At 69.2% G+C, this 55353-nt stretch carries 55 protein-coding genes, 1 tRNA gene and 1 riboswitch (2 of these 57 running past the window's edge); of the genes, 23 read left to right on the top strand and 33 right to left on the bottom strand.

Annotated elements, in window-relative coordinates:
• From lptE to J0I47_RS12545, 3 genes are all read right to left on the bottom strand, one after another.
• Window positions 1–448, bottom strand: the 5' portion of a protein-coding gene (gene lptE / locus J0I47_RS12555) for an LPS assembly lipoprotein LptE (RefSeq protein ID WP_294047324.1). It extends 44 nt beyond the left edge of the window; the window shows 448 of its 492 coding nt (coding positions 1–448); its start codon is at window positions 446–448; its stop codon lies beyond the left edge, outside the window.
• Entirely contained in the window at window positions 445–2937 is a 2493-nt protein-coding gene (gene leuS / locus J0I47_RS12550) for a leucine--tRNA ligase (RefSeq protein WP_294047323.1), read from the bottom strand. The genes lptE and leuS overlap by 4 nt, the downstream gene beginning before the upstream one ends.
• A 111-nt stretch (window positions 2938–3048) precedes the next feature.
• The gene (locus J0I47_RS12545) at window positions 3049–3483 is read right to left on the bottom strand and encodes a DUF3576 domain-containing protein (RefSeq protein ID WP_294047322.1); all 435 of its coding nucleotides are present in this window, start codon (window positions 3481–3483) and stop codon (window positions 3049–3051) included.
• A 217-nt stretch (window positions 3484–3700) separates the two neighbouring features.
• Between J0I47_RS12545 and J0I47_RS12540 the strand changes: the two genes are divergently transcribed.
• Window positions 3701–4363 (top strand): hypothetical protein, encoded by a 663-nt coding sequence (locus J0I47_RS12540; RefSeq protein ID WP_294047321.1) that lies wholly within the window; start codon window positions 3701–3703, stop codon window positions 4361–4363.
• Window positions 4364–4466: 103 nt separating this feature from the next.
• Here the strand turns inward: J0I47_RS12540 and J0I47_RS12535 are convergent, their stop codons facing one another.
• Window positions 4467–4985 (bottom strand): thiamine phosphate synthase, encoded by a 519-nt coding sequence (locus J0I47_RS12535; protein ID WP_294047320.1) that lies wholly within the window; start codon window positions 4983–4985, stop codon window positions 4467–4469.
• A 22-nt stretch (window positions 4986–5007) separates the two neighbouring features.
• Here J0I47_RS12535 and J0I47_RS12530 point away from each other — a divergent pair, with 22 nt between their 5' ends.
• On the top strand, window positions 5008–5673 hold the full coding sequence (locus tag J0I47_RS12530) for a YggS family pyridoxal phosphate-dependent enzyme (protein WP_294047319.1): 666 nt from the start codon (window positions 5008–5010) through the stop codon (window positions 5671–5673).
• On the top strand, window positions 5670–6335 hold the full coding sequence (locus J0I47_RS12525; protein WP_294047318.1) for an HAD family phosphatase: 666 nt from the start codon (window positions 5670–5672) through the stop codon (window positions 6333–6335). The genes J0I47_RS12530 and J0I47_RS12525 overlap by 4 nt, the downstream gene beginning before the upstream one ends.
• A gap of 109 nt (window positions 6336–6444) precedes the next feature.
• Here the strand turns inward: J0I47_RS12525 and ribA are convergent, their stop codons facing one another.
• The 4 genes from ribA to J0I47_RS12505 form a co-directional block, all read right to left on the bottom strand.
• The gene (ribA, locus tag J0I47_RS12520) at window positions 6445–7503 is read right to left on the bottom strand and encodes a GTP cyclohydrolase II (RefSeq protein WP_294047317.1); all 1059 of its coding nucleotides are present in this window, start codon (window positions 7501–7503) and stop codon (window positions 6445–6447) included.
• Entirely contained in the window at window positions 7500–8282 is a 783-nt protein-coding gene (locus J0I47_RS12515) for an exodeoxyribonuclease III (RefSeq protein ID WP_294047316.1), read from the bottom strand. The genes ribA and J0I47_RS12515 overlap by 4 nt, the downstream gene beginning before the upstream one ends.
• Before the next feature lie 348 nt (window positions 8283–8630).
• Window positions 8631–9266, bottom strand: coding sequence for an outer membrane lipoprotein carrier protein LolA (locus J0I47_RS12510; protein ID WP_294047315.1), 636 nt, complete (start codon window positions 9264–9266; stop codon window positions 8631–8633).
• A gap of 86 nt (window positions 9267–9352) precedes the next feature.
• Window positions 9353–11638 carry a DNA translocase FtsK gene (locus J0I47_RS12505; RefSeq protein WP_294047314.1) on the bottom strand — a complete coding sequence of 762 codons (2286 nt, stop codon included), beginning with the start codon at window positions 11636–11638 and terminating at the stop codon, window positions 9353–9355.
• 114 nt (window positions 11639–11752) lie between these two features.
• Between J0I47_RS12505 and J0I47_RS12500 the strand changes: the two genes are divergently transcribed.
• Both J0I47_RS12500 and aguB read left to right on the top strand, forming a co-directional pair.
• Window positions 11753–12970, top strand: coding sequence for an FAD-dependent monooxygenase (locus J0I47_RS12500; RefSeq protein WP_294047313.1), 1218 nt, complete (start codon window positions 11753–11755; stop codon window positions 12968–12970).
• Window positions 12971–13146: 176 nt separating this feature from the next.
• A complete protein-coding gene (gene aguB, locus J0I47_RS12495) occupies window positions 13147–13998 on the top strand; it encodes an N-carbamoylputrescine amidase (RefSeq protein ID WP_294047312.1) in 852 nt (283 codons plus the stop codon).
• A gap of 46 nt (window positions 13999–14044) precedes the next feature.
• On the opposite strand, the gene J0I47_RS12490 is transcribed toward aguB, so the two are convergent.
• Window positions 14045–14272, bottom strand: a complete 228-nt coding sequence (locus J0I47_RS12490) for a hypothetical protein (protein ID WP_294047311.1) — start codon at window positions 14270–14272, stop codon at window positions 14045–14047.
• A 46-nt stretch (window positions 14273–14318) separates the two neighbouring features.
• On the bottom strand, window positions 14319–14990 hold the full coding sequence (locus tag J0I47_RS12485; RefSeq protein ID WP_294047310.1) for a uracil-DNA glycosylase: 672 nt from the start codon (window positions 14988–14990) through the stop codon (window positions 14319–14321).
• A 26-nt stretch (window positions 14991–15016) separates the two neighbouring features.
• Between J0I47_RS12485 and folK the strand changes: the two genes are divergently transcribed.
• From folK to J0I47_RS12465, 4 genes are all read left to right on the top strand, one after another.
• Window positions 15017–15529, top strand: a complete 513-nt coding sequence (gene folK / locus J0I47_RS12480) for a 2-amino-4-hydroxy-6-hydroxymethyldihydropteridine diphosphokinase (RefSeq protein WP_294047309.1) — start codon at window positions 15017–15019, stop codon at window positions 15527–15529.
• Window positions 15520–15595 (top strand) — tRNA-Lys (locus J0I47_RS12475). The genes folK and J0I47_RS12475 overlap by 10 nt, the downstream gene beginning before the upstream one ends.
• Before the next feature lie 70 nt (window positions 15596–15665).
• Complete coding sequence (locus tag J0I47_RS12470; RefSeq protein ID WP_294047308.1) at window positions 15666–16046, top strand: hypothetical protein; 381 nt, start codon at window positions 15666–15668, stop codon at window positions 16044–16046.
• Window positions 16047–16135: 89 nt separating this feature from the next.
• A complete protein-coding gene (locus J0I47_RS12465) occupies window positions 16136–18286 on the top strand; it encodes a TonB-dependent receptor (protein WP_294047307.1) in 2151 nt (716 codons plus the stop codon).
• Between the two features lie 88 nt (window positions 18287–18374).
• Here J0I47_RS12465 and galE read toward each other — a convergent pair whose 3' ends face one another.
• Window positions 18375–19370, bottom strand: coding sequence for a UDP-glucose 4-epimerase GalE (gene galE / locus J0I47_RS12460; protein ID WP_294047306.1), 996 nt, complete (start codon window positions 19368–19370; stop codon window positions 18375–18377).
• A 68-nt stretch (window positions 19371–19438) separates the two neighbouring features.
• Here galE and msrA point away from each other — a divergent pair, with 68 nt between their 5' ends.
• A complete protein-coding gene (gene msrA, locus J0I47_RS12455) occupies window positions 19439–19987 on the top strand; it encodes a peptide-methionine (S)-S-oxide reductase MsrA (protein WP_294047305.1) in 549 nt (182 codons plus the stop codon).
• A 141-nt stretch (window positions 19988–20128) separates the two neighbouring features.
• Here msrA and J0I47_RS12450 read toward each other — a convergent pair whose 3' ends face one another.
• Window positions 20129–21127 carry an L-threonylcarbamoyladenylate synthase gene (locus J0I47_RS12450; RefSeq protein WP_294047304.1) on the bottom strand — a complete coding sequence of 333 codons (999 nt, stop codon included), beginning with the start codon at window positions 21125–21127 and terminating at the stop codon, window positions 20129–20131.
• Window positions 21128–21167: 40 nt separating this feature from the next.
• Between J0I47_RS12450 and J0I47_RS12445 the strand changes: the two genes are divergently transcribed.
• Window positions 21168–22856: an acyl-CoA dehydrogenase gene (locus J0I47_RS12445; RefSeq protein WP_294047303.1), complete on the top strand. Its 1689-nt coding sequence runs from the start codon at window positions 21168–21170 to the stop codon at window positions 22854–22856.
• Window positions 22853–23671: an arylamine N-acetyltransferase gene (locus tag J0I47_RS12440; RefSeq protein WP_294047302.1), complete on the top strand. Its 819-nt coding sequence runs from the start codon at window positions 22853–22855 to the stop codon at window positions 23669–23671. The genes J0I47_RS12445 and J0I47_RS12440 overlap by 4 nt, the downstream gene beginning before the upstream one ends.
• Window positions 23672–23782: 111 nt before the next feature.
• Here J0I47_RS12440 and J0I47_RS12435 read toward each other — a convergent pair whose 3' ends face one another.
• Both J0I47_RS12435 and J0I47_RS12430 read right to left on the bottom strand, forming a co-directional pair.
• Entirely contained in the window at window positions 23783–24136 is a 354-nt protein-coding gene (locus tag J0I47_RS12435; protein ID WP_294047301.1) for a GntR family transcriptional regulator, read from the bottom strand.
• Between the two features lie 39 nt (window positions 24137–24175).
• A complete protein-coding gene (locus J0I47_RS12430) occupies window positions 24176–24754 on the bottom strand; it encodes a nitroreductase (protein WP_294047300.1) in 579 nt (192 codons plus the stop codon).
• Window positions 24755–24874: 120 nt separating this feature from the next.
• On the opposite strand from J0I47_RS12430, the gene J0I47_RS12425 reads away from it, so the two are divergent.
• Window positions 24875–26686, top strand: coding sequence for a peptide MFS transporter (locus J0I47_RS12425; RefSeq protein ID WP_294047299.1), 1812 nt, complete (start codon window positions 24875–24877; stop codon window positions 26684–26686).
• Window positions 26687–26719: 33 nt separating this feature from the next.
• Here J0I47_RS12425 and J0I47_RS12420 read toward each other — a convergent pair whose 3' ends face one another.
• Complete coding sequence (locus J0I47_RS12420; protein ID WP_294047298.1) at window positions 26720–27994, bottom strand: cation:dicarboxylase symporter family transporter; 1275 nt, start codon at window positions 27992–27994, stop codon at window positions 26720–26722.
• Window positions 27995–28061: 67 nt separating this feature from the next.
• Between J0I47_RS12420 and glmM the strand changes: the two genes are divergently transcribed.
• Window positions 28062–29402 (top strand): phosphoglucosamine mutase, encoded by a 1341-nt coding sequence (glmM, locus tag J0I47_RS12415; protein ID WP_294047297.1) that lies wholly within the window; start codon window positions 28062–28064, stop codon window positions 29400–29402.
• A gap of 421 nt (window positions 29403–29823) precedes the next feature.
• Here the strand turns inward: glmM and nudC are convergent, their stop codons facing one another.
• From nudC to J0I47_RS12400, 3 genes are read right to left on the bottom strand one after another with little or no spacing between them, the layout of a single operon-like run.
• Window positions 29824–30708: an NAD(+) diphosphatase gene (gene nudC / locus J0I47_RS12410; RefSeq protein WP_294047296.1), complete on the bottom strand. Its 885-nt coding sequence runs from the start codon at window positions 30706–30708 to the stop codon at window positions 29824–29826.
• Window positions 30709–30718: 10 nt separating this feature from the next.
• Window positions 30719–32056, bottom strand: coding sequence for a serine hydrolase domain-containing protein (locus tag J0I47_RS12405; RefSeq protein ID WP_294047295.1), 1338 nt, complete (start codon window positions 32054–32056; stop codon window positions 30719–30721).
• Window positions 32057–33097, bottom strand: coding sequence for an A/G-specific adenine glycosylase (locus J0I47_RS12400; RefSeq protein ID WP_294047294.1), 1041 nt, complete (start codon window positions 33095–33097; stop codon window positions 32057–32059).
• A gap of 26 nt (window positions 33098–33123) precedes the next feature.
• On the opposite strand from J0I47_RS12400, the gene J0I47_RS12395 reads away from it, so the two are divergent.
• The 8 genes from J0I47_RS12395 to J0I47_RS12360 all read left to right on the top strand — a co-directional run bounded on the left by J0I47_RS12395 (window position 33124) and on the right by J0I47_RS12360 (window position 43336).
• Entirely contained in the window at window positions 33124–33687 is a 564-nt protein-coding gene (locus J0I47_RS12395; RefSeq protein WP_294047293.1) for a DUF721 domain-containing protein, read from the top strand.
• Between the two features lie 25 nt (window positions 33688–33712).
• A complete protein-coding gene (locus J0I47_RS12390) occupies window positions 33713–34459 on the top strand; it encodes a thioredoxin domain-containing protein (RefSeq protein WP_294047292.1) in 747 nt (248 codons plus the stop codon).
• Window positions 34460–34495: 36 nt separating this feature from the next.
• Window positions 34496–37894 (top strand): chromosome segregation protein SMC, encoded by a 3399-nt coding sequence (gene smc / locus J0I47_RS12385; protein ID WP_294047291.1) that lies wholly within the window; start codon window positions 34496–34498, stop codon window positions 37892–37894.
• 139 nt (window positions 37895–38033) lie between these two features.
• The gene (locus J0I47_RS12380; RefSeq protein WP_294047290.1) at window positions 38034–39377 is read left to right on the top strand and encodes a peptide MFS transporter; all 1344 of its coding nucleotides are present in this window, start codon (window positions 38034–38036) and stop codon (window positions 39375–39377) included.
• 44 nt (window positions 39378–39421) lie between these two features.
• Window positions 39422–40666, top strand: coding sequence for a putative DNA modification/repair radical SAM protein (locus J0I47_RS12375; protein WP_294047289.1), 1245 nt, complete (start codon window positions 39422–39424; stop codon window positions 40664–40666).
• A 63-nt stretch (window positions 40667–40729) separates the two neighbouring features.
• On the top strand, window positions 40730–41215 hold the full coding sequence (locus J0I47_RS12370) for a hemerythrin domain-containing protein (RefSeq protein ID WP_294047288.1): 486 nt from the start codon (window positions 40730–40732) through the stop codon (window positions 41213–41215).
• Between the two features lie 2 nt (window positions 41216–41217).
• Window positions 41218–42669 (top strand): UdgX family uracil-DNA binding protein, encoded by a 1452-nt coding sequence (locus tag J0I47_RS12365; RefSeq protein ID WP_294047287.1) that lies wholly within the window; start codon window positions 41218–41220, stop codon window positions 42667–42669.
• A 31-nt stretch (window positions 42670–42700) separates the two neighbouring features.
• The gene (locus tag J0I47_RS12360) at window positions 42701–43336 is read left to right on the top strand and encodes a DedA family protein (RefSeq protein WP_294047286.1); all 636 of its coding nucleotides are present in this window, start codon (window positions 42701–42703) and stop codon (window positions 43334–43336) included.
• On the opposite strand, the gene J0I47_RS12355 is transcribed toward J0I47_RS12360, so the two are convergent.
• From J0I47_RS12355 to J0I47_RS12290, 14 genes are all read right to left on the bottom strand, one after another.
• Complete coding sequence (locus tag J0I47_RS12355) at window positions 43317–44015, bottom strand: DJ-1/PfpI family protein (protein ID WP_294047285.1); 699 nt, start codon at window positions 44013–44015, stop codon at window positions 43317–43319. The two genes, J0I47_RS12360 and J0I47_RS12355, sit on opposite strands and share 20 nt — an antisense overlap.
• A gap of 20 nt (window positions 44016–44035) precedes the next feature.
• Window positions 44036–44115, bottom strand: a riboswitch (ZMP/ZTP riboswitch).
• On the bottom strand, window positions 44102–45508 hold the full coding sequence (locus tag J0I47_RS12350; protein WP_294047284.1) for a hypothetical protein: 1407 nt from the start codon (window positions 45506–45508) through the stop codon (window positions 44102–44104). It overlaps the preceding riboswitch by 14 nt.
• Complete coding sequence (locus tag J0I47_RS12345) at window positions 45505–46011, bottom strand: DUF2306 domain-containing protein (RefSeq protein WP_294047283.1); 507 nt, start codon at window positions 46009–46011, stop codon at window positions 45505–45507. The genes J0I47_RS12350 and J0I47_RS12345 overlap by 4 nt, the downstream gene beginning before the upstream one ends.
• A 69-nt stretch (window positions 46012–46080) precedes the next feature.
• Entirely contained in the window at window positions 46081–46536 is a 456-nt protein-coding gene (locus J0I47_RS12340; RefSeq protein ID WP_294047282.1) for a hypothetical protein, read from the bottom strand.
• A 19-nt stretch (window positions 46537–46555) separates the two neighbouring features.
• On the bottom strand, window positions 46556–47092 hold the full coding sequence (locus J0I47_RS12335; RefSeq protein WP_294047281.1) for a demethoxyubiquinone hydroxylase family protein: 537 nt from the start codon (window positions 47090–47092) through the stop codon (window positions 46556–46558).
• Window positions 47089–47556, bottom strand: coding sequence for a disulfide bond formation protein B (locus J0I47_RS12330; protein ID WP_294047280.1), 468 nt, complete (start codon window positions 47554–47556; stop codon window positions 47089–47091). Before J0I47_RS12330 ends, J0I47_RS12335 begins: the two co-directional genes overlap by 4 nt.
• 1 nt (window position 47557) lies before the next feature.
• Window positions 47558–48895, bottom strand: a complete 1338-nt coding sequence (locus J0I47_RS12325; RefSeq protein WP_294047279.1) for a S41 family peptidase — start codon at window positions 48893–48895, stop codon at window positions 47558–47560.
• Between the two features lie 42 nt (window positions 48896–48937).
• Complete coding sequence (locus J0I47_RS12320; protein ID WP_294047278.1) at window positions 48938–50116, bottom strand: peptidoglycan DD-metalloendopeptidase family protein; 1179 nt, start codon at window positions 50114–50116, stop codon at window positions 48938–48940.
• Between the two features lie 6 nt (window positions 50117–50122).
• Entirely contained in the window at window positions 50123–50545 is a 423-nt protein-coding gene (locus J0I47_RS12315) for a 23S rRNA (pseudouridine(1915)-N(3))-methyltransferase RlmH (RefSeq protein ID WP_294047277.1), read from the bottom strand.
• Window positions 50546–50598: 53 nt separating this feature from the next.
• Window positions 50599–50952, bottom strand: coding sequence for a ribosome silencing factor (gene rsfS / locus J0I47_RS12310; protein WP_294047276.1), 354 nt, complete (start codon window positions 50950–50952; stop codon window positions 50599–50601).
• Window positions 50953–51029: 77 nt separating this feature from the next.
• Window positions 51030–51644, bottom strand: coding sequence for a nicotinate-nucleotide adenylyltransferase (locus J0I47_RS12305; protein WP_294047275.1), 615 nt, complete (start codon window positions 51642–51644; stop codon window positions 51030–51032).
• Window positions 51644–51931, bottom strand: coding sequence for a type II toxin-antitoxin system RelE/ParE family toxin (locus tag J0I47_RS12300; RefSeq protein WP_294047274.1), 288 nt, complete (start codon window positions 51929–51931; stop codon window positions 51644–51646). Before J0I47_RS12300 ends, J0I47_RS12305 begins: the two co-directional genes overlap by 1 nt.
• Window positions 51928–52179, bottom strand: coding sequence for a ribbon-helix-helix protein, CopG family (locus J0I47_RS12295; protein ID WP_294047273.1), 252 nt, complete (start codon window positions 52177–52179; stop codon window positions 51928–51930). Before J0I47_RS12295 ends, J0I47_RS12300 begins: the two co-directional genes overlap by 4 nt.
• Window positions 52180–52210: 31 nt before the next feature.
• Window positions 52211–53479, bottom strand: coding sequence for a glutamate-5-semialdehyde dehydrogenase (locus tag J0I47_RS12290; RefSeq protein ID WP_294047533.1), 1269 nt, complete (start codon window positions 53477–53479; stop codon window positions 52211–52213).
• 53 nt (window positions 53480–53532) lie between these two features.
• Between J0I47_RS12290 and J0I47_RS12285 the strand changes: the two genes are divergently transcribed.
• Complete coding sequence (locus J0I47_RS12285; protein WP_294047272.1) at window positions 53533–54621, top strand: DUF3667 domain-containing protein; 1089 nt, start codon at window positions 53533–53535, stop codon at window positions 54619–54621.
• A gap of 63 nt (window positions 54622–54684) precedes the next feature.
• On the opposite strand, the gene ftsH is transcribed toward J0I47_RS12285, so the two are convergent.
• Window positions 54685–55353, bottom strand: the final stretch of a protein-coding gene (gene ftsH, locus J0I47_RS12280; RefSeq protein WP_294047271.1) for an ATP-dependent zinc metalloprotease FtsH. Its footprint extends 1293 nt past the window's final position; the window shows 669 of its 1962 coding nt (coding positions 1294–1962); its start codon lies off the right edge, out of view — the gene reads right to left on this strand; the stop codon is at window positions 54685–54687.

Below are 55353 nucleotides of genomic sequence, written 5' to 3'. Positions count from 1 at the left end.
CGATCTGATCGGCGACGATATCGGACAAGCGTTCGAGGGCGGCATTCTCGGCGGAAATCGTCGCATATTCCGAATCGACCACGTCGATCCCGGTATCCGACCCGGCGGTAGCATCGAGCACCGTCTCACCGGTCTGCGCATCGACCAGTTGGAAGCGCGCACGCAACGTGCGCCGTTCGCGCGTCACGCGATTGTCGCGCGTGATGCCGAGCCCGATGATGTTGTCGTCGAGCCGCACCTGCAACCGATAGCGTGCCGCGGCGCCAGCCGAATCGGGCAAGCGGTCGCGCAGCGCGTTGCTGACCAGATAGCCCGATTTGCCTTCGATCGGCGCGACCGCGACGCTGGCGAGCCCGCGCGCGACCGGCCCCGATCCACCGCCCTGATAGAGCGGATGCAGCCCACACGCCGGCAGCGCGAGGGCGAGAGCGAGGACGAGTCGTTTCATGCGACCAGATTGACCAGCCGATCGGGAACGACAATCACCTTCTTCGGCTCGGCGCCATCGAGGATGCGCAGCACGGCCGGATTGGCGCGCGCCGCGGCCTCGATCGTGGCCTTGTCGCTGCCCTTGGGCATCGTCAGCGTGTCGCGCAGCTTGCCGTTAACCTGAATCGCGATCGTCACTTCGTCCTCGACCAGCAGAGCGGGATCGTGGTCGGGCCAGGCGGCGTCGGCGATCAGGCCATCCTTGCCCATCGCCGCCCACGCCTCTTCGGCCAGATGCGGCGTCATCGGCGCGACCAGGCGGACGAACGTGTGGATCGCGGTGCTGCGCGAGGCGGAAGGCGCGGCTTTTTCGATCGCGTTGACCAGTTCGTAGAGCTTGGCGACCGCCTTGTTGAACTGCAACGCCTCGATATCGGTCGCGACCCCGGCGATGGTCTGCGCCAGCTTGCGGTCGAGCGCTTTGTCCTCGCCATTCGCGTCACTCACGCCATCGACCAGGCGCCACAGCCGCTGGACGAAGCGCCACGATCCCTCGATCCCGCTTTCCGACCAGGCGAGGTCACGCTCGGGCGGCGAATCGGACAGCATGAACCACCGCGTCGCGTCGGCGCCGTACTGGTCGACGATTGGTTCGGGATCGATCGTGTTCTTCTTCGACTTCGACATCTTCTCGGTGCGGCCGACCGTGATCGGCAGCCCGGTCTCGATTTCGATGCCATCGCGCACGTCGTTCGGGGACAGCCACTTGCCCTCGACCGACTTGTACGTCTCGTGCGTCACCATGCCTTGCGTGAACAGCCCGGCGAACGGCTCGGCCACGTCGAGCAGGTCCATGTGCTTGAGCGCGCGCGTCCAGAACCGCGCGTAGAGCAAATGGAGGATCGCATGCTCGACCCCGCCGATATATTGCCCGACCGGCAGCCATTGTTCGGCGATCGCGCGATCGAACGGCTTGTCCTTGGGCTGGCTGGCGAAGCGGATGAAATACCAGGAGGAATCGGCGAAGGTGTCGAGCGTGTCGGTCTCGCGCACCGCGTTCCCGCCGCAGCTCGGACAGGCGACGTGCTTCCAAGTCGGGTGGCGATCGAGCGGGTTGCCCGGCACGTCGAACGACACGTCCTCCGGCAACACCACCGGCAACTGGTCGCGCGGCACCGGCACCACGCCACACGTATCGCAATGGATGATCGGGATCGGCGTGCCCCAATATCGCTGGCGGCTGACGCCCCAGTCGCGCAGGCGGAACACGGTGGTGCCGTGGCCCCAGCCGCCATCCTCGGCGCGGCGGATCACTTCGCGCTTGGCATCCTCGACGTCCATGCCGTCGAGGAAATGCGAGTTCACCAGTGTGCCCGGCCCCGAATAGGCTTCGGCATCGGTGAAGGTGGGGTCGGTGCGGTCGCCGTCCGACACGACGCGCCGGATCGGCAGGCCGTATTTGCTGGCGAATTCGAAGTCGCGCTGGTCGTGCGCCGGGACGCCGAATACCGCGCCGGTGCCGTATTCCATCAGCACGAAGTTGGCGATGTAGACCGGCAGCTGCCACGCCGGATCGAACGGATGTGTGACCGTCAGCCCGGTGTCGAAGCCGAGCTTTTCCTGCGTTTCCAGTTCGGCGGCGGTGGTGCCGCCCTGCTTGCACAGCTCGACGAAGGCTGCCGCGTCGGGATTGGCCACGGCGACGCTTTGCGCGATCGGATGATCGGCCGCGACCGCGACGAAGCTGGCGCCGAAGATCGTGTCGGGGCGCGTGGTGAAGACCTCGACCTCGGCACCGTCCGATACGCGCCAGCGGAATTGCAGCCCCTGGCTCTTGCCGATCCAGTTCTCCTGCATCAGCTTGACCTTGTCGGGCCAGTGATCGAGCCCCTGCAAGCCCTCGAGCAGTTCGTCGGCGAATTGCGTGATCCTTAGGAACCACTGGTTCAGCTTGCGCTTCTCGACCAGCGCGCCCGACCGCCAGCCGCGACCGTCGATGACCTGCTCGTTGGCCAGCACGGTCATGTCGACCGGGTCCCAATTGACCGACGATTCCTTGCGATAGACGAGGCCCGCCGCCAGCATGTCGAGGAACAGCGCCTGTTCGTGGCCGTAATAGTCCGGCTCGCACGTCGCCAGTTCGCGGCTCCAGTCGAGCGCGAAGCCCAGTCGTTTCAGCTGCGCCTTCATCGTCGCGATGTTGTCGCGGGTCCAGCCGCCGGGATGGACGCCCTTTTCCATCGCGGCGTTCTCGGCCGGCATGCCGAACGCGTCCCACCCCATCGGGTGGAGCACTTCCATCCCCTTCATCCGCCGATAGCGCGCGAGCACGTCGCCCATCGTGTAGTTGCGGACGTGCCCCATATGGATCCGCCCCGACGGGTACGGAAACATTTCAAGGACATAGCTCTTGGGCTTGGGACTGTCGTCCTTCGCGGCGAACGTCTGACGCTCGTCCCACACGCGCTGCCACTGGGCATCGGCCTTCAGTGGATTGAAGCGTGACATTTCTGGCCAACTTCCGTTGATAGCGGCGCCGGCCCGCTCCCCCACCCGGCCGCCCAATCAGGATATCGTATGGGCGGCCGGGTGGGGGAGCGGGCCGGCGCCGCGATAAAACTATTGCGCGACGGCCGCGCGGCGCAGGTCGCGGGCGCGGGTAAGGATGATGTCCTCCAGCTTCTGCACGGTCGCCGCCTGCACCGGGGCCGCCACCCACTGGCCGCCCTGATTGACCTGGCGCAGCGCCGCGACGCGCACGGCATCGGCGCGCAGATCCTGGTCGAGGATGGTCACGGTGACCTTCATCCGCTCGGTCGGCAGCTGCGGATTGGCGTACCAGTCGGTGACGATCACGCCGCCGTTGGAGTCGGTCTGGAGGAGCGGCATGAAGCTCAGCGTGTCGAGCGTCGCGCGCCACAGATAGGCGTTGACGCCGATCGTCGTCACCTTCGATGCGGCGATATCGGCGACGGGCCGCCGGTTGCCACCATGCGAGCACGCCGCCAACGGCAGCAGGACAGCCAGAAACGCGGCATGGCGCAGACGGGTCATTCGGGTAATCCTGACACTTAAAGCTATGACGGCGGCCATCTATAGAAGCTGGCGGGCCAGCCGCAAGCGGCGACCGTTCGGCCTCATTGTGGGCTGGATGCAACACTCGTTAAAAAAGACGTCGGAACTGTGGCGGAGTCGGAACTTTCCATGGTAGGGGCCGTATCGTTCGAGACTCGCACGGGACTGCAACAGGGTGTCTGCTTCGCGCTGGATCATGGCTTCGTTGATGGGGACGCTTGGCGTCGCCGCCGCTTATGCCATGCCCGCGCCGACCGTCGCCAGCGCCGCGCGGAACGCCAGCGCCGGTCGCTCGAGCCAGATCTTCTTCACGCCCGCGGCGGCCGATCCCAAGCTGGCCGCTCTGGTCGCGCGCAGCGGGCTCGGCGGCACGCCGTTCCGCTTCACGCCCGCCGAATCGCGCGGTGAGCGTCGCGTCGCGTCGATCGCGGTGCCGGTGGTGACCGCGCGCGCCGGCGAGATCGGCCTGCGCAACCAGCCCGCGATGCCGCCGGTCGGAATCGCGCCGATCCACTATTCGCTGGGCAACCCGGTCACGGCGCGAGTCGTGATGCCCGACCTGAAGGTCGACATCGGCAGTTCGCCGGCACCGCGCCGCGTGGTCGATATCGGTGCCAGCATGGCGAGCGGGCGCCGCTCGCCGCTCAAGGGCAATCCCGAGCCGAGCCGCGACGATGCGCGGTTGACGAGCGGTCCGTCGAACATGATCGATATCGGCGGGTCCTATTCGCTCAGCCGCAACCTCGATGTGACGGCGGGTGTCCGCTACAAGTCGCAGGATCGCGACCGCCTCGCGCCGTTGCCGGATGACCGGCGCGAGAGCCAGGCCGTCTATGTCGGGACCGCGTTCCGGTTCTGAGCTTTTTGCCCTGACTTAGCAGGGCTAAGTCAGGTTTCAGCAAAAAGCCCGGCCGGCGTAGCGTAGCGACGACCGACGACGCGGCTTTGCCGCGGCGCGCCTCTCAAAGCCAGGCGTCGATCCCCGCCCACCCATCGAAGCCGGTGAGTGCGCGGAACCGCCGCGCATCCATCCCGCCAAGCGCGATCGCCACGACCGGCAAACCTTGCATTATTCGCCGTGCGTCCTGCGGCCCCAGCCCGGCCCCTCCAGGATGCGATCGAGTCGCGAACACCGGCGATACGAATACCACCACTGCCCCACGTCGCACCGCACGCACCGCCTCGCCTCGCGAATGTGCCGCCGCCGTCCGCAACCCGATCCCGCGCTGATTGTGTACGCCGTCAGCCCCCGGCCCGCACCACGCGCCGGCCCGCACCACGATCAGTCCCCGCGCTCGCGCGACGCGCACGACGCGCGCGAACAGCGTGCGCCGTTCGGCGGGGGGTGTCGCATAATGCCGGAACACCACCCCGCCCCCGCGCGGCAACCGACGTAGCGCGCGCCACAAATCCTCGCCCATCCGCTCGTCGGTCATCAGCCAGACGTGCGGAATGGCGGCAGGGGCTTGGCGGCGCGGCACGGCCACGCCTATAGCGCGCCGCATGACGACCGACGACCCCGCCGCGCGGCTCGCCGGCGTCCGCGCCCAGATCGATGCCGCTCGCAAGCTTGCGGGGCGGCAGGACGCCGTCACCCTGATCGCCGTATCCAAGACTCATCCGATCGAAGCGATCACGCCGCTGATCGCCGCCGGACAGCGCGTGTTCGGAGAGAATCGCGTACAGGAAGCGCAGGCGAAATGGCCGACGCTGCGCGAGGCGCAGCCCGACCTCCACCTCGCGCTGATCGGGCAATTGCAATCGAACAAGGCGGCCGATGCCGTGGCGCTGTTCGATGCGATCCACGCGGTCGATCGCCCGTCGCTGGTCGCGGCACTCGCCAAGGCGATGGACGCAGCCGATCGGCGGCCGGACTGCTTCGTCCAGGTCAATATCGGCGACGAGCCGCAAAAGGGCGGCTGCGCTGTGGCCGAGCTGCCGATGCTGCTGGCCGAGGCGCGCCACGCCGACCTGCCGGTGGTCGGGCTGATGGCGGTCCCGCCGCTCGACGTCGAGCCGGCACCCTATTTCGCGCTGCTGGCGAAGCTGGCGCGCGACCATGGCCTTGCCGGGCTCAGCATGGGGATGTCGAGCGACTTCGCGACCGCGGTCACGCTCGGCGCGACGCATGTGCGCGTCGGATCGGCGCTGTTCGGAGACCGGACATGAGGTTCCAGGCGCTGCTGTTCGACTTCGACGGCGTGCTGATCGAAAGCGAATATGTCGGCAACCGGCAGCTTGCCGACTATCTGACCTCGATCGGCCATCCGACCACGCCCGAACAGTCGATGGCCAATTTCATGGGCTATTCGGGCGTCGATTTCTTGGCGAAGGTCGAAGGCTGGATCGGCCGCCCGCTGCCGCCCGATTTCCATACCGCCCGCGCCGCCGAGGACGCGCGCGCGATGGCGGCGGGGATCGACGCGGTGGCCGGGGCGGTCGACTTCGTCGAATCGCTGCCGGCCGACCTGCCCAAGGCGGTGGTGTCATCGAGCGCGACGCGCTGGATCCGTCGGCACCTCGACCATATCGGGCTCGGCGACGTGTTCGGCGATCATATCTATTCGGGGCGCGAGCATGTCACGCGGGGCAAGCCGGCGCCCGACCTCTATCTGTTCGCAGCGGATCAGTTGGGCGTCGCGATCGGCGATTGCGCGATCTTGGAGGATTCGATCGTCGGCGCGACGGGCGCGGTGGCGTCGGGCGGTTACGTCATCGGGCTGTGCGCGGGCACGCATTGCGCGGCCGATCATGGCGATCGGTTGCGCGCGGTCGGGGTCGATGCGATCGCGACCGACTTCGCGGCGGTACGAGCGCTGCTGGCAATGTAGGATTTGGCCGGGCAGGGCGGGGGCATGACCACTACCCCGTCCGCCACCGCCCAATCGACGTCGCGGGGCACGCCGTACCCCCGTCAATTTTGTCAAATTTGGCGGTGGCCTAAAGCTGGTGCCCCGTACGATCGCGTTTGGTCGCGAGGTATTTTTCGTTGAACCGATTGGCCGGCAGCGCGATCGGCACGCGCTCGGTAACGGTGATGCCGGCGGATTCGAGCACGCGCACCTTCTCCGGATTGTTGGTCAGCAGGCGGATCGTGGTCTGCCCGAGCAGATCGAGCATCCGCGCCGCGATCCGGAAATCTCGCGCGTCGATCGCGAAGCCCAGCCGCGTGTTGGCGTCGACCGTGTCGAACCCCTGGTCCTGCAACGCGTAGGCGCGCAGCTTGTTGACCAGCCCGATCCCGCGCCCCTCCTGCCGCAGATAGAGCAGGATACCCCAGCCGGTGTCGGCCATCGCGTGCACGGCGGCGTGGAGCTGCGGCCCGCAATCGCACTTCAGGCTGCCGAGCACGTCGCCGGTCAGGCATTCGCTGTGGAGGCGGACGAGCGGCGGGCGGCCGTCGGGATGGCCGACGATCAGCGCGACATGCTCGCCGGGCGAATCGGGGGTGCGGAAAGCGACGATCTCGGCCTGCTCGCTGTCGGCGACCGGCAGCCTGGCGCGCGCCGCGATGGCGAGGCGGATCGGATCCTCGAAGGCCGCGATGTCCGCGGTCGAGATCGCCCGTTCGCTGGCGTCCCCGACGAAGAAAGCGGGCAACACCCCGGCGGTCCGCGCCAGCGCCAGCGCCGTCGTCATGACGTCGGCATCGTTGACCGGCAGCGCACGGAACGGCCCCTTCAGCGGGGTCGCCATGTCGAACTGCGGGTCGGCCAGCGCCACCGCCGTGTCGAAATCGAGCCACGGCGCCCGCTCGACCAGCACCGGCGCGTCGGGGGTGGCGGCAGCGATCTGGTTGGCGAGCTTCAGCGTCGCCGCGCGACCGGCCGATAGCAGCACCGGCGCTGCGGCATCGGGGTCGAACGCGGCCAAACGCCCGGCGTCGGCCGTCTCGACCGCGAGCAGCCCGATCGGCGCACCGCCGCCACGAATCGCGATCGGCCAGCCGCGGCGCAGCGCGTCGATCGCCCGCGCTACCTCTCGGGTCGCGCCGCTCACAGGGCGAACTCGGTCAGGATCGGGACGTGGTCGGAGGGTTTGAGCCAGCTCCGGCACTCCTCGAACACATGATGCGCGCGCGCCGTCGCGGCGACATCGGCGGTCGCCCACATATGATCGAGCCGCCGCCCGCGATCGTTGACCGTCCAGTCGGGCGAGCGATAGCTCCACCACGTGTGCAGCCGCGCCGGCGCCGGGTAGAAGTGCCGGCCGAGATCGACCCACGAATTGGACGCCTTCAGCCGGTTGAGCGCATCCACCTCGACCGGCGTATGGCTGACGACGTTGAGCAACTGCTTGTGGCTCCAGACGTCCGACTCGAGCGGGGCGATGTTGAAGTCGCCGACCAGGATCGTCGGGCAGGCGAGCGTCGCCGACCACGCCGTCATCCGCTCGACGAAATCGAGCTTCTGCCCGAACTTCGGATTCACGTCGCGGTCGGGCACGTCGCCGCCGGCGGGAACGTAGACGTTTTCCAGCCGCACGCCGTTCGCCAGCCGCACGCCGATATGGCGCGCCTCGCGATTCGCCTGCCAGTCGAAGCGATCGTCCTCGGCCAGAGGCACGCGGCTCAGGATCGCGACGCCGTGGTGCATCTTCTGCCCGTGCAGGATGATCGTCTTGTAGCCGAGCCGGCGGAACGCCTCCCGCGGGAAGTCCTGATCGACGACTTTGGTTTCCTGGAGGCAGAGGATGTCGGGCGCCGCCTCGCGCAGGAACCGCGCGACGATCTCGATGCGAAAGCGGACCGAATTGATGTTCCAGGAGACGATCTTCACGGGGGGGACTTAGGAGGTCGGGAAGGTTTCGTCACCTGCCCGCCGCGGCGTTGTTTGCCGCGCTCACGCGCGGATGCGGTGCCAGCCCGCTCCCCCGCCCGACCACCCAGCCAGGATATGCTATGGGTGGTCGGGCGGGGGAGCGGGCTGGCACCGCTAATCGCCGAGAGGCGATCAAAAAGAGAAAGGCCCCCGCTCCGGGGGCAATGGAGCGAGGGCCGACCTAGCGTTCGTCACGCAGGCGGGAAGTGGGGTCGTCCGGGGCAACAGGGGGAAAATCCCAGGCCGCCCCACATCCGCAAGACCGCTTCTAGGCCAGACTAGCTGTCCGGCAGATGAACGATTCTGTCATTTTCGCGTCGTCGCCCTCACCGGGTCGTTGAAGCGGAACGTTCCATCGGAAATCGGCACGTTGAATCGCTGCCCAGATAGCCGGATCGTGGTGCGGTTGTTCTGCGCATCGAGCGCGACCCAGCCACGCAGTTGCAACCCGGCAGGAGCCGATGCCATTTTCTCGAAGATCAACGTGATGCGACCATATTCGGGATGCTTGGGATCGTTCGCCTCGACCGACACGATCGCCGGATCGGCGGTCGGCACGACCTTGGCATAGCGGCCGATGTCCTTCGACGGATCGAGCAGCACGCCGAGCGGCGAGCCACCGATCGGCCACCGCTGCTTCTGTCCGACCGAGTAATCGAGGAACCAGAGCGACTTGCCGTCGGCGACGATCAGGATCGGCACGCCCTTTTCGTACTGGAAGCGGACCTTGCCCGGACGCTTGAGCGACAGCGTGCCGGTCAGCACCTTGCCGTTGCGGTCGGTCTGGGTGAACGTCGCGGTCATCGACTCGACCGCCGACAGATGCGCCTGGACCTGGCTCAACTCGGAGGAAGCGGCCGGCGCGACGGCGATCAGCGCGGGCAGGGGCAACAGCGCGAGGGCGCGAAACGTCACGGATATTCTCCTAAAGGGGGATGGCATAGCCTGACGCGGCCGCCTTGAACCCGTTCTGAACGCGCTACGTGCGTTTCAGCCATGCAGAAACAAGCGGGCCGGCACCGTGAACGTCAAATCGGATTGCCGTCGCGGTCGCGAAGCACTTCGCGGCGCCCGACGTGATCGGGGCGTCCGACGATGCCGTCCTTTTCCATCCGTTCGATCAGGCGCGCGGCGGAGTTGTAGCCGATCCGCATCTGGCGCTGGAGCCACGACGTCGACGCCTTCTGGCTCTCCACCACCAGCTGGATCGCCCCGCGATATTGCTGGTCCTCCGCCGAATCCTCGCCGAGCGGCGCGCCGTCGAGCGCGAAGCCGTCGTCGCTCTCCTCGGTGACCGACTGGACGTAGTCGGGCTGGCCCTGCGCGCGCCAATGGTCGGCGACGGCGTGGACTTCGTCGTCGCTGACGAACGGGCCATGCACGCGGCTGATCTGCTTGCCGTACGCCATATAGAGCATGTCGCCCTTGCCCAGCAGCTGCTCCGCACCCTGCTCGCCCAGGATGGTGCGCGAATCGATCTTGCTGGTGACGTTGAAGCTGATTCGCGTCGGCAGGTTCGCCTTGATGACGCCGGTGATGACGTCAACCGAGGGACGTTGCGTCGCCATGATGAGATGGATGCCGGCCGCACGCGCCTTCTGCGCCAGCCGCTGGATCAGGAATTCGACTTCCTTGCCGGCGGTCATCATCAGGTCGGCGAGTTCGTCCACCACGATGACGATCTGCGGCAGCGGCTGGAAGTCGAGCTGCTCCTCCTCGTACACGGGCTTGCCGTCCTCGTAGCCGATCTGGACCTTGCGGCCGAGCGGCTGGCCCTTGGCCTTGGCGGCACGGACCTTGTCGTTGAAGCTGGCGAGGCTGCGGACGCCGACAGACGACATCTGGCGGTAGCGTTCCTCCATCTGCTCGACCGCCCATTTCAGTGCACGGACGGCCTTGGCCGGATCGGTCACGACCGGCGCGAGCAGATGCGGAATGTCCTCATACATACTCAGTTCGAGCATCTTCGGGTCGATCATGATGAGCCGGCACTGATCGGGCGTCAGTTTGTAGAGCAGCGACAGGATCATGCAGTTGAGCCCGACCGACTTGCCCGATCCGGTCGTGCCGGCGACGAGCAGGTGGGGCATCGGCGCCAGGTCGACGATGACGGGATCGCCGGCGATGTTCTTGCCGAGGATCAGCGGTAGCGAGGCATTCTGATCCTCGAACGCGTCGTCGGCGACGAGTTCGTGCAAGGCCACCATCTCGCGCTTGGCGTTGGGCAGCTCGATGCCGATCACGGTCCGCCCGGGCACCGTCGCGACGCGCGCCGAGATGGCGGACATGTTGCGGGCGATGTCGTCGGCCAGCTGGATGACGCGGCTCGCCTTGATCCCGGCGGCGGGTTCGAGCTCGTACATCGTCACGACTGGGCCCGGCCGCACCTCGGTGATCGCGCCCTTGACGTGGAAGTCGTCGAGGACGGTCTCGAGCAGGCGCGCGTTGCGCTCCAGTGCCGCCTTGTCGATCGGGCCGTTTGCGGACGGCGGCGGGGCTTTCAGCAGGTCGAGCGTCGGCAGGCGGTAATTGTCGCGCAGGTCGAGGCTCGCCTGTTTCGGCCCGCGGGCGGGCTTGGCCTGGCTGGCAGGCTGCGTCCGGTCGGCGATGACCGGCGCGGGGCGATCGTCGGGCAGCGCCACCGCGCGCGGCTGGCGGATCGTCTGATCGGACGCCTGCTCGGCCTCGCGCCGATCGGGCAGGCGTACCGGCGTCGCGGTCGAGGCCCTGAACCGCGGCATGCGCGGCAGGTCGAGCTCCAGGCTCATGAACCACAGCACGAACCCGGCGCAGCCGAGCGCGACCGCGACCAGCCGCTCCGTCCACAGCACGCCGCTCGGATTGCCGATCAGCGCGATCACCCAGTCGAGCGCGCCGTGCACCAGCATTCCGACCAATCCACCGAGCCCCGCCGGCCAGGTGAGCGACGCCGCGCTCGCATAGAAGGTCAGCGCGGTCGCCATCAGCGCGACGCCGATCGTCGCGGTCGCCAGCATGCGCAGCCAATGCCCGACCGGCTCGTCGCACCACATCCGCCACGCGACGACGAACCCGACCCCCAGCAACGCCGCGACCGGCAGGCCGAACACGGCGAAGGCGAGGTCGGCGACGAAAGCGCCCGGATTGCCGAGCAGATTCTCCGCCGGGCCGCCGGCCGCCGTGCTGAGCGACGGATCGCCCGAATGATAGGTAACCAGCGCCGCGCCCAGCGCGACCGTCACCACGAACACCGCGATCGCGCGCACCAAGGCCCAGCCGCGTGCGGCACCGGCATGCACGGTCTCGCGCCAGAGCGGCTGCGCGCGGCTCGCCATGATCCAAATCCCCCGAAATGTGCGCTGTTCGTTCCCGTTGGATTCTCGGCTTTCGTGAGTCCGGCGTCAAGCGGCACGATTGTCGCGGTCCTGGCGGCACGCTAGGGCGAGAGCATGAGCCAGACCGATCTCCTCATCCTGGGCGGCGGCCTCGTCGGCAGCGCGCTCGCGGTCGCCGCTGCGGCGCACGGGCTGACCAGCGTGGTGGTCGATCCCGCCGATCCGGCAGTGACCACCGCCGCCGGGTTCGACGGCCGCGCGTCGGCCATCGCCAGCGCGCCGATGCGGATGCTGGAGGCGATCGGCGTGGCCGAGCGGCTGGCGGGCAAGGGATGTCCGATTGAGGGCATCCGCGTGTCCGACGGGCTCGAACCGGGGGCGCTCGATTTCGTCCCTGGCGACGATGAGGACGCGCTCGGCACGATGGTCGAGAACCGCGACCTGCGCACCGCGCTGCTCGATGCGGCGGGGGCGGCGGCGGGCGTCGATCTGCGGATGACGACCAGCGCGCTGGCGGTGCGGCGCGATGCCCACGGGGTCCACGTCACGTTGAGTGACGGCAGCGAAGTACGCGCGTCGCTGCTGATCGGGGCGGAGGGGCGCAATTCGCCGACGCGCGCCGCGGCCGGGCTCAACGTCGCGCGGTGGAGCTACGACCATGTCGCGCTGGTGACGTCGATCGGCCACGAGCATCCTCACGAGAACGTCGCGTACGAGATCTTCTACCCCGAGGGGCCGTTCGCCATCCTGCCGCTGAACGACGACGATCGCGGGCATCGCTCGGCGATCGTATGGTCGGTGCGGAGTGGGCAGGCGCCGGGGATGCAGAAGCTCGGCGAGCGCGGCTATCTGGCGGAACTGAGCCGCAAGATGGGCGGGTTCCTGGGCGAGCTGACCTGGCTCGGCCCGCGCTTCGCGCACCCGCTCGGGTTCCACCACGCCGCGCGGATCGTGAGCGACCGGCTGGCGCTGGTCGGCGACGCCGCGCACGGCATCCACCCGATCGCGGGGCAGGGGGTCAACGTGGGGTTTCGCGACGTGGCGGCGCTGGTCGAGGTGCTGGTCGAGGGCAAGCGGATCGGGCTCGACCCGGGCGATCCGGCGCTGCTCCAGCGGTACGAGCGGTGGCGGAGCCTCGACACGTTCATGGTGGCGGCGGCGACCGATGGGCTGACGCGGCTGTTCGGCGTGCCGGGCAGGACCGCGAATCGTGTCCGTCGGCTCGGTCTGTCGGCGGTGCAGCGCAGCCCGGCGCTCAAGCACCGCTTCATCACCGAGGCGCGGGGCGAATCGGGGGCGTTGCCCAAGCTGCTCGCCGGCCTGACGGTCTGATTCGCGCGCGGAAGTTGGCGAAGGTGACGCGGCCGGCCCTCTGACCACCGCAGGGCCGATGCCGCGGGGCGACCGCCAGCCTGACACGGCAAATCCTACATTGCCAGCGCCGCCGTCGCCCGGGCCGGCGTTCGTTCGGGGTGCCCCTCGGCCCCGTTCGCCGCTATGGCGCCCGCATGACCGAGATCACCGTTGCCGCGCTTCAGCTCGCTTTTTCCGATAAAATCGACGCCAATATCGCCAAAGTTGGAGAATTGGTGCGCGAAGCGGCCGCGAAAGGTGCCACGGTCGTGCTGCCTCCCGAATTGTTCGAGGGTGAATATTTCTGCCGGGTCGAGGACGAAGGGCTGTTCGCCAACGCGAAGCCGACCGCCGAGCATCCGTCGGTGCTGGCGATGCAGGCGTTGGCCGCCGAGCTCGAGATCTGGATCCCGACCAGCTTCTTCGAGGCGGACGGCCCGCACCATTACAACAGCCTCGCGATGATCGGCCCCGACGGCACGGTCGCGGGCGTCTATCGCAAGAGCCACATCCCCGACGGCCCCGGCTATGAGGAGAAGTTCTACTTCCGCCCCGGCAATACCGGGTTCAAGGTGTGGGACGGGCCCGACCGCACCACGCTGGGCGTCGGCGTGTGCTGGGATCAATGGTATCCGGAGACCGCGCGCGCGATGATGCTGATGGGCGCCGACGTGCTGTTCTACCCCACCGCGATCGGCAGCGAGCCGCACGACACCAGCCTCGACACCGCGCGGCTGTGGCGGCGGGCGATGGTCGGGCATGCCGTGTCGAACGTCGTGCCGGTGGTCGCCGCCAACCGCGTCGGCACCGAGCATGGCCAAACCTTCTACGGCACCAGCTTCATCTGCGACGAACGCGGCGACATGCTGGCCGAACTCGACCGCGAGGAGGAGGGTGTGATCGTCGCGACGCTCGACCTCGCCCGCGTGAAGCGCCATCGCGCCGCGTTCGGTTTCTTCCGCGATCGGCGTCCCGATCTGTACGGGCGGCTGGTGGAGGACAAGTAGCCTTCGTCAACCCGGGTCACGCCCGGCGTAGCAAGGATGTGGCTGATTACTTCTTCCGCCGTCCCGGCTTCGGTTTGCCGAGCGTCAGGACAAAGGCGATGGCGCCGCCGGCCGCCAAACCCACCGCCGCGATCGCGCTGGCGATCAGCGGCAGGCGCGATCCGCTCGGTTCTGGCTCCGTCACCGGCGGCAGCGGGCCGGGGTGGTCGTGCGCCGGCTCGGGGATGGGATAGGGCGACTGGTTGTCGGGCGGGACGGGCGGTTCGTGGCTCATGCCGCATCAACCGTTGCGGACCCGCCAAGGTTCAATCGCCCGAAGTTCAATCGCTCGGCCCCGCCTCGCGCAGTTCCAGCGCCCGCGCGAACACCGCCTCGAACATCGCCGCGGTCAGCCGCCCGGTGTTCGTGTTGTAGCGCGAGCAGTGATAGCTATCGATCAGCATCCGTCCATCGGGCAGGCGATGTTCCGCCAGATGGCCGAACTTCGCCTTGGGCAGGCGCCCGCCCAGCACCTTGACCGCTGACTGGTGCGCGATCTGGCCGAGCGCGACAAACACGCGGGCGTTCGGCAATATGTCGACCTGGCCTTGCAGGAACGGGCGGCAGGTGCGGACCTCCTCCGGCGTCGGCTTGTTCTCGGGCGGAAGGCACTTGACCGAATTGCAGATGATGACCCCGTCGAGCGCCAGCCCGTCGTCGGGCCGCGCCTCGTAGGTGCCGCGCGTGAAACCGAACTTCGCCAGCGTCGCGAACAGCAGGTCGCCGGCATAGTCGCCGGTGAACGGCCGCCCGGTGCGATTGGCGCCGTGCTTGCCGGGCGCGAGGCCGACGATGCACAACCACGCCCGCGGATCGCCGAGCGCGGGGACCGGCGCGTTCCACCAATCGGGATGCTCGCGGCGCAGCTCCTCGCGCAAGCCAACCAGCCGGGGACAGCGCGGGCAATCGCGCGGCGGCTCGGTCGTAGGGATCGGGCTGGGTGCAAAGTTCACGCCGGTCGCGTAGGCGCGGTGACGCCATGCCGTCCAGCCCACCCTATCGCTACGTCATCGCGCTCGGATCGAACCGGCGCGGGCGCCACGGCGGGCCGGCGGACGAGCTGCGCGCGGCGCTGGCGGCGGTCGGCGGGGTGATTGCGGTGTCGCCGCTGATCGCGACCGCGCCGCTCGGGCCGGCGACGCGTCGCTTCGTCAACGCGGCGGCGGTGATCGCGAGCGACGAGCCGCCGCGAGCGCTGCTCGCGCGGCTGAAGGCGATCGAGGCGGCGTTCGGCCGCCGCCCAGGGCAGCGCTGGCGCGACCGCGTGATCGACCTCGACATCCTGTTGTGGTCGGGCGGGTGCTGGCGCGACGATCGCCTGACGATCCCGCATCCGGCGTTCCGGGCGCGGCGCTTCGTGCTCGATCCGTTGCTGGCGGTGGCGCCCGGCTGGCGCGATCCCGTGACCGGGCGGACGGTGCGCCAGCTGGCCGCGCGGTTGACCCGGCGCACGGGCGGGCCTAGGCCGCGCGACGCTGGTCGGGGTCCGTAGCTCAGTCGGTAGAGCAAGCGACTTTTAATCGAGAGGTCCCGGGTTCGAATCCCGGCGGACCCACCAGCGCCCGGCGTGCTGCGGCTACGGTTGGGGGTTGTTGTCGGAGACAATGTATCATAACGCCCGCCGTCTGATGCCCGCCAAGGCCGCCTCCCAGTCGATCATCGCTCGCGTGTCGTCGCGACTGGCGTTGCTGTGGTTGACGCTCGCGCTACTGGTCCAGGGTTTCGCGGTCCAGACGCACACCCATTTCGGTGGCGAACGCTATGCGGCGGCGGTCAGGCGCACGCTCGACGCGTCGCCGGATGCGAAGAAGAATACGCCCGTGGCGCCGGCCTGTCCGCTGTGCGAGGAAAAGGCGCTGTTCGGCGCGTATCTGCTCGGCGGGTCGGTCACGCTGGTGCCCCCGGCGGCGGTCGCGGCGACGTTCACGACGACCTCGCTGGCGCGACTCGCGCTCGGCGCGACCTCGCACGGCTGGCGCAGCCGCGCGCCGCCTGTCTTCACGGCCTGACCGACATCCTCGTCCGGCGGATGCGTCCGCCGCGGGACCGGTGGCGTTGCCGCCGGCCCGCCTCAGCTTCGTGAAGATTGGAACTTTTGATGCGACATACCCTGTTGATCGGCGCCGCGTTCGTGGCGCTGGCGCCCGCTCTGGCCCAGGCGCAGGACGCGCCGGCCGCGACGCCCGCCCCCGCGCCGACGCCCGCCCCGACCGCCGCGAACGGCGACATCGTCGTCACCGGCCACCTCGACGCCGCCCGCGCCTCGATCCAGCCGAGCCTGGGCGCGACGACCTACACGATCTCCAACGAGACGATCCAGGAACTGCCCGGCGGCGACAATCAGCAGATGAACCAGATCCTGCTGCAACTGCCCGGCGTGGTGCAGGACGGGTTCGGCCAGTTCCACGTCCGGGCCGACCACAACAACCTGCAATATCGCATCAACGGCACCATCCTGCCCGAAGGCGTCGCCGTGTTCGGCCAGACGCTGTCGCCCCGCCTGGTCGAGCAGTTCGACCTGCGCACCGGCGCGCTGCCCGCGCAATATGGTCTCCGCACCGCCGGCATCGTCGACATCACCACCAAGAGCGGGTTCAAGAACGGCGGCGAAGCGTCGATCTATGGCGGCAGCAACGACACGATCGAGCCGAGCATCGAATATGGCGGGTCGAGCGGCGGGACCAATTACTTCGTCACCGGCAGCTATCGCCACAGCAATCGCGGGATCGAGGCGGTCGATGCCGGGCGCACACCGCTGCACGACGATACCGACCAGTATCAGGGCTTCGTCTATCTCGACCACACGTTCGACGCGCACAACCGCGTGTCGCTGATCGGCGGCTATGCCGACCAGACGTTCCAGATCCCCAACCCGCGTGGCCTGCACCCCGAGAACGGCTACAATGTCGGCGGGCGGACCGATTTCCTGAGCGATGACCTCGACGAGCGCCAGCACGAGCGCACCGCGTTCGGCATCCTCAGCCTGCTCCACGACGCCGGGCCGGTGACGCTGCAGGCATCGCTGTTCGCGCGCTATTCGGGGCTGCGCTACACCCCCGACACGGTCGGCGAACTGCTGTTCAACGGTATCGCGCAAAAGGCGTTCAAGCAGGATTTCACGGTCGGCGGCCAGATCGAGGGCGCGTACCGGATCGGCAGCGCGCATACCCTGCGCGGCGGCATCGTCATCTCGCGCGATCGCAGCAACAGCCAGACGTCGAGCCAGGTGTTCCCCGGCGCCGCCGACGATGACGGCGAATTCGTCCAGTCCGGCCAGCCGATCACGATCGTCGACAACTACGCCAAGACCGAGATGACCTATTCGGCCTATCTGCAGGACGAATGGAAGCTGTCGCCGGCGCTGACGGTCAATTTCGGCGGGCGGTTCGACCATTATGATGGCTTCCGCTCCGAATCGCAGTTCTCGCCGCGGATCAACGCGGTGCTGACGCCGGGCAACGGGCTGACGCTGCATGCCGGCTATGCGCGCTATTTCTCGCCGGCGCCGTTCGCCAACGTGGCGGGGACCAGCGTGCTCAAGTTCCGCGGGACCAGCGCGCAGGCGCCGGGCGACGACGGCGTGACGACCCCGCTCGCGACGGTGCCGTTCGCCGAGCGCCAGGACTATTTCGACATCGGCATCCAGCAGAAGGCGGGCTATTTCACGATCGGCCTCGACGCCTATCATCGCCGGTCCCAGAATCTGGTCGACGAAGGCCAGTTCGGCGCGCCGATCATCCTGACGCCGTTCAACTATGCGCGCGGGCGGATCGACGGGATCGAAGGCAACATCAACTATCAGCGCGGACGTTTCCTGGCCTATGCCAACCTCGCCTGGTCGAAGGCGCAGGGAACCGACATCGTCTCGTCGCAGTTCAACTTCGATCCGGGCGATCTGGCCTATATTTCGAACCATTACATCTATCTCGACCACGACCAGACCTGGACCGGGTCGGGCGGCCTGTCGTACCGGTTCGCCGGCGGCACCAAGCTCGGCGGCAGCATGCTGTACGGGTCGGGCCTCCGCAAGGACGGCGCCGTTCCCAACGGCGGCAAGCTGACGCCCTATGCGGTGTTCAACCTGACCGCGAGCCACACCTTCCGCGGGCCGGGGATCGAGGTGCGGTTCGACGTCTTCAACGTCGGCGACCACGTCTACGAAATCCGCGACGGATCCGGCGTAGGCGTCGGCGCGCCGCAATTCGGCCAGCGGCGGTCGTTCTTCGTCGGGGTCAGCAAGACGTTCTAGCGCTCGGTTGGCGGGATTGGGGCAGCCCCCGAATCCCGCCGGGCGCCGGCTCATCCTTCTGGGCCGGCGCCCACCCTTGCGGGATTCGTCAGTCGCGCTCGGCGAGCTTGCGCTCCCACGCCAGCGCGTGGCGGACGATCGTGTCGAGATCGTCATACTGCGGCCGCCACGGCAACGTCGCGAGGATGCGGCGATTGTCGGAGATCAGTTCGGCCGAATCGCCCAGCCGGCGCGGTCCGATCTCGCGCTTGATTTCATGGTTGGTCACGCGATCGACCGCGTCGAGCACCTGCATCACCGAATAGCCGTGACCATAGCCGGCGTTCATCGTCAGGCTCTCGGCGGGTTCGGCGATCAGCTTGTCGAGCGCGTGGACGTGCGCCGCGGCGAGGTCGCTGACATGGATATAGTCGCGCACCCCGGTGCCGTCGGGGGTCGGAAAATCGGTGCCGAACACGCCGACACGGTCGCGCTTCCCCGTCGCCGCCTCGACCGCGACCTTGATGAGGTGCGTGGCGCCCGCGGTCGACTGGCCGGTGCGCCCTTCCGGGTCGGCGCCCGCCACGTTGAAGTAACGCAGCGCGCAATAATTGATCTGGTGCGCCGCCGCGACGTCGCGCAGCATCGCCTCGGTCATCAGCTTCGACGTGCCATAGGGGTTGATCGGGATGGTCGGGTCGCCCTCGGCCACCGGTACGCGCTCGGGATTGCCGTAGGTCGCGGCGGTCGAACTGAAGATGAAATGCTTCACGCCGCACACGACCGCGCTTTCCAGCAGCGCGCGGCTGGCGACGGTGTTGTTGCGATAATATTTGAGCGGGTCGGTGACCGATTCGGGCACGACGATCGATCCGGCGAAGTGCATCACCGCGACGACATCGTGATCGTGCATCGCGCCGCGTACCGCCGCATTGTCCTCGATGTTCGCCCGGACCAGGGTCGCGCGGGGATCGATCGCCCAGGCGAACCCGGTGGTCAGGTTGTCGACCACCACCACGTCCCAGCCCGCATCGAGCAGCGCCAGCACCGCATGGCTGCCGATATAGCCCGCGCCGCCCGTGACCAGCACCGTTCCCTTGCTCATGCCGCATCCTCTTTGTGTCGCGCTCGCCCGTACCTATGTTGAGCGTCAATTGAAAAGGAGTTGATGACATGGCGACCGAGACCGCGATCCTGGCCGGCGGCTGTTTCTGGTGCACCGAGGCGGTGTACAAGGATGTGATCGGCGTCGAGGGCGTCAAAAGCGGCTATATCGGCGGGCACGTCGCGAACCCGACCTACAAGCAGGTGTGCGGCGGCGATACCGGCCATGCCGAGGCGATCCGGGTGACGTTCGACGGCGACCAGGTGAGCTATGCCGACCTGCTCGACATCTTCTTCGCGACGCACGACCCGACGACGCTCAACCGCCAGGGCAACGATGTCGGCACGCAATACCGCTCGGCGATCTTCCCGCTGAACGCGGCACAGGCCGCCGAGGCGAAGGCGGCGATCGCGCGCAACGCGAGCGGCTGGCCGGCGCCGATCGTGACGACGATCGAGGAAGCGAGCGACTGGTATCCGGCGGAGGACTACCACCAGGAATATTGGGAAGGCGAAGGCCAGCGGAATCCATACTGCCTCGCCGTCATCCCGCCCAAGCTGCAAAAGCTGCGCAAGAGCTTCGCCGCGCGATCGAAGGCGGTCAGCGAGACGGCGTGAACCGGAGTCCGTCACCCCGGCCTGGTGTCGGGGTCCACCGGGCCGCTTGCTCGTCTCTCGGGGACTGGAGCGATGCGCTCGCGGCGCCGTGGATCCCGGCACGAGGCCGGGATGACGCGTGAATATAGGCGTCGCTGCGTCCTACCCCGCCGTCCCCATCGACAGCGACCCGTCGCGGAAGGCGGCGCGGCGGAGGCGGTCGTTGATCGCTTCACCGATCCCGTCCGTGGGCACCGGCGCGACCGCGATGCGGGGGCGGGGCGCGACATCGGCGCGGTGGAGCTGGTCGAACAGGTTCGCCGCCGCCTCGGTCAGGTCGCCGCTCGCCGACAGCGTCGCGTCGCCGCCGATCGCGCCGAAGCCGATCATCCACTCGTCGTCGGCGGGTGCGCGCGCGTCGATCCGGAGCGGTTTCGACGGCGCGTAGTGTGACGACAGCTGCCCAGGCGCCTCGATCGCGGTCGGCGCATCCATGCCCTCGTCGAAGCGGTCGACCCGCTGCCCCCGCGCCGACAGCGCGGCCAGCACCGCCTGTTTCGGGATCGGCCCGTGGCGCAGGATCCGCGTGCTGCCGAACACTTCGCGCACGATGGTCGATTCGATCCCGCGCCCGGTCGGCCCGTCGTCGAGGATCAGCGGGATGCGCCCGTCGAGGCTGCGCGCGACATGCTCGACCCGGGTCGGGCTGATCCCGCCGCTGGCATTGGCGGACGGCGCGGCGAGCGGCTTGCCCGTCGCCTTGAGCAGCCCGCGCATCGCGCGATGGTCGGGCACGCGCAACGCGATCGTCTCCAGTCCCGCCGTCACCAGCGACGCGATCCCTGCCGATGGCTTGAGCGGCAGCACCAATGTCAGCGGTCCCGGCCAGAACGCCGCCGCCAGCGCCTCGGCGCGTGCATCGAACGCCGCCAGCCGCTTCGCCGCCGCCAGGTCGAGCACGTGGACGATCAGCGGGTTGAAGCTCGGTCGCCCTTTTGCGGCATAGACTCGCGCCACCGCCGCGCCGTTGGTCGCGTCGGCGGCCAGGCCGTAGACCGTCTCGGTCGGTACCGCGACGCATTCGCCCGCCGCGATCAGCGCCGCGGCCTCCGCCACGGTATAGGCATTATACGGCAGGATACGGGTATTTGGCGCGTCCATCGGACGTGGCTATAGCGCGGCGGACCGAGAGAGGAACCCGATGCCGTACGTACCCCCCGTCGCCGAACAGCGTTTCGTGCTGGATGAGATCGCGAAGATCGGCGAGCTCGCCGCGACCGGGCCGTTCGCCGCCGCGACGCCCGACGTGGTCGACGCGGTGCTCGAAGGCGTCGGCCAGTTCGCGGTCGGCGAATGGGCGCCGCTCGCGCGCGAAGGCGACGTGAACGGGCCCAAATGGAGCGAGGCGGGCGTGACGATGCCGCCGGGCTATCGCGCGGCGTACCAGGCGTATGTCGAGGGCGGCTGGGGCACGATCGGCGCGCCGGCCGATTTCGGCGGGCAGGGCCTGCCGTTCGTGCTGGCGAGCGCCGTGCTCGAGACTTTGGGCAGCGCCAATGCCGGCTTCGCGCTGGCGCCGACGCTGACGGTCGGCGCGATCGAGGCGTTGCTCCACCACGGCACCCCGGAGCAGCAGGCGGCGTACCTGCCCAGGCTCGCGACCGGCGAGTGGACCGGTACGATGAACCTGACCGAGCCGCAGGCCGGCTCCGACGTCGGTGCGCTGCGCACCCGCGCCGAGCCCGCCGGCGACGGCCAGTGGAAGATCGCCGGCACCAAGATTTTCATCTCGTTCGGCGACCACGATCTGACCGACAATATCGTCCACTTGGTGCTGGCGCGCACGCCGGACGCGCCGAAGGGCACGCGCGGCATCTCGCTATTCCTGGTGCCCAAGGTTCGCGCCGACGGCACCCCGAACGACGTTCGCACGGTGTCGATCGAGCACAAGATGGGCCTGCATGCCTCCCCGACCTGCGTGCTGTCGTTCGGCGATCATGGCGATTGCCTGGGCGAGATGATCGGCGGCGAGGGTGGCGGCATGCGCGCGATGTTCACGATGATGAACAATGCGCGGCTCAACGTCGGGCTGCAGGGTGTGCAGGTCGCCGAAGCCGCGACGCAGAAAGCGGTCGAGTACGCCCGCGACCGCATCCAGGGCAGCCGCGAGGGCGCCCCCGTCGCGATCGTCGAGCATCCCGACGTCCGCCGCATGCTGTTCCGCATGAAGGCGCAGACCCAGGCCGCGCGCGCCTTGGTCTATCTCGCCGCCGGCCAGGTCGATCGCGCCAATCTGGGCGACGCCGCGGCCAGGGACCGGCTCGAACTGCTGACCCCGCTGGCGAAGGCGCACGCGACCGACCTCGGCAACGAAGTCGCCAGCCTGGGCGTGCAGGTGCATGGCGGGATGGGCTATATCGAGGAAACCGGCGCGGCGCAGTTCTTCCGCGATGCGCGCATCTTCCCGATCTACGAGGGTACCAACGGCATCCAGGCCGCCGATCTGGTCGGTCGCAAGCTGGCGCTGTCGAACGGCGCGGCGTTCGCCGGCCTGATCGATGACATGCGCGGCGACGCGCAGGGCGCGACGCTGCGCATCCTGATCGACCGGTGCGAGGGCATCGGTCGGCGGCTGGCGACGAGCGACGCCGACGACCGGCTGGCGGCGAGCTATCCGTTCCTGACCATGCTGTCGGTCGCAGCATGCGGGTGGCTGATGGAGCGGCAGGCGCGCGCGGCGACCGGCGACGACGACTTCGCGCGGATGAAGCGCGCGGTCGCCACCTTCTACGTCGCGCAGATCGTGCCCGAGGCGCTGGGGCTGGAGGCTGCGGCGTCGGCGCCGGCCGCGCCGCTCTACACCCTGTCGGCCGACCTGTTCGCGGCATGAGCTTCGACCTCGACGCCTATTTCGCGCGGATTCGCCTGCCCGCTCGACCGACGCTCGACCACCATGGCCTGGCGGCGGTTCAGCGCGCGCACCGGCTGGCGATCCCGTTCGAGAATCTCGACATCCGGCTCGGGCGCGGCATCCGGATCGATTCGGACAGCGTGTTCGCCAAGCTGGTGACGGCGAAGCGCGGCGGCTATTGCTTCGAACAGAACCGCTTGTTCCTCGACGCACTGACGGCTGTCGGGTTCGACGCGCGGCCGCTGCTCGCGCGCGTCTGGCTCGGCGCGAGCGACACGCCGGGGCAGACGCACATGCTGCTGCTGGTGACGATCGACGGCGCGCCGTGGATCGCAGATGCCGGGTTCGGCGGTAGCTACGGGCCGCCGATGCCGCTGGTCGCCGGCGCCGAGGTCGAGGCGCCCGATGGTGCGCGGTTCCGGCTATATGAGGACCAGCGCGGCTGGGTGCTGGCGCGCAACGGCCATCCGGGTGCCACCGACGGGCGGGGCGCGCAGGAAGGCTGGGTCGATCAATACAGCTTCACGTTGGCCCCGGTCGCGCCGGCCGACCTGGCGATGGCCAATCACTGGACCGCGACCGCGCCGGGGACGCGCTTCGTCGACCTGATCGTCGTCAGCATCGCTTTGCCGCGCGGCTTCGCCAGCCTGACCGACCGCGCCTACAAGCGGCATGTCGGCGGCGAGGACAGCGAGGCGGTGATCGACGACCCGCGCGTCTATCGCCTGCGGCTCAGCATGATGTTCGGGATCGACCTGAGCGCGGACGAGGTGGCGGCGCTGGGGCTCTTTTGACGTTCAGCCGAGCTGAAACGCGACGGTGCCGGCCTGCTCCCCCACCCGACCTCCCATATGATACTGCCGTTGGGAGGTCGGGTGGGGGGAGCGGGCCGGCACCGTTAGACGCTACGCCCGCTCGCGCTCCATCAGGTCGCCGACGTCGAGGCCGAGCAGGTCGATATACTCCGCGATCCGCGGCCAGTGTTCGTTGACGAAGCGGGTACGCTCGGCGACGCGCAGGCGGTCGGCCGCGCCGGGCAGGACGAACATGCCGACTCCGCGCCGGACCTCGACATAGCCGTCGTCCTGAAAGCTCTGATACGCCTTGGCGACGGTCAGCGGGTTCGCGCCGTGCTCGGCGGCGAGCGCGCGAACCGAGGGAAGCTGGTCGCCCGTGCGATATTCGCCGCGCAGGATGCCCGCCGCGATCGTTCCGCGCAGGCGAATATAGACCGGGCTGTCGTCGTTGCTGAGTGCCATGCTGCCATAATACAGCAAAGGGCGATCGAGTCCAGACCGTCAACCGTGCCAGGTTGAAACGATCTTGCTCATATCCGGCCGCGGTCTTTCCTCAAGTTGCTTGGCCGGCGTGCCGAGGAAGATAAAGCCGGCGATCCGTTCCGGCGCCGCGCCGAACGCATCGCGCACCGTATCGGAAAATGCCGCCCACCCGGTCAGCCACCCGCCGGCGAACCCCAGCGCATGCGCGGCGTGGAGCAGGTTCATGCACGCCGCCCCAGCCGACAATTCCTGCTCCCACAACGGGATATGGCTTTCGGTCTTTGGCGAGGACAGCACGACGACCAACGCCGGCGCCTGGCTCGCGAATTGTTCGAGTGCCGCGATCTCTGCCGCCGCCGCTTGCGGGCGTTCGATGCGATAGGCATCGGTGATGACTCGGCCCAGCGCCGCGCGCGCGCCCGCCGGCACCACGACGAACCGCCACGGCGCGAGCTTGCCGTGATCGGGAGTGCGTGCCGCGATCGTCAGGATGCGGTCGAGCTGGTCCGCATCGGGTCCCGGCGCGACGAGATCGCGCGGCTTGCCCGACCGGCGCGTGGCGAGCAGCGAGAGCGGGGTCGTCGAGTCGTTGAACATCGCGTCCCCTCTAGTGCGGCCGCGCCGCTATTTACACCCAAGGCTTTGCCGCTAGTCTCGCCGCCAACCATCCGCCGCGGCGTTCGACGGCGGAGCAGACGAGTTTCAGGGAGCAGATGCATGGTGGACACCCCGACCGCGGATAGCCCGCGAGAGCCGGACATCACCCATATTAATCCGGCGGCCGAGGCGACATGGTTCGGCCACCCGCGCCAGCTCGCGCGGCTGTTCACCACCGAAATGTGGGAGCGGTTCGGCTATTACGGCATGCGCGCGCTGTTGACGCTGTACCTGACCAAGCATTTCATCTTCGGCGATCGCGAGGCGACGGGGCTCTACGGCGGGTTCACCGCATTGGTCTATCTGACGCCGCTGGTCGGCGGGTATATCGCCGACCAGTATCTCGGCTCGAAGCGGTCGGTGAAGTTCGGCGCGATCATGATGGCGATCGGCTATTTCACCCTGTGCTTCGGCGGCACGACGGCCAAGCCCTATGCGGTGGTCGACGGCCAGCGCTACGAAGTGCAGGTCGACAATTTCAAGGACGCGCCGACCTCCGCCAAGGACGAGAAGCGCTTCTTGGTCGATCAGGGAAAACGGTTCGAGATCAAGGGCAACGACGACGGCAGCGTGTCGCTGCTCAACGCCGACGGCTCGGTCGCGAAGACGGTCGCCAAGGGCGGGTTCGAGGCGAAGGGCGACCGCAGTTGGCTGCTCCAGGCGATCATGCTGCTCGCGCTCAGCATCGTGTCGGTCGGCAACGGTTTCTTCAAACCGAACATCTCGACGATGGTCGGCGAGCTCTATGCGACGGGCGACCGCCGCCGCGACGCCGGCTTCACCATCTTCTACATGGGTATCAACCTCGGCTCGCTGGGGTCGCAGATATTGTGTCCGATCCTGGCCGATACGGTCGGCTGGTGGGCGGGCTTCGGGCTTGCCGCGGTCGGCATGCTGATCTCCTATTCGCTGATCCAGTTCGACGGCGGGCGGTTGTCGGCGGTCGGCGAGCCGCCGGTGCGGAGCGGTCCCGACCGATCGCTACTCATCTATATCGGCGCGCTGATCGCGGTGCCGGTGGTCTATTTCCTGTTCGTCAACCTGATGAACTCGCCCAAGCCGGTGCCGGGGTCGGGCTTCATCGGCTATCTCGCGTCGCTGTCGCTGATGGGCAAGCTGCTGTTCGGGACGTTCCTGGTCTCGATCCCCGGCATCCTGATCTGGTCGTTCGTGAAGGGCAGCCGCACCGAGTTCCAGATGATGCTGGCGGCGATGGTGCTGATCGTGTTCAACGTCGTGTTCTGGACCCTGTTCGAGCAGGCGGGGTCGAGCCTGACGCTGTTCGCCGACCGCAACACCAACCTGACCGTGTTCGGCAATTTCGCGATCACCGCGCCGCAGACGCAATTCTTCAACGCCTTCTTCATCGTCGCGCTGGCGCCGGTGATGAGCGTGTTGTGGACCGGTCTCGCCAAACGCGGGCTGGAACCGTCGATCCCGGTCAAGTTCGGTCTCGCATTGATGGGTGTCGGTGCCGGCTTCCTGTTCCTGGTCTGGGGGTCGAGCTATGTCGGCGCCGATTACCAGGTCGGGGTGTGGTGGCTCGCCGGGCTCTACCTGATTCATTCGGTGGCGGAACTGTGCATCTCGCCGGTCGGGCTGAGCATGATTACCAAGCTGTCGATCGCGCGGATCGTCGGATTGATGATGGGCGTGTGGTTCCTGTCGATCAGCTGCGCGCAATACGTCGCCGGGGTCGTCGCGCAGTTCGCCAGCGTCGAGACGGTCGGCGGCCAGGTTACCAACCTGAAGGTCAGTCTCGACACCTATACCCACACCTTCACGGTGATCGCGGAAGTGGCGATCGTGCTGGGCGTGGTGCTGTTGCTGCTGTCCTGGCCGCTCAAGAAGTGGATGCACGGGGTCAAGTGACCCCCACCCCGGGCTGACGCGGCGGCGCGTCGCTCAGCCCGGCAGGGCGTCGATCTCCGTGTCGGTCGGCTGGGCCGGCGCGTCGCCGCGGTCGCGGGCGGCGATGGTGGCGGTGACCGCCACGTCCATCGTTACGTTGCCCAGCGTGCGGAACAGGTCGGGCACGGTCTCGACCGCGACCAGCAGCCCGAGCGCCTCGATCGGCACCCCCATCGCCACCGACACCGGCGCGACCGAGGCGAAGAAGCTGACGGTGCCGGGCAGGCTGACCGAACCCATCGTCGTGATCGCGGCGGTCGCGACCCCGGCGGCGAGCTGGCCCGGCCCGATCGGCGTGCCGGTCAGGTGCGCGACGTAGAGCGCGACGGCGAGGTTCATCGCCGGGCTGGTCGCGCGGAACACCGCGACCGCGATCGGCAGGACGATGCCCGACACGCTGGCCGGCGCGCCGAGCGCCTCGCTCGACCGCAGCATCGTCGGCAGCGTGGCGAGCGACGAGGAGGTCGAGACGGCGACGACCTGGCTCGGCAGCACCGCGCGCGCGAACCGCCCGATCCCGACGCGCGCGCCGATCGCCGCGATCGGATAGGCCGACAGCAGAACCAGGACGCCCAGCGTCGAGACGATCGCGATGTAATGCGCCAGCGCGCCGAACGCCGCCGCGCCGGTCTCCGTCCCCACCCCGAACGCCAGGCAGAACACCCCGACCGGCGCGAGCACCAGCACCCAGCCGATGATGACGACCATCGCGTCGGCCACCGCCTGGAAGAAATCGAGCAGGGTCTTGCGTGGAGCCGGCGCCAGCCGCGTGATCGCGAAGGCGAACACCATCGCGAACGCGGTCAGCGGCAGGAACGCGTCGCTCGCAGCGGCATCGACGATGTTGGTCGGCACGATCTTGTCGAAGAAATCGCCCAGGCTCGGCACCTGGCCCGCGGTGCCCGCCTTCGACAGCGAGGCCCGGAGCGCCGTCGCCCACTCGGTCGGCAGCGGGAACAGGCGGAGCAGCAGCGGCGTCAGGAACGCCGACAGGATGGTGTTGAACCACAGGATGACGACGAACGCGATCAGCGCGCGCGCCGCGATCCGCCCGGCGCGCGCGGCTTCCGCCGACGCGGCGATGCCGATCACCAGCAACGCCACCACCAGCGGCACGATCACCATCTGCAACCCGTGCAGCCACGCCCCGCCGATCCGCTTCGTCACCGACAGCAGCGTCAGCCCCGCGTCGGGCGCATATTTCGCCAGCACGATGCCGAGCACCAGCCCCGCGACCAGCGCGGTCAAGATTCGAAACGCCTGGCTCATGCTCGCTCTTCCCCGATTGCCGCGCTATCAGGCGGACGAACGGCGATAGCGGACGGAAAAACGCGACATGGCAAGGAAATATTTCGGCACCGATGGAATCCGCGGGCGCACCAATACCCAGCCGATGACTGCGGCGATGGCGATGAAGGTCGGCATGGCGGCGGGCGCGCACTTCGTCCGCGGCGATCACAAGCATCGCGTCGTGATCGGCAAGGACACGCGGCTGTCGGGCTACATGATCGAGAACGCGCTGGTCGCGGGCTTCACCAGCGTGGGGATGGACGTGACGCTGTTCGGGCCGTTGCCGACCCCGGCGATCGGCATGCTGACCAAGTCGATGCGCGCCGACCTGGGCGTGATGATCTCGGCCAGCCACAACCCCTATGCCGATAACGGCATCAAGCTGTTCGGGCCGGACGGCTACAAGCTCAGCGACCGGGACGAACTGGCGATCGAGGCGCTGATCGACGGCGACGTCGCCCCCGCCGACGCCGCCGATATCGGTCGCGCGCGCCGGGTCGAGGATGCGCGCGGGCGCTACATCCACTTCGCCAAGGCGACGTTCCCCGACGCGCTGACGCTCGACGGGCTGAAGATCGTGGTCGATTGCGCGAACGGCGCCGCGTACCAGGTCGCGCCCGCCGCTCTGTGGGAACTCGGTGCCGAAGTCGTCGCGATCGGCGTGTCGCCCAACGGCAAGAACATCAACGACCAGGTCGGCTCGACCGCGCCGCAAGTGCTGTGCGAGACGGTGGTGGCGTCGGGCGCGCATATCGGTATCGCGCTCGACGGCGACGCCGACCGGCTGATCGTGGTCGACGAGACCGGGCGGGTGATCGACGGCGACCAGTTGATGGCGGTGATCGCGACCGGCTGGGCGCGCAGCGGCACGCTGAAGGGCGGCGGGCTGGTCGCGACGGTCATGTCGAACCTGGGGCTGGAGCGGCATCTGTCGGCGCAGGGGATCAGGCTGATCCGCACCGCGGTCGGCGACCGCTACGTGCTCGAGGCGATGCGCGGGCAGGGCTACAATGTCGGCGGCGAGCAATCGGGGCATATCATCCTGTCGGACTATGCGACGACCGGCGACGGGCTGGTCGCGGCGTTGCAGATCCTGGCCGAGCTGGTCCGCTCGGGCCTGCCGGCGAGCCAGTTGCTCCATCGCTTCGATCCGCTGCCGCAATTGCTCAAGAACGTGCGGTTCAAGGGCGGCAAGCCGCTCGACGACGCCAGCGTCCAGGCCGCGATCGCCGATGCCGAGCGCGAGCTGGCGGGCAGGGGCCGGCTGGTGATCCGCCCGTCCGGCACCGAGCCGGTGATCCGCGTGATGGCCGAGGGCGAGGATGCCGGCCAGGTCGAGGCCGTGGTCGACCGCATCTGCGACGCGGTGAAGACCGCGGCGGGGTGATCCAAACTTGACGAACTTGACGAGGGTAGCGCGCTTCGACGCGGTCGCGGTCGCGGTCGCGGTCGCGGTCGCGGTCGCGGTCGCGGTCGCGGTTGACGGCCGGCCGATGCAAAGTTGACGAACTTGACGAGGGTAGCGTGTTCCGCGCGGATACGGGCCGACGCCGATCCGCGCGCGGGTTCGGGCTGGCACAGGAAAGGCACGGCGATGTCAAAGAGCGTTGTCCAGCCTGTCGGGCGAAATCCTACATGACAAGTCGGCGGCGGAGTGAAGGCCCTCGCTGTGGTCTAGTTGGGTTCAGACCCTGAGTCGTCATCCCCGCGAAAGCGGGGACCCATCTTCTGAGCGAGCGGCAGACGCACCGGCGCGATGGTGGATAGTCCGGGAGATGGGTCCCCGCTTTCGCGAGGATGACGGGGGATTATTCCTCGTTCGCCCATACCGTCAGCAGGGTATGCGCGATCGCGTAGTGCGGCGGCGAGAGGAACGGCGCGGACGGGTCGCCGGCCAGTGCCTTCTTGACGTCGTCGCGCGATACCCAGATCGCGTCCTGCAATTCCTTCGGGTCGATCGTCAGCGCGTCGTCCTCGGCTTGCGCGATGCAGGCCATCATCAGTTGCGAGGGGAACGGCCAGGGCTGGCTGACGACGTAGCGGACGGTATGGACGCGTATTCCCGCTTCCTCCCAGATCTCGCGCGCGACCGCTTCCTCGATCGATTCGCCCGGCTCCATGAACCCGGCCAGCGCCGAGTAGCGGCCGGCCGGCCATTGCGGCCCGCGCCCGACCAGAGCGCGCCCGGCATGGTCGGCGATCATGATGACGACGGGGTCGGTGCGCGGGAAATGCTCGGTCCCGCAGGCGTTGCATAGCCGTGCCCAGCCGGCGCGGATCATCGCGGTCGGTTGCCCGCAATTGGCGCAGAAACGGTGCCGGCTGTGCCAGTCGAGGATGCTGCGCGCGGCGGCATAGGTGCCGGCCTCGCCCGGCCGGAGCAGGTCGAGCGCGCGGAACAGATTGGGCGACCGCCCCGGTGGCGCGCGCATCCCGTCGATATAGGCGGCGAAGTGCGGCTTGCCGTCGATCAGCCCGAGCAGCACGAGTTCGGCATCGAGCGGCGCGTCGGCCAGGCTGGTCCAGCCGAGCGTGCCGTCGGCGCCGACGGCGGGCTCGAAATCGTTCAGCACGAGCAGCCGCGCGCGCCAGTCGCCCATCGCCGCCGCCAGCGCGTCGGGATCGTGGCGGATCGCGTCGGCGCGATCGAGCGGGCTGCCGGTGAAGCCGGGTCGCGGAGTCGCGCTGGTCATGGCCGCGCTGTTAGCGCGCGTAGGACGCCATGTCGCTCTGCAATGCCTTCGCCGTATCGGCGCGCAGCGGCCAGCGCTCGCCGGGGAAGTAATTGACCATCACCGTCCCGCGCATCCGCCGGACCGGGTTGACCCAGGCGATCGTGCCCGCCGCCCCGCCCCAGCTATAGGTGCCGACGCCCATCGAATTGGGCATGTCGAGCAACGTGACCGATCCGCCCGCGCCGAACCCGGTCTGCTGGCTCATCGTGCCGCCGGTGCCCGCGCCCAGCCCACCGAACACGACGCCCGGCGGCAACAGGTTGGACATGGCGAGCTTCGCCGTCTCCGTCTTCATGATCCGCACGCCGTCCAGCTCGCCGTAATTCTGGAGCATGTGCAGGAAGCGGTCGTAATCGCGCGCCGACATCACGAGCCCGGCGCCGCCATAGGGGAAGCTGGGCGGTGAGAGGTAGACCGAGCTCGCCGCGGGATCGAGCGCGATCATCGTGCCGGAGGGGGCGAAGGCATAGTTGGTCGCGAACCGCCCGATCTCGCTCTGCGGCACCGTCCAGAAGCTCGACCGCATCTTGAGCGGGTCGAAGATCCGCGTCTGGACGAACGCGTCGAACGACATGCCGCTCGCCTTCTCGATCACCGCGCCCATCACGTCGAGCCCGATCGAATAGCTCCACTTGGTCCCCGGATCGGCGATCAGCGGCGCACTCGCCACGACGTTGGCGAACTCCTGGAGCGTCGCCGGCCGCGTCTTGCGCGACACCGCCTCCAGCGCGGCGTTAACCTGCGCCGGGTTGATCCCCTTCTGGTTGTAATAGTCGAGCAGCGGCCCCTTGGTGATAATGGTGTAGCCGAGCCCGGCGGTATGCGTCAGCAGGTTGCGGATCGTGATCGGGCGCACCGCCGGGCGGCTCTCGATCGTGTTCTCGTTGAGCTGGACGCGCATGGTCTTGAACGCGGGCAGGATGTCCGACACCGGCTCGTCGAGGCTGAGCTTGCCGTCCTCGATCAGGATCATCGCCGCCATCGCGGTGATCGGCTTGGTCATCGAATAGACGCGCCACAGGCTGTCGGGGCCGGCCGGGGCGGCACCCTGGTCGGTAGCGACGCGGCCGGCCGCCAGGAACACGGTCGGGCGATCGCCCGCTCCGAACGCGCCGACGATGCCGGGCGTCTTGCCGGTCGCGACATAGCTGTCGAACAGCGCCTTGGTCGCGGGCAGCGGGTCGGCGAGCGTCGGCGGCGCCAGCGTCTGCGGCGCGGGCGTCACCATCGCCTGTTGCGCGAACGCGCCGCCCGCCAGCAGCGCGGCGAGCGTGAAACCGGCCACCATCGGCGTCAGTCTGACCATCTATCCCCTCCCCACTATGGCCGCCGCCTTGGCGAAGACCGTCGGCAGTCCCGCCTCCCCCAGCGACTCCAGCGGCCACCAGATGGCGTCCGCCGGTGCACGATGCCGTTCAACGCGCGCACTCGCAAGCGCCAGCTGCAGATCGAAATGGGTAAAACCGTGCGAAACGTGGGCGTTGTGCAGCGTCCAGTCGGCTGCGACCGGCGCGTCGGCGAGGATCGGCGGGGTATCGACCCACGGCCCGGTCGGCAGCGCGCGCATCCCGCCGAGCAATCCCTTGGGCGGGCGCCGCACCAGCAGCACCGCGTCCCCCGCCTGCGCCCAGAAGATCGTGCCGTAGCGTTGCGGGCGCGCGGCCTTCTTCGGCTTGACCGGGTACGCCTCCTGATCGCCGGCCCCGCGCGCCGCACAATGGCTGCTCAGCGGGCACAGCAGGCAACGGGGGTTGCGCGGGGTGCAGATCGCCGAGCCCAGGTCCATCATCGCCTGCGCGAAGTCGCCGGCGCGCACCGACGGCGTGATCGTCTCGGCGGCGGCACGGACAGCGGGCTTCCCGGCTGCGCGGAACAGCCGGGCGACGACTCGCTCGACATTGGCGTCGACCACCGTCGCCGCTTCGTCGAACGCGATCGCCGCGATGGCGGCGGCGGTATAGTCGCCGATCCCCGGCAGACGGCGCAACGCCGCCTCGGTCGTCGGGAAAGCGCCGGCATGCTCGGCCACCACCGCCTTGGCGCAGGCGACGAGGTTGCGCGCGCGGGCATAGTAACCCAGCCCCGCCCATGCCGCCATGACGTCGTCGTCGGCCGCTTGCGCCAGGCTCGCGAAATCGGGCCAGCGCGCGACCCAGGCGGCGAAGCGCGGCGTCACCGTCGCCACGCTGGTCTGTTGCAGCATCACTTCGGACAGCCAGACGCGGTACGGGTCGGGCGTCTCGCCCGGCAATGCCCGCCACGGCAACGTGCGGCGATGCACATCGTACCACACCAGCAGGTCGGCGGCGATCGACGGTGCAGGTGTCGGAGAATGCTTGGCGGTCACCCATCGGCTATGGCATGGATGGACGGATGAGCAAGCGCGCGACCCCCCGGCAACCTCAGCAGGAACGCCCCCGCGGCGGGCCGGCGCGCGCGGTCGCCGATCTGCTGCCGCAGGTCGGCGGGGCGGCGTTCAAGCGCTACGGCTTCGTCCAGGCGGGCATCGTCACCCGCTGGGCGGAGATCGTCGGGCCGCGCTACGCCGACGTCTCGACCCCCGAATCGATCCGTTTCCCGCCCGGCCGCAAGGCGGAGGGCGTGCTGACCGTGACCGTGAAGGGTGCGCACGCCGCGATGATGCAGCACATCGCGCCGGAGATCGTCGAGCGCGTCAACCGTTTCTTCGGCTATGCCGCGGTCGCGCGGCTGACGCTCAAGCAGGGCCAGGTCGCGCCGCGCCCGTCGCGGGTCGCGCCGCCCAGCCTGCGCGCGATCGCCCCGCCGGCGCGGATCGGCGAGGGCCTGCGCGCGATCGCCGATCCCGAACTGCGCGCGGTGCTCGGCGCGCTGGCCGCCGGGGTCGCCGCGACGCACGGACCGCCGATCGTCGGCGACGAGCTTACCAATCTGGTCGTCGCGGGCAAGGTCCGCTGATCCGCTTTTCTCGATGGAGTTTCCTATGCAGTTTCGCAGCTTTCTCGCCGCCGTCCCGCTGATCCTCGCCGCCGCCTGTAGCGGTGGCGGCAGCGGCGGCTCCGGCAATGCCAGCGCGCCGGCGGGCAGCGTGCCCGTCGCCAAGGCGCCGGCCGGCACCGACTGGCTGACGACGGTGGTGAAGACGCCGGAGGGCGGCATGCGGATGGGCAATCCCGACGCGCCGATCAAGCTGATCGAATACGGCTCGCGCACGTGCCCGGTGTGCGGCGCGTTCGGCCGCGAGGGGACGCAGCCGCTCGAGAAGAACTATGTCGCGACCGGCAAGGTCAGCTGGGAATTCCGCGAATATCTGGTCCACGGCCAGCCCGACATTCCGGCCGCCCTGCTCGGCACCTGCGTCCCGGCGGCGACCTTCTTCCCGATCCTGGAGCAGATGTACATCAACCAGGGTCCGGTCGAGGACAAGATGGGCGGCCCCGAAGGTCAGGCGCTGTTCCAGAAGCTGCAATCGGCACCGCCGCAGCAGGTCGCGACCGAATGGGCGGCGCTGCTCGGCTATGTCGATTTCTTCAAGCAGCGCGGCCTGCCCGAGGATAAGGCGCGCGCCTGCCTGGCCGATGCCGGAAAGGTCAAGCAGATCATGGACGGCATGAACGCCGCCAACGCCAAGGGCGTGACCGGCACGCCGTCCTTCTTCATCGACGACGAGAAGGTCGACGCGATCACCTGGCCGCAGCTCGAAGCGGTGCTGAAGGCACGCGGCGCGTGAGGCCGGACGCCTGAGCGGGGGCGCCGGGGCGCGGCGATGCAGATCAAGCGGCTGCGGCTGTCGGGGTTCAAGAGCTTCGTCGACCCGGCCGACCTGCGCATCGAGCCCGGGCTGACCGGGGTCGTCGGCCCCAACGGCTGCGGCAAGTCGAACCTGCTCGAGGCGCTGCGCTGGACGATGGGCGAAACCAGCGCGCGGTCGCTGCGCGGCGCCGGGATGGACGACGTCATCTTCGCCGGCTCCGACCGCCGGCCCGCGCGCGACTTCGCCGAAGTGTCGATCCTCGCCGAGATCGACGGGACCGAAACCGAAGTGGTGCGCCGGATCGAGCGCGGCGCCGGCAGCGCGTATCGCATCGACGGGCGCGACGTGCGTGCGAAGGATGTCGCCCTGCTGTTCGCCGACGCCGCGACCGGCGCGCACTCGCCCGCGCTGGTCAGCCAGGGCAAGATCGCTGCGGTCATCTCCGCTAAGCCGGCCGAGCGCCGCGCCATGCTGGAGGAAGCGGCCGGGATCGCCGGGCTGCACGTCCGCCGCAAGGACGCCGAGCAGAAACTGCGCGCGACCGAGGCCAATCTCGCGCGGCTCGACGAGATCATAGCCGATCAGGAAACGCGCGCCAACGCATTGCGGCGGCAGGCGCGGCAGGCCGAACGCTACCGCACGCTGAGCGAGCAGATCCGCATCGCCGAGGGGCGGATGATCTTCGCCCGCTGGCGCGACGCGTCGGCCGCGGCCGAGGTGGCGAAGGCCGAGGCGGCGGCGTGCGAAGCGAAGGTCGCCGAGGCGGCCGAGGTGCAGCGCGCGGCGGCGGCGCATCAGACGGCGGCGGCCGACGTGCTCGGCGATGCGCGGAGCAGCGCGATGGCGGCGCGCGAGGCGGCGTCGGAGGCGGCGCACCGGCTCGCGGGGCTGCGCGCCGAGCATCAGGCGGCGGAACGGCGGATCGGCGAACTGGCCCAGCAACTGGCGCGGATCGGCGAGGATCGCGCGCGGGAGGGCGCGCTCGCGGTCGATGCCGCCGAAGCGCTGGCGCGGCTGGAGGCCGAGGCGACGGCGTTGCGCGGGCGGGCGGCGGCGGGCGCGGCGCGGCTCCCCGCGCTCGACGCGACGCTGGCCGAGGCGGAACGGGCCGCGCGCGATGCCGACGTCGCGCTGGCGCAGGCGATGAGCCGGCAGGCGGCCGAACTCGCCGATGTCCGCGTGGCGGAAGCGGCGGCGGCGGCGGCGCGGACGCGGCACGAGCGCGCCTTGCGCGACCAGGCGGCGCTGGCGGCGGAGGTCGCGCGGATCGGCGACGCCGCGCCGTTGCAGGTGGAGCGGGCGGCGGCGGTGCAGGCACGCGCCGACGCGCTGGCCGCGGCCGAGGCGGCGCGGACGGCGCGCACCGCCGCCGATGCCGACGAGCGCGCGGCGCAGGAGGTCCGCGACACGGCGGAGGCGGCGCGGGCGGCGGCCCGCGCGGAACTGGTCGCGATCGACAGCGAACTGGCCGCGCTGGAGAAGGCGACGCGGCCGGCATCGCGCGACCGCCTGCTCGACCATGTCCGCGCGGCGCCGGGCTATGAGCGCGCGCTGGCGGCGGCGCTGGGCGACGATCTCGAAACCGGGCTGGACGCCGCGGCCGATCGCTGTTGGGCGGGGGCCGAGCCGCTGCCGGACGACCCGACGGCGGGCGGACTCGACCGGCTCGGCGACCATGTCGCGGCGCCGGCGGCGCTGGCGCGGCGGCTGGCGCAGGTGCTGGTGGCGGACAGCGACGACGGGCGCGCGCTGGCAGTCGGGCAGCGGCTGGTGACCCGCGCCGGCGTGCTGCGGCGCTGGGACGGGTATGTCGCCAAGGCGAGCGGCGCGGCGGCGGCGGAGCGGCTGGAACGGATCAATCGCCTCGCGGAGCTGAACGACGCGCGCCCGGCGGCGCAGGCGGCGGTCGATCGCGCCGCCGGCGAACTGGGCGAGGCGGAGGCGCGGATCGCCGCCGCGCGAGCGCAGGCGCAGGCGGCACGGACCGCGCTCGACCGGGCCGACACCGCCGCGCGCGACGCGAGCCGGGCCGAGGATCGCGCGGCCGCCCAGCTCGAACGGATCGCGGCGCAGCGCGCCGATCTCGACACGCGCCGCCACCGCGTGACCGCCGAGGTCGAGGAAGCGGCGGCCGAACTCGCCCGTGCCGAGGCCAATCGCGCCGCGCTGCCCGATGGCGCCGCGACGCGCGATGTGGTCGCCCGGCTCCAGGCCGAGGCGGAGGCGCGCCGCGCGGGCGCGGCCACCGCACGCGCCGATCGCGCGGCGGTCGATCGCGCCATCGCCGCCGACCGCGAACGGCTCGCCGCCGCCGATGCCGAAGCCAAGGGCTGGCGCGCGCGCGCCGGGGAAGCCGCCAAGCGAATCGCCGACATGGCGAAGCGCGAGGCGCACTTGTCGGGCGAGGTCGATGCCGCCGCCGCTCGTCCCGCCGAACTCGCCGCCGCGATCGCCGAGGGAGAGGCCGGCCAGGCCGACCGCCGCGCCGCCGCCGAGGCCGCCGCCGAGGCCGAAGCCGCCGCCATCGCCCGCGTCCGCACAATGGACGAGGCCGGCCGGCTCGCCGCCGAAGCGCTGTCGCTCGCGCGCGAGGCGCGGGCCGGGGCGGCGGCGCGTGCCGAGAACCAGGACCTTCGCCGGATCGAGATGAACCGCCTGGCGGGCGAACGCTTCCAGTGCCCGCCGCCCCTGCTCGGCGAGCGCGTCGGCTTCGCCACCGACACGGTCGGCGATCCGCAAGCCGAATCGGTCCAACACGACAAGTTGCTGGTCGATCGCGAGCGGCTGGGGCCGGTCAACCTGGTCGCCGAAACCGAACTCGCCGAGCTCGACGCCGCGCGGATCGATGCCGCGACCGAGCGCGACGAACTCGGCCAGGCGGTCGCGCAGCTGCGCGGGTCGATCGGCACGCTCAACCGCGAGGGGCGGCAGCGGCTGCTCGCCGCGTTCGAGGCGGTCGACGGGCATTTCCGGCGATTGTTCACCACCCTGTTCAACGGCGGCGAGGCGCATCTGGCGCTGATCGATTCGGACGATCCGCTGGAGGCCGGGCTGGAGATCATGGCGCAGCCGCCGGGCAAGAAGCTGCAATCGCTGACGTTGCTGTCGGGCGGGGAGCAGGCGCTGACCGCGGTCGCTTTGATTTTCGGGCTGTTCCTGACCAATCCCGCGCCGATCTGCGTGCTGGACGAAGTCGACGCGCCGCTCGACGACGCCAATATCGAACGGTTCTGCGACCTGCTCGACGCGATGACGCGCGAGACGCGGACGCGCTACCTGATCGTCACCCACAACGCCGTCACGATGAGCCGGATGCACCGCCTGTTCGGCGTGACGATGGTCGAGCGCGGGGTCAGCCGGCTGGTGTCGGTCGATCTCGGCGGCGCGGAGAGCCTGCTGGCGGCGGAGTGAAGCGCGCCGCCGAACGATCTGGCGCCAGCTGGATCGGAGGTCGAGGCGCGCCCGGCCGTCGGCGCCATCGCGCCGACCGACGACGCGGCTTTGCCGCGGCGCTTGTCCAGTCGATAACCTTGCGGCACGCTGTTACGCGATGACAGAGCCAAACCCCGCCGCCGACACCGCCTTTTTCGGGCACCCGCGCGGCCTCGCCTATCTGGCCTTCACCGAGACGTGGGAGCGGTTCAGCTATTACGGCATGACCTCGCTGCTGACGCTGTACATGGTGCAGCAATTGCTGACGTCCGGGCATGTCGAGCACGTGCTGGGCCTGGCGGCGCTGCGGTCGCTGTTCGCGTGGCACGGGCCGATCAGCGACGTCGCCTTCGCCTCGCTGATCTACGGCTGGTATGGCGGGCTGGTCTATTTCACCCCGATCCTGGGCGGGTGGATCGCCGATCGCTGGCTGGGGACGAAGGCGACGGTCGTGCTCGGCGCGCTGCTGATGTGCGGCGGGCATCTGGCGATGGCGTTCGACGCGTCGTTCCTGGTCGCGCTGCTGCTGCTGATCGCGGGGTCGGGGTGCCTGAAGGGCAACATCTCCACGCAGGTCGGCGACCTGTACCCGGCGGCGGCGGAATCGCGGCGGACGCAGGGCTACACGATCTTTTCGGCGGGCATCAATGTCGGCGCGGTGCTGGGGCCGCTGACCTGCGGCGGGCTGGCGGCGCTGTACGGCTGGCATGTCGGGTTCGGCGCGGCGGCCGGGCTGATGCTGCTCGCGCTCGTCATCTACCTGATCGGGCAGCGGCACCTGCCGGACGACCGCGTGCGCGAGGCGACCGAGGCGTTGCCGCCGATGACCGGCGACGAGCGGCGGCGCGCGGTGCTGCTGATCCTGGTCGCGGCGATGACGTTGTTCCCCAACATCGCCTATCCGATGATCTGGGGGATCGGCGTGCTGTGGATCGACCAGCATGTCGCGCTGGGGCCGGTGCCGCCGTCGTGGTTCAATTCGGTCGACGCCTTCGCCTCGATCGTCGCGGTGCCGCCGCTGGTCGCGCTGTGGGCGTGGCAGGCCCGGCGCGGGCGCGAGCCGTCGGATATCGTCAAGATCGGTATCGGCAGCGTACTGACCGGCCTGTCCGCGCTGCTGTTCGTCGCCGGCACGCTGATCGCCGGTCCGGGCGAGGTCCATGTCGGCTGGGCGCTGGCCGGCTTTTTCGGGATGGGCGTCGCGTTCCTCTATTACTGGCCGGTGCTGCTGGCGCTGGTCAGCCAGGCCGCTCCGCGCCAGGTCAAGGCGACTTTGATGGGCGGCGTGTTCCTGTCGTTCTTCCTCGGCAGCGTCATCATGGGCTGGGTCGGCAGCTTCTACGACCAGATGAGCCCGGTCCGGTTCTGGACCATCGATGCCGCGATCGCGATCGTCGGCGGGCTCGCGGTGTTGGCGATCGCGCGGCCGGTGACGCGGCGGCTGGCCGCGCCGGCAACTTGATCTCCATCAGTGACTTTCATTGAGTTGGAACATATATCGAACGCATGGCCCAGCTCGATACGCGCCAGAAGCTCGAAATCCTCGCCGACGCCGCCAAGTACGACGCGTCGTGCGCGTCGTCAGGATCGGTCAAGCGCGATTCGCGCGGGGGCAAGGGAATCGGCTCGACCGATCAGGGGATGGGCATCTGTCATGCCTATGCGCCCGACGGCCGCTGCATCTCGCTGCTCAAGATCCTGCTGACCAATAGCTGCGTGTTCGATTGCCATTATTGCATCAACCGCAAGAGCTCGAACGTTCGTCGCGCGCGGTTCACGGTCGAGGAAGTCGTCCAGCTGACGCTCGCTTTCTACCGGCGCAATTATATCGAGGGGCTGTTCCTCTCGTCGGGGATCATCGCCTCGTCCAATTACACGATGGAGCAGATCGTCGAGGTCGCGCGCAGCTTGCGCGAGGATCACGATTTCCGCGGTTATATCCACCTCAAGACGATCCCCGACGCCGATCCCGAACTGGTCCACCGGGCCGGGCTGTACGCCGACCGCGTGTCGATCAATGTCGAGCTGCCGACCGCGACGGGGCTGAAGCGGCTCGCACCGGAAAAGTCCGAGACGCGGATCGAAGGCGCGATGGCCGCGACCAAGGCCGATATCCTCGACACGCGCGACGCGAAGAAGCGCTACAAATCGGCGCCGCGCTTTGCGCCGGCCGGGCAAACGACCCAGATGATCGTCGGCGCCGACGCCGCGACCGATCGCGACATCGTCGGTCGCGCGGCGGGGCTGTACGGCAAGTTCGGGCTGCGGCGGGTCTATTATTCGGCCTTCTCGCCGATCCCCGACGCCAGCGCCGTCCTGCCGCTCAAGCGTCCGCCGCTGATGCGCGAGCATCGGCTGTACCAGTCCGACTGGCTGATGCGCTTCTACGACTACAGCCCGCAGGAAGTGGCGGCGGCGGCCGACGATACCGGCATGATGCCGCTCGACATCGATCCCAAGCTCGCCTGGGCGCTCAAGCATCGCGCGACCTTCCCGGTCGACGTCAATCGCGCCCCGCGCGAGATGCTGTTGCGGGTGCCCGGGCTCGGCACGCGGGCGGTGGCGCGCATCCTGACGGCGCGGCGGTGGCGGCGGCTGGCGCTGGCCGATGTCGGGCGGCTGACCGTGTCGATCGCCAAGATGCGGCCGTTCATCGTCGCCAGCGACTGGCGCCCGGTCGCACTCGCCGACACGCTCGACCTCAAGCCGCTGGTCGCGCCCAGGGTCGAGCAGATGGAGCTGTTCGCGTGAAAACGACTCGCAGGTGAAACCCGGCCCGGTCCTCGCCGGTTGGCCGGGGCGAAGGAGACAGCGATGGCAAGCGCCGACATCTACGATCGTCTGAAGGCCGACCACGACAAGCAGCGCGCGATGCTGAAGGATCTCGGCGAGCTGCGCGGCGACACCAAGAAGCGGCAGGCGTTGTTCGAGAGGTTCCGGCTCGAAATGGAAAGCCATGCCGCCGCCGAGGAGGAATCGCTCTACGCGACGATGCTCGCCAACCCCGAACTGCGCGATGACGCGCGGCATTCGGTCAGCGAGCACAAGGAGGTCGACGACGTCATCGGCAAGATGCTGGCGATGGATTTCGCGTCGGACGAGTGGGAGGAGAATTTCCACCACATGCGCCGCCGCTACGAGCACCATATCGACGAGGAGGAGGACGAGATGTTCCCCGCCGCGGCGAAGGAGCTCGACGCCGCGACCGAGGAGCGGCTGGGCGAGGTCTATGCCGAGCGCAAGCCGGAGGAACTCGAACTGGCCAGGGAAAACCCGCCCGAAGCCGAGGAAAAGGAATAGGCTTGCGCGTCGTAACGCTCGACGCGGAGGACGATTTCGACGGGTGGCGCGATGCGGTGCGCGGGTTGGTGCTCGATCATGTCCCGCCCGACCAGGTCGTGTGGCAGGTCGGCGACGTGGCCGGCGACCTCTTCGCCGGTCAAGCCGAGTCGACCACGCCGGCGGCGGGCGCGTTTTCGGTGCCGCGACCGTTCATCGACCTCGCGCGCAATGCCCTGCTCCACCGCGATCGCGAGCGGTTCGCGTTGCTGCACACGTTGCTGGTGCGGTTACGCGACCAGCCGAAGCTGCTCGAGGACCAGGCCGATCCGCTCGTCCGCCGGATCGAGAAACTCGCCAAGGAAGTCCGCCGCGACATCCACAAGATGCGCGCGTTCGTGCGTTTTCGCGAAGTGCCGCACCAGCCCGCTCCCCCACCCGACCTCCCATATGATGCTGCCGTGGGAGGTCGGGTGGGAGAGCGGGCCGGTGCCGCCAACCAATACGTCGCCTGGTTCGAGCCCGAGCACCACATCGTCCGCGCCAACGCCGCGTTCTTCGTCAACCGCTTCGCGACGATGCGCTGGTCGATCCTGACGCCGGAGATCGCGATTCACTGGGACGGCAAGCGGCTCAGCGAAGGGCCGGGCGCGACCAAGGCGGATGCGCCCGACGGCGATCCGGTCGAGGCGGTGTGGAAGACCTATTACGCGTCGATCTTCAACCCGGCGCGCGTCAAGGTCGGCGCGATGCTGAAGGAAATGCCGCGTAAATATTGGAAAAACATGCCGGAAACCGCGTTGGTGCCGCAGCTGATCGCGAATGCGCAAGCGCGGGAGAGTGTGATGGTGGCGACCGCCAAGGCCAAGATCGGCGGCAATATCGCGGCGGCGTGGGAGGCCCTGCGCGACGAGGCGATGGCGTGCACCCGCTGCCACCTCTACCGCCACGCGACGCAGACCGTGTTCGGCGAAGGGCCAGTCGATGCGCGGCTGATGTTCGTCGGCGAGCAGCCGGGGGATCAGGAGGATCTGGCCGGACACCCGTTCGTCGGCCCCGCCGGCCAGATGTTCGACCGCGCGCTGGCCGAAGCGGGAGTCGACCGTGCGCGCGTCTACGTCACCAACGCGGTCAAGCACTTCAAGTACGAGCTGCGCGGCAAGCGCCGCATCCATGCCAAGCCGGACGCCGGCGAGATCACCGCCTGCCGCTGGTGGATCGAGCAGGAACAGGCGATCATCAAGCCGCAGGTCACCGTGGCGCTGGGCGCGACCGCCGCGCGATCGCTGTTCGGCCGCACGGTGACGATCAGCCGCGAGCGCGGTCGCGCGCTGGAATTGCCCGATGGTGCCGGCGAAGCGTGGATCACCGTCCACCCGAGCTACCTGCTGCGCCTGCCCGACGAAACGGCCAGGCGTGAGGAATATGCGCGGTTCGTCGAGGACGTGCGGATGGCGGCGGCGCGGGTCGATTGACCCGTCCGGTCGCATCGGCCATCGCGCGGGAATGATCGAACGCATTCTCGGCTGGCTCGCCGGCATCATCATCGCGGTGATTTCCAGCGGCGGCTATCTCGGCATCGTGCTGCTAATGGCGATCGAGAGCGCGTGCATCCCGCTGCCGTCGGAGATCATCATGCCGTTCTCCGGCTATCTCGTCTCGACCGGCCAGCTCAACCTGCTCTTGGTCGCGACCGCCGGGGCGATCGGCTGCAATCTGGGGTCGATCGTCGGGTACGAGGTCGGCAAGCGCGGCGGCCGGCCGGTCGCCGAACGCTGGGGACGCTACGTGCTGATCGGGCCGGGCGAGCTCGACGCGGCCGATCGCTTCTTCGCGCGCTACGGCTCGATCGCGGTGCTGATCGGGCGGTTGCTACCGGTGATCCGCAGCTTCATCGCCTTCCCGGCCGGGGTCGCGCGGATGCGGCTGGTGCCGTTCCATGTCTACACCTTCGTCGGATCGTGGCCGTGGTGTTTCGGGCTGGCCTGGGTCGGCATGAAGCTGGGCAAGGCGTGGGACCACGATCCGCGGTTGAAGGCGGCGTTCCATTCGGCCGACGTGGTGATCGCGGTGGTGCTGGTCGCCGCGGTCGCCTTCTACATCTGGCACCGCGTGCGCGGGCTCAGGAAAACCCGCGCCTGATCGCCAGCGCGCGCAGGTCGTCGTCGCGCGTCGGCGCCAGTTGCGCGACGCGGCGGCGATAGGTTTCGACCAGCTCCGGCCCGGCTTTGGCCGGCGATCCGGCGTCGAACGGCGGCGCGGGGTCGTATTCCAGGCTGAGCTGCACCGCCTTCGCAAACGTTTCGCCGCGGATCAGCGCCATCAGCTTCAGCGCGAAATCGATCCCCGCCGTCACCCCGCCGCCGGTCACGCGGTTGCGATCGACCACGATTCGCTGATCGACCGGCTCGGCCCCGAACAGGCTCAGCATCTCGCGCTGCCCCCAGTGGCACCCGGCGCGATAGCCGCGCAGCAGCCCCGCCGCACCCAGCACCAGCGATCCCGTGCACACGCTGGTGATCCAGGTCGCGTCCGCCGCGATCCGCTGGATCCAGTCCATCGCCGCGTCGTCGGCGATCACGTCGTTGATCCCGAACCCGCCCGGCACGCACAGGATGTCGGCGCGCGTCACTTCGGCGAAGGTCGCGGTCGGCTGGATCGCGAAGCCGGCGTCGGTCATCACCGGATCGCGCGACCGCCACACCAGATCGAGCGTCACGTTGCCGAGCCGCGACAGCACTTGCGCCGGGCCGGTCAGATCGAGTTGCGTGACGTTGGGGAACAGCAGGAACGCGACGCTGACGGGGGGCAGGCTGGCCATGACAGGGACTCCTCTCGACGAAAGAATGCCCAGGCGAACGGCGTCTCGCGGCTACGCTTCCTTGTGGTGGCCCACGGTCTCGCCAGTCACGTAGCGGGCGCGACCCTATGCGCTCGCCGCTCGTTCGCCAAGAGCAGGATGCCGAGCGGCAGCGCGAGCGCGAGGTAGAGCGCGACCCCGGCGACGGGGCTCCACCCGAGGAAATCGCTCGGCAGCGTGCGCAAGGCGCCGTTCGGCCAGTCGACCGTGAGGATCGGGTCCCACAGCGGGAAGCGATACGTATCGGGCGTGGTCACGTTGGCGGCGGCGATCGCCAGGTTGATCGCCACCGATACACCGAGCAGCGCGACCGCCGCCGCACGCGCCCAATGCTGACGCAGGCGCGCCCAGAGCGGCGCCAGTCCGATCGCCAGCATCCCGATCGCCGGGACCGCATGCCGGGGTCCGGTCGAATGGCCGCCGTCCCAATAGACGTACGCCGCATTGACCAGCAGCACGACGATCGCGGTCGCCGCCGCCATGACGCCGAGCCCGCGCATCCGCCGGGGAAACAGGCATAATCCGGGCACCGCGAGCAGCAGGATCGGCGCCACCCACACCAGCCCGCGACGCAGGCCGACAAGGATCTTGGCGATCACGACCGGTTTCGGCGCCGTCAGCCCGAACAGCCCTTCGTGCATGCCGGGAAATCCGGTCACGCCCTGATAGCCCAGGCGGAACGGCGTACCGAACGCGACCAGGTTGTAACTCGCGAGCGGGATCAGCAACGTCGCACCGCCGGCCAGCACCATCGCGCCGATCGCGCGCGGTCCGCGCCGCAGCCGCCACACGCCCCATAATGCGATGACCGCGCCCGCCAGCACCGCCTGCAACTCGATCAGCGCCGCCAGCCCGAGCGCGGCCCCGCCAAGCGCGGCGAACCGTGCCGGCCGTTCCTCGCCCGCGCGCCACAGCGCCCAGGTCGCGATCACGAACAGCCCGGCGACCGGGGCGTGCCCGAACAACGTCGTCGACCATCCCCAGACCGGCGTGCCGAGCGCGAAGCCGATGCTCGCGAACAGCGCGCCGCTCGCGCTGCTCGTCGTCCGCCACGCGAGGTCGTACAGCGCGACCGCCGCCAGCGCCGCGATCACCGCGCTGACCATCGCCACCGCCAGCCGCAGCCGGACGGTCAGATAGGCCTCGAACGGGGCGTCATAGACCGTGTCGGGTATCGGCGGTCGCGGCGGAAGCAACCGGTCGGCGATCGCGACCGCGGGCAGCGCGAGCAACGTCATTCCCGGCGCCTTGTCGAGATAGACATGGCCGTCGAACCGCGCCTGGTCGATGGTCAGCCTGGCATAATCGTCGATCGTCGCCTGGTGCCGCTCGACCAGCGCCATCGCCGCGAACAGCCGCGTCGCATTGTTGGGGTTGAACGCCCACGACCCGAACCACGTGCACGACAGCCAGACGAGCGCGAACAGCGCCAGTCGCGGATGGCGCGCGATCACCGGAACAGCCAGGACCCCAGCATCCGCGTCTCGAGCAACGTGAAATAGCCGGCGACGACCAGCGCGCCCGTCACCAGCCCGCGCACGGTCGCGCGGTGCCCGGCGACGTTGTGGCGGCGCGCGGTCAGCCAGACGCGTGGCGCCATCACCAGGGTGAACAGCGACAGCAGGTGGATGACGCTGAACCGCTGCGTGCTGCTATGGTGGACGAACAGGCTGATCGCTGCGGTCGCGATCATCGCGACGACCCACACCTTGCCGAGTTGCCGGTGAATCTTCGTGCCGCGCGGTTGCCACAGCATATACGGTGTCAGGACCAGCGCGACGGTGATCGTCGACAGGTGCGCCCACACCAGCGGCGGGACGATGCGCCATTGCGCCTGCCCCTTGGCCAGCGCGACGATCACGACGAGCAGCAGCGCGCCGGCGGCGATCGCCAGGAAACGCTCGTAACCGTCGGGCGCGATCGACTTGACCGGCTTCTTCGCGAACAGGCTGGCCATCGATCTCCCCGTGGCTGATCCGGGAGGCGTATCGCGTTTCGCCGCGCGGCGAAAGCGCCGTGCGGGCGGTTACTGGCCCTGCGCTTCCGCTTCCTTGCGATCCTTGTTGAACTGCTTGGCTTCGCGGAACTGGCGGTTGGAACAGCCGATGCCGCCGCCCGGGCCGATCGCGCTGCACGATCCGGTCCCCGACGCGCCGGTGTCGAGCGAGCTTTGCGCGCGCAACGCCCAGGACTGGTTCTGCGGCGTCACCTTGAACTCGCGCAGGTCCTTGGGCACGCGATACTGCTCGGCGGCGTCGCGGCGGGTGCAGACGACGACTTCGTTGCCTTCGGCGTCGGTCGGGCAGCGTTCGTTGCCGTACAGCACCAGCACGCCGTTGATCGGCGCGTTCTTGGACACGGGGCCGGCGCTGCGCGGCTTGGCCGGCAGGGTGATGCCCGGCCCCTGCACCGTCTGCGCGGCGGCGGGCAGCGCGAGCGATGCGGCCAGCACACCGGCGGTGATGATCCTCGACTTCGCCATCCTCGTCGCTCCTTGCACGCTACACTCGCTTCGCCGTCGCGATGGCGACACGGCACCCCAGCCGGATCGCCGCCGACAGCAGCGGATAGGCCGGCGCGCCCTCCGCCCCATGCGCCAGCGCGGTATCGCGATGCTCCAGCTCCTCGGCCTGGAACTCGGCGATCGCGTCGCGCAACGTCGGATCGCTATCGCCCAGTTGCTGAAGCTGCTCTGAATAATGCCGGTCGATCTCGGTCTCGACCGCGGCGGTGCAGGCCATCGCCGCCTTCGGACCGATCGCCGCCGTGACTGCGCCGAGCGCGAAGCCGGCGACGTTCCAGAACGGCTGGAGCAGGGTCGGCCGCACGCCGCGCTCGGCGATCAGCGTGTCGAAGAACGCGCGATGGCGTTCCTCCTGCCGCGCCATCCCGGCGATCTCGCGCGCGGCGGGGCTGCGGTCGCCCAATACCGCGAGCTGCCCGGCATAGATGCGCGTCGCGCCATATTCGCCCGCCTGGTCGACGCGGATCATCGACGCCGTCGCCGGCCGCGGATCGCCGGGACGCCAGCGGCTCATGCCCGCCGGTTCCGCCGCAGCAGCAGCGTCAGCACGGCAAGGCCGCCGACGATCGACAGGATCGCGTTGAACCCCGCAAGCGAGATGCCGTGGAACGTCCATTGCGGCGCGTCGCAGCGCACGATCGGCGCCTTCATCAGATCGTCGATCGTCAGCGTGCCGCGAACCGTCTGGGTGCAGGCGGTGAAGCCCTGCCACCAATGATATTCGACCCCGGCATGCGCGATGCCGATCGCCCCGCTGACCAGGATCGCGACGGCGGCGAGCGCGACCAGCAGCCGCTGCGGCGCGCCGCGCACGAACGCCAGCAGTGCGAGCACCAGCGCGGTATAATGCGGCCAGCGCTGCCAATGGCACATCTCGCACGGATAGAGGTGGCCGATCAGCTGGAAACCCCAGGCGCCGGCCAGCAACGCCGCGGGGATTGCCAGCGCCAGCGCGCGCGCCTTGGCGACGTTGCCCATCCTACTTACGTCCCGCGGCCGCCGGTGCGGTCGTCGGCGTCTTCGCCAGCCGCCCGATCGTCTGTAGCGCGTAATAGAGCTGGAAGTCGGTGATCCCGCGCTTCTTCAGCTCGTCCGGCGTCGCGGCGAAGCGCGGGTCGGTCTTGGTATCCTCTTCCAGGATCGCGTTGTCGGCCTTGACCTCGTTGACCAGATGCTTGCGCAGGTCGGATTCGCGGAACACCGGCCGCGACTTGTAATCGGGGTCGGAAATCTGCGGCACCGCGATGTCGGGGCGGATGCCCCCTTCCTGCACCGACCGGCCCGAGGGCGTGTAGTAGCGCGCGGTGGTCAGGCGCAGCGCGGTGTCGGGACCGAGCTGGAGCAGCGTCTGCACCGATCCCTTGCCGAACGACCGCTCACCCATGATGAGCGCGCGGTGGTGGTCCTGCAACGCGCCGGCGACGATCTCCGACGCCGACGCGGTGCCGGCATTGGTCAGCACGATCACCGGCAAGCCATCGGCGAGATCGCCGGGCTTGGCGTAATAACGCTCGATATCGGTCTTCTCGCGCCCGCGCTGGCTGACGATCTCGCCCGACGACAGGAACGCGTCGCTGACCTCGATCGCCTGGCTCAGCAGGCCGCCGCCATTGTCGCGCAGGTCGACCACGTAGCCGAGCGGATCGTGGCCCAGCTTCGCCTTGATCCCGGCGATCGCGCCCCGCGTGTCGGCGCCGGTATTCTCCGAGAAGGTGTTGATGTTGATATAGCCGACACCGTCGCGCACTTCCCATTTGACCGGGCGCTGGACGATCACCTCGCGTGTCAGCGTCACGTCGATCGGCTTGTCGCGACCGGGGCGGATGATGGTCAGTGCGATCTTGGTGCCGGGCTTGCCGCGCATCGCCGTCACTGCCTCGTCCAGGCTGCCGCCGAACAGCAATTTGCCGTCGATATGGGTAATGTAGTCGCCCGACTTGATCCCCGCGCGATAGGCCGGGGTATCCTCCTGCGGCGCGATCACCTTGACCGCGCCGTCCTGCATCGTGACCGACAGGCCAAGGCCGCCGTAATTGCCGTCGGTCAGGATCTTCATGTTCTGGAAGTCGAGCGCGTCCATGTAGCTCGAATGCGGGTCCAGGCTCGCCAGCATGCCGTCGATCGCGCCGCGGATCAGCTTCTTGTCGTCAACCTTGTCGACGTAATTGGCCTTCACCTGGTTGAACACCTCCATGAAGGTGTCGAGCTCGCGATAGGTGTCGCTGTCCGACGCGGCGACCGCCGAGGTCGCGGCGGGAACCAGCGCGATCGCGCCGGCGATGGCGGTCGCCTGAAGCCAGGAAAAAGCACGGGACATGGGGGCAGGGGGTCCGATCCGAATAAGCAGTCGCCGCGCGTTCTAGCCGGTCAGCGCGACAGGGTCCACCGCTCGACCCTTGCGGCGAAGCTCGGCGGTGATGCGGGGGGCGTCGCCGGCGGGAGCGGTGCCGATCGCGGCGCCTTGCGCGATCGACTGGCCGACGCCGACCGACACGGCGCCCAGGCCGGAGAGCAACGTCGTCCAGCCGCCGCCATGGTCGAGGATGACGACATTGCCATAGCCGCGGAACGGCCCGGCAAAGACGACGCGGCCGGCGCTCGGCGCGACGACCACGGCATTGCGGGCGACGGCGAAGGTCAGCCCGCGCGAACTGACCCCGCTGTCCGACACTTCGCCGAACCCGGTGACCAGGCGCCCGTCGACCGGCAGCCGCCACGGCGCGGAGGCCGTCGCCCACGGCAGGGCGACGGCGGCGGCATCGCCCGGACGGAGGCTCGGTCCGGGCAGGGCGGCCAGCGCGCGCGCGGTCGCGGCGCCGTCGTGCGACACTTGCATCTGGTCGACCAGGTCGCGCGCCTGTTCGCCCAGCCCGATCGCGCGGTCGCTTTCGGCGAGCGCGGTACGGCTCAGGTCCTGCGAGCGCTGGCGATGCTGCGCCTCCAGCCGCGCCAGCGCGACGCGATTGTCCTCCAGCCGGCGGCGACCGTCGCCCAGGCTCTGCGCCGCGAGCACGGCGTCGCCGCGCAGCCGGCGGCTGCGGTCGAGCGCGGAGCGCAGGCCCGCGGTGCGCGCCTGGATCAGCGGGATCGTGCTCGCCAGCACCGCGCGGACATGGACCAGATCGGCGATCGACCCCGGCTGCATCACCGCGACCGCGGTCGGGCGTTGCGCCAGCGAGCACAAGGCCGCGACCAGCCGCGTGATCGGCCCGCGCCGCTGCGCCAGCGACGTCTGCTGGTCGGCGAGCAGGCGATCGACCAGCGCGATCCGCGCGACCGCGGCGGCGATGTCGGCCTGCGCCTGGTCGATCCGCGCCGCGATCGCCCGCTCCTGCGCCTGCGCCCTGGCGGCGGCGTCGCGTTCGTTGGCGGCGGCGGTGTCGAGTTGCGCGGCACGCTGGGCGGCGGCGGCCGATTGCGCGCGCGCCGCGACCAGCCGCTGGCGCTGGTCAGCAAGGTCGGTCTGCGCATTGCCCTGCCCGGCCAGTATCGCGAGCGCGAACGGCGCGAGGGCGGCGGGGATCAGCGCGTATCGCATCGCCCGCTATCCTTCGCGGTGATACGGGTGGTTGGCAAGGATCGCGGTCGCGCGCCACAATTGCTCGGCCAGCATCGCGCGCGCCAGCATGTGCGGCCAGGTGAGGCGGCCAAACGACAGCAGGTAATCGGCCTCGGCCCGGTCGGTGGCGGAAAAGCCGTCGGCGGCACCGATCAGGAATCGCGTCTCGCGCACGCCGTCGTCGCGCCATTTGCCCAGCCGATCGGCGAAGGCGACCGATCCCGGCGTCTCCCCGGTTTCGTCGAGCATCACGATCCGCGTCTGCGGCTCGCGCGCCGGCATCCTGCCGCCCGTGTCAGGCAATTCGGTGATCCGCGTCGGCCAGGTCACGCGTTTGAGGTAGCGGTCGACCAGCTCGGCTTCGGCGGAGCGGCCGATCTTCCCGCGAGCGACGATGTGGAGGAGCATGGCTGGTGCAGCATCGGCCCGCCGCGGCAAAGCCGCGCCGTCGAACCGATGCGCTACGCGATCTGTCGGCCGGGCTCGTCGGTGTGGCGCGGTGGGACCGCGCCCTCACCGCCATCACCGAACGCCCACATCCGCTCGAGGTTGTAGAAACTCCGCACCTCCGGCCGGAACAGGTGGACGATCACGTCGCCCGCGTCGATCAGCACCCAGTCGGCCGTCGGCAGGCCCTCGATCCGGACCGGGCGGCCGGTCTCGGCCTTGATCCGCTCGGCGAGCTTCTGCGCCATCGAGGCGACCTGACGCGTCGAGCGACCGCTCGCGATCACCATGTGATCGGCGATCGACGACTTGCCGGCGAGCGGGATCGAGATCGTGTCGACCGCCTGGTCGTCGTCCAGGCTGGCCATGACGAGCCGGTGCAGCGCTTCCGCCCCTTCCGGGTCGGATGAACGGTACGCAGTGGGAGAAGAGGCCAAGAGGGTTCCTAGGTTGCGGGTGGATCGGCTGGACGGCGCAGATAACGGCGTTGCCAGCCGGGATCGGCGGCGCGCAGCCGCGTGGCAGAGGTCGGATCAGGGCGAAACCGCAACAGCACGAGGGCCGGCAATCTCCACGTCGTCCAATTCTTCGCCTGGTGCGCCGGCCGAAAGAACCGCCGCAACCAACCCATGGCGGGCACCGCCCGGGCAGCACTATCATAACCCGGCCGCGCGATCACCGCAATCGGGATCGATCGCGCGATCCGCCGCCACCCCTTCCAGCGGCTGAACGACACCAGATTGTCCTCGCCCATCAGCCAGATGAAGTCATGCTGTCGGTATAGAAGCTGCAACTTGGCGAGGGTATCGACGGTGTAGCGCGTGCCTAGCCGCTGTTCGATCGCCGAGACGCGGATCGGCGCATGCCCCGCCATCGCCCGCGCCGAGGCAAAGCGCACCGCGAACGGCGCCATGTCGGTCGCCTGGTCCTTGAGCGGATTGCCGGGGGAGACCAGCCACCACACCTCGTCCAGCCCCAGCGCCGCGATCGCCGCCAGACTGATCGCGCGATGCCCCGAATGCGCCGGATTGAACGACCCGCCGAGCAGCCCGATGCGCATCAGGGCTCGACCTGCCAATCCTCGCGCCCGTGATGGATGCGGAGGATATCGATCTGTTGGTCGAGGACGCGGTAGATCAGGATGTACATCGTCTGGGTGACGCGCCACTTGCGGGCATCGGCGCGACGGATGGCCGGTCCGGCATGCGGCATCGTCGCCAGGAACGCGGCCGCGCGTTCGATCCGTTCGGCGATCTGCTCCGCGCGCTCTTCGCTGTAGGACATCCAATAGTCGTCGATCGCCTCGAGATCGGCGATCGCTTCGTCAGACCATGTGACATCGGTCATGCGGCGCGACGGCGCCTGCGCTCACGCAAGTTGGCGAAGACTTCGTCGTGCGGCGTCAACTCGCCGCGATCGGCCGAATCGATCCCGGCCTGGATAAAAGCCATGAAATCGGCTTCGGTCTCCGCGACGCGGCGGATCGCCTCTGCGGCGAACCACGACCGGCTGCGCCCTTGCGCCGCGGCGATACGATCGACGAGCGCCAACGTATCTTCGTCCAGACGCGCGGTGATGACGGCTGTCTTGCTCATGTCATCGAATGTATACATTCGATGACGAGCGTCAAGGTCGCACCTGCCCGCTCCCCCGTCCGACCCATTTGTACGTCGTCAGACCCTCCAGCGCGACCGGGCCGCGGGCGTGAAGGCGGCCGGTGGCGATGCCGATCTCGGCGCCCAGGCCGAACTCGCCGCCGTCGGCGAATTGGGTGGAGGCATTCCACAGGACGATCGCGCTGTCGACATCGGCGAGGAAGCGTTCGGCGGCGGCGGCATCCTCGGCGATGATGGCGTCGGTGTGGTGCGAACCGTGGCGGGCGATGTGCGACAGCGCCGCGTCGAGGCCGTCGACCAGCGCGACGCTGACCACCGCGTCGAGATATTCGGTATCCCAATCGTCCGGTTCGGCCAGCGTCACGCCGGGGACGAGCCCCGCGACCAATGCGTCGCCGCGCACCGCGCAGCCCGCCGCTTGGAGCTTTTGGACCAACTGGCCGGCGGCGGGGAAATGCTTGTCGATCAGCAGCGTCTCCATCGCGCCGCACACGCCGGTCCGCCGCATCTTCGCATTGACCGCGATCGCTTCCGCCATCGCCGGATCGGCCGAGGCGTGGACATAGACATGGTTGTTGCCGTCGAGGTGCGCGAGCACCGGCACCCGCGCTTCGGCCTGGACGCGGGCGACCAGGCTCTTGCCGCCGCGCGGGACGATCATGTCGATCCCGCCCGCACTACCCAGCATCGCGCCGACCGCTGCGCGATCGGTCACGCCGACCAGCAGCACCGCATCGGCGGGCAAGCCGGCCGCCTCCAGTCCCGCCTCCAGCGCGGCGTGGATCGCGCGGTTGCTGGCGATCGCCTCGCTGCCGCCGCGCAGGATGACGGCGTTGCCGGCGCCGACGCACAAGGCGGCGGCGTCGGCGGTGACGTTGGGGCGGCTTTCGTAGATGATGCCGATCACCCCGATCGGCACGCGGACGCGCGACAATTCGAGCCCGTTGGGCCGGGTCGCGGTGTCGATGATCTGGCCGACCGGATCGGGCAGCGCCGCGATCGCTGCGACGCCATCGGCGGTGGCAGCGATCCGCGCCGGCGTCAGTTCGAGCCGGTCGAGCATCGCCGGCGACAGCCCGGCGGCGCGCGCATTCGCCATGTCGATCGCGTTGGCGGCCAGGATATCGGGCGCCGCGTCGCGGATCGCCTGCGCCATTGCCGCGAGGCCCCGCGCCTTGTCGGCCGTCGACACCGCCGCCAGCCGCCGCGCCGCGCCGCGCGCCCGCGTCACGAGCGCTGCGACCAGGGCGGCGGCATCGAGCTCGACATCGACGATCATGTCCATCGCGCACCCGGTATCATGCCGCGTGCCGCGATGCTATCGCATGGCCCATGAGCGGGGGAATGGAAGCGGCCGGCGACATCGCGACCGGCGCGTTGCTGGGTCGAGCGGTCGAACCGCGCGCGGGCGAGGACGGGCATGGGGACGCGCACGGCATCTGCCTCAATTGCGGGACCGCGCTGATCGGCGAGTTCTGCCATGCCTGCGGCCAGAACGGGCATGTCCACAAGACGTTGGGCTCGATCGGCCACGATCTGCTCCATGGCGTCTTCCATTTCGAAGGCAAGATCTGGCGGACGGTGCCGATGCTGGTCGCGCATCCGGGCAGCCTGACGCGCCGCTATGTCGACGGTGAGCGGGCGCGGTTCGTGTCGCCGCTCGCGTTGTTCCTGTTCGTCGTTTTCCTGATGTTCGCGGCGTTGCATTCGCTGGGCGGGAGCGAGTTCGACCTGGATCGCGGTCCCGCGACCAAGGCGGAGAAGCTAGCGCGGATCGATGGCGAGATCGGGGCGACGCAGGCGAAGCTCGCGCGGGCGCAGGCACGGCTGGCCAGCGGCAAGGGCGACGCCGATACGCGCGACGACATCACCGGCTACAAGGTGACGCTGACCGGCCTGCGCGCGGCACGCACCGAGGTCGCGGCCCTGGCGGGCGGCCCGGCGGCCGAGACGAAGCGCGACGCGGCGGTCGACGCGATCGACACCGGCTGGCCGGCGCTCGACGAGGGCATCAGGAAGGCGAACCGCAATCCCGACCTTGCGCTCTACAAGCTGCAGGCGTCGGCGTACAAATATAGCTGGGCGCTGATCCCGCTCTCGGTGCCGTTCGTGGCGCTGCTGTTCCTGTGGCGGCGGCGGTTCACGATGTACGATCACGCGATCTTCGTGACCTATTCGCTGGCGTTCATGATGCTGCTGGTGACGGCGGTGACCCTCGGGATGCGGATCGGGGTGCCGGGCTGGCTCTACGGCCTCGCGATCGCGTTCGCGCCGCCGGTCCACCTGTTCGCGCAACTGCGCGGTGCGTACGGGTTGCGCTGGTGGTCGGCGCTGTGGCGGACGGTCGCGCTGCTGGTGTTCAGCGCGATCACGCTGACCCTCTTCGCCGCGCTGCTACTCGGCATGGGATTGATGGAATAGCAAAAGGCCCCCGCCGCGAGGCGAGGGCCTTTCGGTGTTCGAACGACCGTTTGGCCGAACCGGTCAGGCGCCGGCGGGCGCCGGGTTGCCGAACGGTCCCTTGGGGCGCCGCGTCTTCGGGATCGAGGATCCGCTCGCCGGGATCACCGACACCGACGCGCCCGGGTCGGGGCGGCCGATATCGCCGTCGTCGAGCAGCTTCTTGATCTCCTCGCCCGACAGCGTCTCGTATTCGAGCAGCGCACCGGCCAGCAGGTGGAGCTGGTCGAGATGCTCCTTGAGCACGTCGCGCGCACGCTTGAGACCACCCTCGACGATCGACTTGATCTCGCTGTCGATCAGCTCGGCGGTCTTGTTCGACATGCGCGCCGGCTGCGACGACGAATAGCCCAGGAACGATTCGCCCTCGGGCTGCGCGTATTCGACCGGACCGACCTTGTCCGACATGCCCCATTTGGTGACCATGTCGCGGGCCAGGCCCGTCGCCATCTGGATGTCGCCCGACGCGCCGCTCGACACCTTGTCGTAGCCGAAGATCACTTCCTCGGCGACGCGGCCGCCCATCGCGACGGCCAGGTTCGCGTACATCTTGTCGCGGTGATAGCTGTACGAATCGCGTTCGGGCAGGCGCATCACCATGCCCAGCGCGCGGCCGCGCGGGATGATCGTCGCCTTGTGGATCGGGTCGCTGGCGGGCTCGTGGACGCTGACGATCGCGTGGCCGGCCTCGTG

It is taken from the genome of Sphingomonas sp. (genome assembly GCF_017304635.1).
GTDB lineage: Bacteria > Pseudomonadota > Alphaproteobacteria > Sphingomonadales > Sphingomonadaceae > Sphingomonas.
Note: the sequence above shows the minus strand (reverse complement) of the source record. Positions and strands in the feature narration are given on the sequence as shown.

What these genes read in the sequence shown, in the direction of transcription:
- leuS (WP_294047323.1), bottom strand. Translation starts at nt 2,937, where the DNA reads ATGTCACGCTTCAATCCACTGAAGGCCGATGCCCAGTGGCAGCGCGTG.
- J0I47_RS12545 (WP_294047322.1), bottom strand. Translation starts at nt 3,483, where the DNA reads ATGACCCGTCTGCGCCATGCCGCGTTTCTGGCTGTCCTGCTGCCGTTG.
- J0I47_RS12540 (WP_294047321.1), top strand. Translation starts at nt 3,701, where the DNA reads ATGGCTTCGTTGATGGGGACGCTTGGCGTCGCCGCCGCTTATGCCATG.
- J0I47_RS12530 (WP_294047319.1), top strand. Translation starts at nt 5,008, where the DNA reads ATGACGACCGACGACCCCGCCGCGCGGCTCGCCGGCGTCCGCGCCCAG.
- J0I47_RS12525 (WP_294047318.1), top strand. Translation starts at nt 5,670, where the DNA reads ATGAGGTTCCAGGCGCTGCTGTTCGACTTCGACGGCGTGCTGATCGAA.
- J0I47_RS12510 (WP_294047315.1), bottom strand. Translation starts at nt 9,266, where the DNA reads ATGCCATCCCCCTTTAGGAGAATATCCGTGACGTTTCGCGCCCTCGCG.
- J0I47_RS12505 (WP_294047314.1), bottom strand. Translation starts at nt 11,638, where the DNA reads ATGGCGAGCCGCGCGCAGCCGCTCTGGCGCGAGACCGTGCATGCCGGT.
- J0I47_RS12500 (WP_294047313.1), top strand. Translation starts at nt 11,753, where the DNA reads ATGAGCCAGACCGATCTCCTCATCCTGGGCGGCGGCCTCGTCGGCAGC.
- aguB (WP_294047312.1), top strand. Translation starts at nt 13,147, where the DNA reads ATGACCGAGATCACCGTTGCCGCGCTTCAGCTCGCTTTTTCCGATAAA.
- J0I47_RS12490 (WP_294047311.1), bottom strand. Translation starts at nt 14,272, where the DNA reads ATGAGCCACGAACCGCCCGTCCCGCCCGACAACCAGTCGCCCTATCCC.
- folK (WP_294047309.1), top strand. Translation starts at nt 15,017, where the DNA reads ATGCCGTCCAGCCCACCCTATCGCTACGTCATCGCGCTCGGATCGAAC.
- J0I47_RS12470 (WP_294047308.1), top strand. Translation starts at nt 15,666, where the DNA reads ATGCCCGCCAAGGCCGCCTCCCAGTCGATCATCGCTCGCGTGTCGTCG.
- J0I47_RS12465 (WP_294047307.1), top strand. Translation starts at nt 16,136, where the DNA reads ATGCGACATACCCTGTTGATCGGCGCCGCGTTCGTGGCGCTGGCGCCC.
- galE (WP_294047306.1), bottom strand. Translation starts at nt 19,370, where the DNA reads ATGAGCAAGGGAACGGTGCTGGTCACGGGCGGCGCGGGCTATATCGGC.
- msrA (WP_294047305.1), top strand. Translation starts at nt 19,439, where the DNA reads ATGGCGACCGAGACCGCGATCCTGGCCGGCGGCTGTTTCTGGTGCACC.
- J0I47_RS12450 (WP_294047304.1), bottom strand. Translation starts at nt 21,127, where the DNA reads ATGGACGCGCCAAATACCCGTATCCTGCCGTATAATGCCTATACCGTG.
- J0I47_RS12445 (WP_294047303.1), top strand. Translation starts at nt 21,168, where the DNA reads ATGCCGTACGTACCCCCCGTCGCCGAACAGCGTTTCGTGCTGGATGAG.
- J0I47_RS12440 (WP_294047302.1), top strand. Translation starts at nt 22,853, where the DNA reads ATGAGCTTCGACCTCGACGCCTATTTCGCGCGGATTCGCCTGCCCGCT.
- J0I47_RS12435 (WP_294047301.1), bottom strand. Translation starts at nt 24,136, where the DNA reads ATGGCACTCAGCAACGACGACAGCCCGGTCTATATTCGCCTGCGCGGA.
- J0I47_RS12430 (WP_294047300.1), bottom strand. Translation starts at nt 24,754, where the DNA reads ATGTTCAACGACTCGACGACCCCGCTCTCGCTGCTCGCCACGCGCCGG.
- J0I47_RS12425 (WP_294047299.1), top strand. Translation starts at nt 24,875, where the DNA reads ATGGTGGACACCCCGACCGCGGATAGCCCGCGAGAGCCGGACATCACC.
- J0I47_RS12420 (WP_294047298.1), bottom strand. Translation starts at nt 27,994, where the DNA reads ATGAGCCAGGCGTTTCGAATCTTGACCGCGCTGGTCGCGGGGCTGGTG.
- glmM (WP_294047297.1), top strand. Translation starts at nt 28,062, where the DNA reads ATGGCAAGGAAATATTTCGGCACCGATGGAATCCGCGGGCGCACCAAT.
- nudC (WP_294047296.1), bottom strand. Translation starts at nt 30,708, where the DNA reads ATGACCAGCGCGACTCCGCGACCCGGCTTCACCGGCAGCCCGCTCGAT.
- J0I47_RS12405 (WP_294047295.1), bottom strand. Translation starts at nt 32,056, where the DNA reads ATGGTCAGACTGACGCCGATGGTGGCCGGTTTCACGCTCGCCGCGCTG.
- J0I47_RS12395 (WP_294047293.1), top strand. Translation starts at nt 33,124, where the DNA reads ATGAGCAAGCGCGCGACCCCCCGGCAACCTCAGCAGGAACGCCCCCGC.
- J0I47_RS12390 (WP_294047292.1), top strand. Translation starts at nt 33,713, where the DNA reads ATGCAGTTTCGCAGCTTTCTCGCCGCCGTCCCGCTGATCCTCGCCGCC.
- smc (WP_294047291.1), top strand. Translation starts at nt 34,496, where the DNA reads ATGCAGATCAAGCGGCTGCGGCTGTCGGGGTTCAAGAGCTTCGTCGAC.
- J0I47_RS12380 (WP_294047290.1), top strand. Translation starts at nt 38,034, where the DNA reads ATGACAGAGCCAAACCCCGCCGCCGACACCGCCTTTTTCGGGCACCCG.
- J0I47_RS12375 (WP_294047289.1), top strand. Translation starts at nt 39,422, where the DNA reads ATGGCCCAGCTCGATACGCGCCAGAAGCTCGAAATCCTCGCCGACGCC.
- J0I47_RS12370 (WP_294047288.1), top strand. Translation starts at nt 40,730, where the DNA reads ATGGCAAGCGCCGACATCTACGATCGTCTGAAGGCCGACCACGACAAG.
- J0I47_RS12360 (WP_294047286.1), top strand. Translation starts at nt 42,701, where the DNA reads ATGATCGAACGCATTCTCGGCTGGCTCGCCGGCATCATCATCGCGGTG.
- J0I47_RS12355 (WP_294047285.1), bottom strand. Translation starts at nt 44,015, where the DNA reads ATGGCCAGCCTGCCCCCCGTCAGCGTCGCGTTCCTGCTGTTCCCCAAC.
- J0I47_RS12345 (WP_294047283.1), bottom strand. Translation starts at nt 46,011, where the DNA reads ATGGCCAGCCTGTTCGCGAAGAAGCCGGTCAAGTCGATCGCGCCCGAC.
- J0I47_RS12340 (WP_294047282.1), bottom strand. Translation starts at nt 46,536, where the DNA reads ATGGCGAAGTCGAGGATCATCACCGCCGGTGTGCTGGCCGCATCGCTC.
- J0I47_RS12335 (WP_294047281.1), bottom strand. Translation starts at nt 47,092, where the DNA reads ATGAGCCGCTGGCGTCCCGGCGATCCGCGGCCGGCGACGGCGTCGATG.
- J0I47_RS12330 (WP_294047280.1), bottom strand. Translation starts at nt 47,556, where the DNA reads ATGGGCAACGTCGCCAAGGCGCGCGCGCTGGCGCTGGCAATCCCCGCG.
- J0I47_RS12325 (WP_294047279.1), bottom strand. Translation starts at nt 48,895, where the DNA reads ATGTCCCGTGCTTTTTCCTGGCTTCAGGCGACCGCCATCGCCGGCGCG.
- J0I47_RS12320 (WP_294047278.1), bottom strand. Translation starts at nt 50,116, where the DNA reads ATGCGATACGCGCTGATCCCCGCCGCCCTCGCGCCGTTCGCGCTCGCG.
- J0I47_RS12315 (WP_294047277.1), bottom strand. Translation starts at nt 50,545, where the DNA reads ATGCTCCTCCACATCGTCGCTCGCGGGAAGATCGGCCGCTCCGCCGAA.
- rsfS (WP_294047276.1), bottom strand. Translation starts at nt 50,952, where the DNA reads ATGGCCAGCCTGGACGACGACCAGGCGGTCGACACGATCTCGATCCCG.
- J0I47_RS12305 (WP_294047275.1), bottom strand. Translation starts at nt 51,644, where the DNA reads ATGCGCATCGGGCTGCTCGGCGGGTCGTTCAATCCGGCGCATTCGGGG.
- J0I47_RS12300 (WP_294047274.1), bottom strand. Translation starts at nt 51,931, where the DNA reads ATGACCGATGTCACATGGTCTGACGAAGCGATCGCCGATCTCGAGGCG.
- J0I47_RS12295 (WP_294047273.1), bottom strand. Translation starts at nt 52,179, where the DNA reads ATGAGCAAGACAGCCGTCATCACCGCGCGTCTGGACGAAGATACGTTG.
- J0I47_RS12290 (WP_294047533.1), bottom strand. Translation starts at nt 53,479, where the DNA reads ATGATCGTCGATGTCGAGCTCGATGCCGCCGCCCTGGTCGCAGCGCTC.
- J0I47_RS12285 (WP_294047272.1), top strand. Translation starts at nt 53,533, where the DNA reads ATGAGCGGGGGAATGGAAGCGGCCGGCGACATCGCGACCGGCGCGTTG.